The sequence below is a fragment of the Streptomyces roseolus genome (assembly GCF_014649855.1).
GTDB lineage: Bacteria > Actinomycetota > Actinomycetes > Streptomycetales > Streptomycetaceae > Streptomyces > Streptomyces roseolus.
The window spans coordinates 56,557-112,091 of record NZ_BMTV01000026.1 but is presented as its reverse complement, the minus strand read 5'-3'; the positions used below and the strand labels follow the sequence as shown (position 1 = coordinate 112,091).

The 55,535-nt window shown below is 74.5% G+C and carries 51 protein-coding genes and 1 pseudogene (2 of these 52 only partly in view); 30 read left to right on the top strand and 22 right to left on the bottom strand.

Annotated elements, in window-relative coordinates; all coding sequences use genetic code 11:
• Window positions 1-276, top strand: the 3' portion of a protein-coding gene (locus IE245_RS27855; RefSeq protein ID WP_189952420.1) for a hypothetical protein. Its footprint begins 774 nt before the window's first position; the window shows 276 of its 1,050 coding nt (coding positions 775-1,050); its start codon lies off the left edge, out of view; the stop codon is at window positions 274-276.
• Between the two features lie 97 nt (window positions 277-373).
• Window positions 374-1,003, top strand: a complete 630-nt coding sequence (gene thpR / locus IE245_RS27850; RefSeq protein WP_189952418.1) for an RNA 2',3'-cyclic phosphodiesterase — start codon at window positions 374-376, stop codon at window positions 1,001-1,003.
• Between the two features lie 6 nt (window positions 1,004-1,009).
• Here the strand turns inward: thpR and IE245_RS27845 are convergent, their stop codons facing one another.
• Complete coding sequence (locus IE245_RS27845; protein WP_189952415.1) at window positions 1,010-1,870, bottom strand: maleylpyruvate isomerase family mycothiol-dependent enzyme; 861 nt, start codon at window positions 1,868-1,870, stop codon at window positions 1,010-1,012.
• 309 nt (window positions 1,871-2,179) lie between these two features.
• Here IE245_RS27845 and IE245_RS27840 point away from each other — a divergent pair, with 309 nt between their 5' ends.
• The 4 genes from IE245_RS27840 (at window position 2,180) to IE245_RS27825 (ending at window position 8,483) form a co-directional block, all read left to right on the top strand.
• Window positions 2,180-2,857, top strand: coding sequence for an aspartate/glutamate racemase family protein (locus IE245_RS27840; protein ID WP_189952414.1), 678 nt, complete (start codon window positions 2,180-2,182; stop codon window positions 2,855-2,857).
• Window positions 2,858-2,927: 70 nt separating this feature from the next.
• Window positions 2,928-5,186 carry a telomere-associated protein Tap gene (tap, locus tag IE245_RS27835; RefSeq protein ID WP_189952412.1) on the top strand — a complete coding sequence of 753 codons (2,259 nt, stop codon included), beginning with the start codon at window positions 2,928-2,930 and terminating at the stop codon, window positions 5,184-5,186.
• Window positions 5,187-5,196: 10 nt separating this feature from the next.
• Window positions 5,197-5,748 carry a telomere-protecting terminal protein Tpg gene (gene tpg, locus IE245_RS27830; RefSeq protein WP_189952481.1) on the top strand — a complete coding sequence of 184 codons (552 nt, stop codon included), beginning with the start codon at window positions 5,197-5,199 and terminating at the stop codon, window positions 5,746-5,748.
• Window positions 5,745-8,483 (top strand): DEAD/DEAH box helicase, encoded by a 2,739-nt coding sequence (locus IE245_RS27825; protein ID WP_268256596.1) that lies wholly within the window; start codon window positions 5,745-5,747, stop codon window positions 8,481-8,483. Before tpg ends, IE245_RS27825 begins: the two co-directional genes overlap by 4 nt.
• An 18-nt stretch (window positions 8,484-8,501) precedes the next feature.
• On the opposite strand, the gene IE245_RS27820 is transcribed toward IE245_RS27825, so the two are convergent.
• Window positions 8,502-9,179 carry a LamG domain-containing protein gene (locus IE245_RS27820; RefSeq protein WP_189952410.1) on the bottom strand — a complete coding sequence of 226 codons (678 nt, stop codon included), beginning with the start codon at window positions 9,177-9,179 and terminating at the stop codon, window positions 8,502-8,504.
• 142 nt (window positions 9,180-9,321) lie between these two features.
• The gene (locus tag IE245_RS27815) at window positions 9,322-9,699 is read right to left on the bottom strand and encodes a VOC family protein (protein ID WP_189952408.1); all 378 of its coding nucleotides are present in this window, start codon (window positions 9,697-9,699) and stop codon (window positions 9,322-9,324) included.
• 79 nt (window positions 9,700-9,778) lie between these two features.
• Between IE245_RS27815 and IE245_RS27810 the strand changes: the two genes are divergently transcribed.
• Window positions 9,779-10,417 carry a hypothetical protein gene (locus IE245_RS27810; RefSeq protein ID WP_189952407.1) on the top strand — a complete coding sequence of 213 codons (639 nt, stop codon included), beginning with the start codon at window positions 9,779-9,781 and terminating at the stop codon, window positions 10,415-10,417.
• 21 nt (window positions 10,418-10,438) lie between these two features.
• On the opposite strand, the gene IE245_RS27805 is transcribed toward IE245_RS27810, so the two are convergent.
• From IE245_RS27805 to lanL, 4 genes are all read right to left on the bottom strand, one after another.
• A complete protein-coding gene (locus IE245_RS27805; RefSeq protein ID WP_189952405.1) occupies window positions 10,439-11,290 on the bottom strand; it encodes an ABC transporter permease in 852 nt (283 codons plus the stop codon).
• Window positions 11,287-12,327 carry an ABC transporter ATP-binding protein gene (locus IE245_RS27800; RefSeq protein WP_189952403.1) on the bottom strand — a complete coding sequence of 347 codons (1,041 nt, stop codon included), beginning with the start codon at window positions 12,325-12,327 and terminating at the stop codon, window positions 11,287-11,289. Before IE245_RS27800 ends, IE245_RS27805 begins: the two co-directional genes overlap by 4 nt.
• A gap of 99 nt (window positions 12,328-12,426) precedes the next feature.
• Window positions 12,427-12,582 carry a VenA family class IV lanthipeptide gene (locus IE245_RS27795; protein WP_189952401.1) on the bottom strand — a complete coding sequence of 52 codons (156 nt, stop codon included), beginning with the start codon at window positions 12,580-12,582 and terminating at the stop codon, window positions 12,427-12,429.
• 81 nt (window positions 12,583-12,663) lie between these two features.
• Window positions 12,664-15,363 (bottom strand): class IV lanthionine synthetase LanL, encoded by a 2,700-nt coding sequence (gene lanL, locus IE245_RS27790; protein WP_189952399.1) that lies wholly within the window; start codon window positions 15,361-15,363, stop codon window positions 12,664-12,666.
• A 362-nt stretch (window positions 15,364-15,725) separates the two neighbouring features.
• Between lanL and IE245_RS27785 the strand changes: the two genes are divergently transcribed.
• The 4 genes from IE245_RS27785 to IE245_RS27770 all read left to right on the top strand — a co-directional run bounded on the left by IE245_RS27785 (window position 15,726) and on the right by IE245_RS27770 (window position 18,776).
• Window positions 15,726-16,316: a dihydrofolate reductase family protein gene (locus tag IE245_RS27785; RefSeq protein ID WP_189952397.1), complete on the top strand. Its 591-nt coding sequence runs from the start codon at window positions 15,726-15,728 to the stop codon at window positions 16,314-16,316.
• A 70-nt stretch (window positions 16,317-16,386) separates the two neighbouring features.
• Window positions 16,387-17,058 (top strand): HEAT repeat domain-containing protein, encoded by a 672-nt coding sequence (locus IE245_RS27780; RefSeq protein ID WP_189952395.1) that lies wholly within the window; start codon window positions 16,387-16,389, stop codon window positions 17,056-17,058.
• 3 nt (window positions 17,059-17,061) lie between these two features.
• A complete protein-coding gene (locus IE245_RS27775) occupies window positions 17,062-18,066 on the top strand; it encodes a HEAT repeat domain-containing protein (protein ID WP_189952393.1) in 1,005 nt (334 codons plus the stop codon).
• A gap of 191 nt (window positions 18,067-18,257) precedes the next feature.
• Window positions 18,258-18,776 (top strand): GlcG/HbpS family heme-binding protein, encoded by a 519-nt coding sequence (locus IE245_RS27770; protein ID WP_189952475.1) that lies wholly within the window; start codon window positions 18,258-18,260, stop codon window positions 18,774-18,776.
• Window positions 18,777-18,825: 49 nt separating this feature from the next.
• Here IE245_RS27770 and IE245_RS27765 read toward each other — a convergent pair whose 3' ends face one another.
• The 3 genes from IE245_RS27765 to IE245_RS27755 form a co-directional block, all read right to left on the bottom strand.
• Window positions 18,826-20,880: a phosphocholine-specific phospholipase C gene (locus tag IE245_RS27765; RefSeq protein ID WP_189952391.1), complete on the bottom strand. Its 2,055-nt coding sequence runs from the start codon at window positions 20,878-20,880 to the stop codon at window positions 18,826-18,828.
• A 202-nt stretch (window positions 20,881-21,082) separates the two neighbouring features.
• A complete protein-coding gene (locus IE245_RS27760; protein ID WP_189952389.1) occupies window positions 21,083-21,442 on the bottom strand; it encodes an ArsR/SmtB family transcription factor in 360 nt (119 codons plus the stop codon).
• Between the two features lie 153 nt (window positions 21,443-21,595).
• Window positions 21,596-21,970 carry a hypothetical protein gene (locus IE245_RS27755; RefSeq protein WP_189952387.1) on the bottom strand — a complete coding sequence of 125 codons (375 nt, stop codon included), beginning with the start codon at window positions 21,968-21,970 and terminating at the stop codon, window positions 21,596-21,598.
• A 179-nt stretch (window positions 21,971-22,149) separates the two neighbouring features.
• Here IE245_RS27755 and IE245_RS27750 point away from each other — a divergent pair, with 179 nt between their 5' ends.
• The 3 genes from IE245_RS27750 (at window position 22,150) to IE245_RS27740 (ending at window position 25,535) form a co-directional block, all read left to right on the top strand.
• On the top strand, window positions 22,150-22,824 hold the full coding sequence (locus IE245_RS27750; protein WP_189952384.1) for a class I SAM-dependent methyltransferase: 675 nt from the start codon (window positions 22,150-22,152) through the stop codon (window positions 22,822-22,824).
• A 112-nt stretch (window positions 22,825-22,936) separates the two neighbouring features.
• The gene (locus IE245_RS27745) at window positions 22,937-23,797 is read left to right on the top strand and encodes a macro domain-containing protein (protein ID WP_229851574.1); all 861 of its coding nucleotides are present in this window, start codon (window positions 22,937-22,939) and stop codon (window positions 23,795-23,797) included.
• Entirely contained in the window at window positions 23,745-25,535 is a 1,791-nt protein-coding gene (locus IE245_RS27740) for an ADP-ribosyltransferase domain-containing protein (RefSeq protein ID WP_229851573.1), read from the top strand. The genes IE245_RS27745 and IE245_RS27740 overlap by 53 nt, the downstream gene beginning before the upstream one ends.
• 27 nt (window positions 25,536-25,562) lie before the next feature.
• Here IE245_RS27740 and IE245_RS27735 read toward each other — a convergent pair whose 3' ends face one another.
• A complete protein-coding gene (locus IE245_RS27735) occupies window positions 25,563-26,402 on the bottom strand; it encodes an SDR family oxidoreductase (protein ID WP_189952382.1) in 840 nt (279 codons plus the stop codon).
• A gap of 178 nt (window positions 26,403-26,580) precedes the next feature.
• Between IE245_RS27735 and IE245_RS27730 the strand changes: the two genes are divergently transcribed.
• Window positions 26,581-27,441 (top strand): helix-turn-helix domain-containing protein, encoded by an 861-nt coding sequence (locus IE245_RS27730; RefSeq protein ID WP_189952380.1) that lies wholly within the window; start codon window positions 26,581-26,583, stop codon window positions 27,439-27,441.
• On the opposite strand, the gene IE245_RS27725 is transcribed toward IE245_RS27730, so the two are convergent.
• On the bottom strand, window positions 27,433-28,269 hold the full coding sequence (locus tag IE245_RS27725) for a dienelactone hydrolase family protein (RefSeq protein WP_189952378.1): 837 nt from the start codon (window positions 28,267-28,269) through the stop codon (window positions 27,433-27,435). The genes IE245_RS27730 and IE245_RS27725 overlap by 9 nt on opposite strands.
• 118 nt (window positions 28,270-28,387) lie before the next feature.
• On the opposite strand from IE245_RS27725, the gene IE245_RS27720 reads away from it, so the two are divergent.
• The gene (locus tag IE245_RS27720; RefSeq protein WP_189952377.1) at window positions 28,388-29,380 is read left to right on the top strand and encodes a GlxA family transcriptional regulator; all 993 of its coding nucleotides are present in this window, start codon (window positions 28,388-28,390) and stop codon (window positions 29,378-29,380) included.
• A gap of 144 nt (window positions 29,381-29,524) precedes the next feature.
• Here IE245_RS27720 and IE245_RS27715 read toward each other — a convergent pair whose 3' ends face one another.
• Window positions 29,525-30,184 carry a GNAT family N-acetyltransferase gene (locus IE245_RS27715; protein WP_308436634.1) on the bottom strand — a complete coding sequence of 220 codons (660 nt, stop codon included), beginning with the start codon at window positions 30,182-30,184 and terminating at the stop codon, window positions 29,525-29,527.
• A 289-nt stretch (window positions 30,185-30,473) separates the two neighbouring features.
• Between IE245_RS27715 and amrS the strand changes: the two genes are divergently transcribed.
• The 4 genes from amrS to IE245_RS27695 all read left to right on the top strand — a co-directional run bounded on the left by amrS (window position 30,474) and on the right by IE245_RS27695 (window position 34,767).
• Window positions 30,474-31,910: an AmmeMemoRadiSam system radical SAM enzyme gene (gene amrS, locus IE245_RS27710; protein ID WP_189952375.1), complete on the top strand. Its 1,437-nt coding sequence runs from the start codon at window positions 30,474-30,476 to the stop codon at window positions 31,908-31,910.
• Window positions 31,911-31,924: 14 nt separating this feature from the next.
• On the top strand, window positions 31,925-33,508 hold the full coding sequence (locus IE245_RS27705; RefSeq protein WP_189952372.1) for a radical SAM/SPASM domain-containing protein: 1,584 nt from the start codon (window positions 31,925-31,927) through the stop codon (window positions 33,506-33,508).
• 218 nt (window positions 33,509-33,726) lie between these two features.
• Complete coding sequence (locus tag IE245_RS27700; protein WP_189952370.1) at window positions 33,727-34,038, top strand: WhiB family transcriptional regulator; 312 nt, start codon at window positions 33,727-33,729, stop codon at window positions 34,036-34,038.
• Window positions 34,039-34,260: 222 nt separating this feature from the next.
• A complete protein-coding gene (locus IE245_RS27695) occupies window positions 34,261-34,767 on the top strand; it encodes a GNAT family N-acetyltransferase (protein ID WP_189952367.1) in 507 nt (168 codons plus the stop codon).
• Here the strand turns inward: IE245_RS27695 and IE245_RS27690 are convergent.
• Window positions 34,748-35,254: a DoxX family protein gene (locus IE245_RS27690; RefSeq protein ID WP_189952365.1), complete on the bottom strand. Its 507-nt coding sequence runs from the start codon at window positions 35,252-35,254 to the stop codon at window positions 34,748-34,750. The two genes, IE245_RS27695 and IE245_RS27690, sit on opposite strands and share 20 nt — an antisense overlap.
• Before the next feature lie 141 nt (window positions 35,255-35,395).
• Between IE245_RS27690 and IE245_RS27685 the strand changes: the two genes are divergently transcribed.
• On the top strand, window positions 35,396-36,082 hold the full coding sequence (locus IE245_RS27685; protein ID WP_189952363.1) for a MerR family transcriptional regulator: 687 nt from the start codon (window positions 35,396-35,398) through the stop codon (window positions 36,080-36,082).
• Between the two features lie 127 nt (window positions 36,083-36,209).
• Here IE245_RS27685 and IE245_RS27680 read toward each other — a convergent pair whose 3' ends face one another.
• Window positions 36,210-36,944: an SOS response-associated peptidase gene (locus IE245_RS27680; protein WP_189952360.1), complete on the bottom strand. Its 735-nt coding sequence runs from the start codon at window positions 36,942-36,944 to the stop codon at window positions 36,210-36,212.
• 215 nt (window positions 36,945-37,159) lie between these two features.
• Between IE245_RS27680 and IE245_RS27675 the strand changes: the two genes are divergently transcribed.
• The 3 genes from IE245_RS27675 to IE245_RS27665 all read left to right on the top strand — a co-directional run bounded on the left by IE245_RS27675 (window position 37,160) and on the right by IE245_RS27665 (window position 39,975).
• Window positions 37,160-37,885: a dienelactone hydrolase family protein gene (locus IE245_RS27675; RefSeq protein WP_189952358.1), complete on the top strand. Its 726-nt coding sequence runs from the start codon at window positions 37,160-37,162 to the stop codon at window positions 37,883-37,885.
• A 90-nt stretch (window positions 37,886-37,975) separates the two neighbouring features.
• Complete coding sequence (locus tag IE245_RS27670) at window positions 37,976-38,494, top strand: hypothetical protein (RefSeq protein WP_189952356.1); 519 nt, start codon at window positions 37,976-37,978, stop codon at window positions 38,492-38,494.
• Window positions 38,495-38,667: 173 nt separating this feature from the next.
• Window positions 38,668-39,975 carry a serine hydrolase domain-containing protein gene (locus IE245_RS27665; RefSeq protein ID WP_189952354.1) on the top strand — a complete coding sequence of 436 codons (1,308 nt, stop codon included), beginning with the start codon at window positions 38,668-38,670 and terminating at the stop codon, window positions 39,973-39,975.
• Window positions 39,976-40,091: 116 nt separating this feature from the next.
• Here IE245_RS27665 and IE245_RS27660 read toward each other — a convergent pair whose 3' ends face one another.
• Complete coding sequence (locus IE245_RS27660; protein WP_189952352.1) at window positions 40,092-41,231, bottom strand: lytic polysaccharide monooxygenase; 1,140 nt, start codon at window positions 41,229-41,231, stop codon at window positions 40,092-40,094.
• A 41-nt stretch (window positions 41,232-41,272) separates the two neighbouring features.
• A complete protein-coding gene (locus IE245_RS27655; protein ID WP_373305410.1) occupies window positions 41,273-42,424 on the bottom strand; it encodes a GH12 family glycosyl hydrolase domain-containing protein in 1,152 nt (383 codons plus the stop codon).
• 372 nt (window positions 42,425-42,796) lie between these two features.
• On the opposite strand from IE245_RS27655, the gene IE245_RS27650 reads away from it, so the two are divergent.
• Both IE245_RS27650 and IE245_RS27645 read left to right on the top strand, forming a co-directional pair.
• Entirely contained in the window at window positions 42,797-44,011 is a 1,215-nt protein-coding gene (locus tag IE245_RS27650) for a glycosyltransferase (protein ID WP_189952467.1), read from the top strand.
• 117 nt (window positions 44,012-44,128) lie between these two features.
• Window positions 44,129-45,520 carry a DUF5685 family protein gene (locus IE245_RS27645; protein WP_189952350.1) on the top strand — a complete coding sequence of 464 codons (1,392 nt, stop codon included), beginning with the start codon at window positions 44,129-44,131 and terminating at the stop codon, window positions 45,518-45,520.
• Between the two features lie 77 nt (window positions 45,521-45,597).
• On the opposite strand, the gene IE245_RS27640 is transcribed toward IE245_RS27645, so the two are convergent.
• Entirely contained in the window at window positions 45,598-47,106 is a 1,509-nt protein-coding gene (locus IE245_RS27640) for a DUF4246 domain-containing protein (protein WP_189952348.1), read from the bottom strand.
• A 240-nt stretch (window positions 47,107-47,346) separates the two neighbouring features.
• Here IE245_RS27640 and fabG point away from each other — a divergent pair, with 240 nt between their 5' ends.
• Complete coding sequence (gene fabG / locus IE245_RS27635; protein WP_189952346.1) at window positions 47,347-48,150, top strand: 3-oxoacyl-ACP reductase FabG; 804 nt, start codon at window positions 47,347-47,349, stop codon at window positions 48,148-48,150.
• A gap of 88 nt (window positions 48,151-48,238) precedes the next feature.
• On the opposite strand, the gene IE245_RS27630 is transcribed toward fabG, so the two are convergent.
• The 3 genes from IE245_RS27630 to IE245_RS27620 form a co-directional block, all read right to left on the bottom strand.
• Window positions 48,239-49,078, bottom strand: coding sequence for an aldo/keto reductase (locus IE245_RS27630; protein WP_189952344.1), 840 nt, complete (start codon window positions 49,076-49,078; stop codon window positions 48,239-48,241).
• 85 nt (window positions 49,079-49,163) lie between these two features.
• Window positions 49,164-50,366, bottom strand: coding sequence for an MFS transporter (locus tag IE245_RS27625; RefSeq protein WP_189952342.1), 1,203 nt, complete (start codon window positions 50,364-50,366; stop codon window positions 49,164-49,166).
• Between the two features lie 407 nt (window positions 50,367-50,773).
• The gene (locus IE245_RS27620; protein ID WP_189952340.1) at window positions 50,774-51,439 is read right to left on the bottom strand and encodes an SDR family NAD(P)-dependent oxidoreductase; all 666 of its coding nucleotides are present in this window, start codon (window positions 51,437-51,439) and stop codon (window positions 50,774-50,776) included.
• A 666-nt stretch (window positions 51,440-52,105) separates the two neighbouring features.
• On the opposite strand from IE245_RS27620, the pseudogene IE245_RS27615 reads away from it, so the two are divergent.
• The 3 genes and pseudogenes from IE245_RS27615 to IE245_RS27605 form a co-directional block, all read left to right on the top strand.
• A pseudogene (locus IE245_RS27615) lies at window positions 52,106-52,315 on the top strand (DUF6480 family protein); the annotation flags it as partial.
• 227 nt (window positions 52,316-52,542) lie between these two features.
• Complete coding sequence (locus IE245_RS27610) at window positions 52,543-54,624, top strand: MMPL family transporter (RefSeq protein WP_189952335.1); 2,082 nt, start codon at window positions 52,543-52,545, stop codon at window positions 54,622-54,624.
• 262 nt (window positions 54,625-54,886) lie between these two features.
• Window positions 54,887-55,270 carry a DUF6479 family protein gene (locus IE245_RS27605; protein ID WP_189952333.1) on the top strand — a complete coding sequence of 128 codons (384 nt, stop codon included), beginning with the start codon at window positions 54,887-54,889 and terminating at the stop codon, window positions 55,268-55,270.
• A 106-nt stretch (window positions 55,271-55,376) separates the two neighbouring features.
• On the opposite strand, the gene IE245_RS27600 is transcribed toward IE245_RS27605, so the two are convergent.
• A protein-coding gene (locus IE245_RS27600; RefSeq protein ID WP_189952465.1) for a MarR family winged helix-turn-helix transcriptional regulator crosses the window boundary here: on the bottom strand, window positions 55,377-55,535 show its 3' portion. The gene runs 279 nt beyond the window's last position; 159 of the gene's 438 nt are visible here — the last part of the coding sequence; the start codon falls outside the window, past its right edge; the stop codon is at window positions 55,377-55,379.

The window sequence follows — 55,535 nt, the reverse complement described above, 5'->3', positions numbered from 1 at the left end:
ACGCCGCCCGAGTGGCGCCGCATCACCGGCGAGGAGCCTCCGCCGTCGCCGGCCGACCGCGCCGCCTACACCCGCGCGGGCCTCCCCTGGTTCGACTACGACGACCCCGACGGCACCGACCTCGCCCCCTCCGACGCCCTCGCCGACGTGAAGCCGGTGGGGGACTGGCTGGGTGACGACCTCGACCCGTGGGCCCCGCCGGCCCCGTGGCAGGTCAAGCCGGTCGGCCCGCCGCCGCCCCCGCCGGGCGCCCCGGTCGCCGACGGCGACTGGTGAACCCGCCGGGCGGGACCCGCCACGGGACGACCGCCTGGCCGCCCGGTAGCGGGACCCGCCCGCACGGCCCCGGCTCCGGCACGGTACGAATCGTTCCGTGAACGACTCGCCCCGCCCCGCCGCCACCCCCGCCACCATCCGCGTCTTCATCGCCCTGGCGCCGCCCGACGACGCCAAGGACGAGCTCGCCCGGGCGCTGGCGCCGGCCTACGCGGCGTACCCCGGGATGCGCTGGAACCGGATCGAGGACTGGCACATCACCCTCGCCTTCCTCGGTGAGCTCCCGGCGGCCGTGGTGCCCCGCCTCCACGCGCCGCTCGCCGAGCTCGCCGGGGAGCGCGGGCCGCTGGAGCTCTCGCTCCGCGGCGGCGGGCAGTTCGACTCCCGCGTCCTGTGGAGCGGGATCGCGGGCGACGTCCCCGGCCTGCACCGGCTCGCCGACGACGTACGGGAACGAGTCAAGGAGGCGGGGATCGCCTACGAGGGGCGTCCGCTGCGACCGCACCTGACGCTGGCCCGGGCCCGTCGGGGCGACCTCACCGGCGTGCCGGCGGCGGTCGGGGTGCTGGACGGCTTCGAGGGCCGCGCGTGGCCGGCCGCGCGGCTCCACCTCGTCGGCAGCGACGACGCCCGGGGCCCGGCCCCGGTCCGCTACCGGGACATCGACTCCTGGCCGTTCACCGGAACGGGGACCGGGACCGGACGCGGGACCGGAGCCGGCGTCTGAGGCGTCTCAGGGTGCGGTGATCAGTCGGCTCAGTCGCGTCGCGAGCCAGGGCCGGGGGCCGCCGGCCCGCATCCGGCCCCGCGCGATCGCCTTCCAGATCGGCAGCCTGCCGAAGGAGACGAGCAGGAACGCCGTCGGCGACGCCACGATCCGGCAGTCGTACGCGCGCGGCCCCGGGTCCCGGGTGACGGTCACCGCCTCGTCCGCCACGTCGACGGCGAGTCGCGGCCCGCCCTCCAGCACCAGGTCGAAGGCGATCCGCACGCCCTTCGCCTTCTCCGCGTCCAGGGCGAGCGGCATCATCGTCACCATCGCCTGGCCGATCACCAGCGCGGCCTCCGCCGGGGGGACGGTCCACGGCCGGCGGGCGCCCCGGGCGATGTCGAGCCCGTGGAGCAGGGTCTCGCTGAGCACGAGCCCCGTCGCCGCCGCGAGCGGGACGGTCCGCCCCGGCCCGTACCAGGGTGCGGGGACCGGAGTCCCGGGCGCGAGCCCCGCCGAGTCCCGCAGGAAGGCCGCGCCCCGCTCGGCGAGGATCGCGCCGAGGCGCTTGCGCTCCTCCCCGGCGATGAGGCCGATGGACAGCGCGTTCACGGCGGCGATCCGTTCCCCGAACGACCCTTCCCGGCCCGTGAGCAGTCCGTCCCAGTCGACGCCCCCGTCCCCGGTCACCGCGGAGCGGTACGCGAGGTACACGGCGGCGAGGTGCGCGCCGACGTCCCCCACGGACCACCCCGGAAGCCCGGACGGCACCTCCCACGCGTCGATCCCGTCGGCCAGTCGCACCAGGCGCCCGACCGCGCCCTCCAGCGCGGCCCGCGTCCGCTCGTGCTCGGCCACCGGATCGAACGCCGTGACGACACCCATGCGACTTCCCCCCAAGGCTGTGGACGGCCCCGCACGTTACCGTCGAGTAGCCCCGTGCGACAGCCCCCACGCGCCACGAACCGGCCCGCAGGACTCCGAAGTTGCGCGAGCGGTCCGGCAGCGCGGCCTCGGCGGCCTCCGAGCGGGCCCGCCGCCGTCCTCACCGCCACCGTCCGCTTGCCCTGCGCCACCGCCGGACGGGCCCTCCTCCGGCTCGGGTCGACCGGTCGACGGATACGCTCACGCGATCCCCGGGCTCGTCCCCGACACGCGGAAGCCCGGCCGCCGCCCCGAGAAGGAGACGCCCGCATGGCCCTCGTCGCCCTCGTCAACCCCAACACCGACCGGGCCACGACCGCGACGATGGCCGCGATCGCCCGCCGCACCCTGCGCCCGGAGGACGGCTACGAGGTCCGGGGCGTCACCGTCGCCGCCGGCCCGCCGATGCTCGTCGACGAGGAACTGCTGCGCGCCTCGGTCCGGCACGTCCTCGACGCCGCGGACGCCCTCCTCGCCGCCCCGGAAGGCCCCGAGGTCGCGGCCCTCGTCGTCGGCGCCTTCGGCGACCCGGGCGTCGAGGACCTCCGCGCCCGCACCACCGTCCCCGTCATCGGCATCGCCGAGGCCGCCCTGCGCGAGGCCGGCGCCGACGGCCGCCGCTTCGGCATCGCCACCACCACCCCCGGCCTGGCCGCCGCGATCGACGCCCGCACCGCCCGCCTCGGCTGGTCCGCCCAGTACACCGGCGTCCGGCTCACCCCCGGCGACCCGCACCGGCTGGCCGCGGACCCCGCCGAGATGACGGAGCGCCTCGCCGACGCCGTGGACCGCTGCGTGAGGGAGGACGGCGCCGAGGCCGTCGTCATCGGCGGCGGCCCCCTCGGCGAGGCCGCCGAAGCCCTCCGCCACCGCTTCCCGGTCCCGGTCGTCGGCCCGGTCCCCGCCGCGAGCCGCGAGGTCCGCCGCCTCCTGGAGGGCACCGGCTGAACCGGGCGCCGGGCGTGGCCGGGGATATGTCCAGGGATAAATTCGATAGGGTCGCGGTGGAGGTGGCACCGTGCCCGAGGAAGGCGTTCTGTTCCAGGCCGTGGAGGCGCTTCTGGCCGGCGGGCCGGAGTTCCCCCCGCCCGCCGAGCGGGCCCGGCTGCGTGTCGCCGCCGGCGTCACCCAGGCCGGCCTCGCCGCCGTCCTGGAGACCTCGACCCAGACGGTCAAGAACTGGGAAGCGGGCCGCAGCGAGCCCCGGCCCCCTCGCCGCGCCCCCTACCTGGCCCTCCTGAAGGGCTGGGCGGAGAAGTACCCCTTGCCGCCGGAGACGGCGGAACACGTACGGGTCGCCGACCCCGAACCCGTACCCGCCGAGGCCGCTCCCGCTCCCGTTTCCGAGACCGCCCCGGCCCCGGTCCCGGCGAAGCCGCCGGTCAAGAAGGCGGTGTCCGCCCAGCGGGCGGCGATCGCGCGGAAGGCCGCCCTCGCCAAGAAGGCGGGCTCGGGAAGGAAGGCGGCGGCGGGGCGGCGGGGCTCGGCCGGCGTCGACCCCCGCTTCGCCCACGGCCCCCTCGCCGTCATCGACCTCGGCGCCGACGGCGACGCGGCCCCCGTCGCGTACTGCGTCGGCGGCCTCGTGCTCGACGTCCCCGCCCGTTCGCTGCCCGAGCTGGTCGCATGGGCACTCGGCGAGGCGCGGCTGGGGGCGCCGCGCCTGGACGCGGCGGGGTGGGACGCCGATCCGGTGCTCGTCCTCACCCGGTCCGCGCTCGCGCACTACGGCCTGCCGGTCGAACTCACCGACGACGAGCGGATCGAGGGCCGCCTCCCCGCCGGCCATCCGGCGGTCAAGGAGATCGAGCGGGCCGACTGGCGGCTGACCCGGCGCGGCTTCGGCCCGTGGGCCCGGATCTACCGGCCCGCCCAGGGCGGCCGCCGCCTCTGCGCACAGCTGTGCATCCCGTCGTGGCGCGCGCTCGACACCCGCTCCTGGGGCGACTCCGCCGAGCTGCCGCCCGCCGAACTCGCCCGCGTACTCGGCCTGTACGCCTCCCGCGTGATCACCCCGCGCGGTTCGACGGCGGTCACGGGCCTGGAACTGATGACCGCGCTGCGCCCGCCGACCCGCGCCTCCGACCCGGACGAGGAGGGGCGCCGGCACAGCGTCCACAACGCCGGTTCGCTCGGCAAGGAGCCGATGGACCCGCCGCCGTGCGAGGCGGTCGACGGGCACCCGGTCCTCGCCGGCCTGCCCCGCTTCCACGTGCGGGGCCCCGAGGAGCGGATCTTCGAGGAGGCGTACGACTGGGCGCGGGAGCTGACGGACGAGGAGTGCCTGAAGCCGCACCTGGTCGGCATCGACGTCAACATGGCCTTCGGCGCCGCCGCGAACGGCGCGCTCATCGGCCTCGCCCAGCCCCCCGTCCACGTCGTCCACCCGGACTTCGACCCTTCGGTGCCGGGTTCCTGGCTGGTCGACCTGTCCCACGTCGACCTCTCCCGCGTACGCCTCGGCACCCGCACCCGCACCGGCGCGGACGCGGGCGGCGACCGCGACGGGTGGACGCGGCTGCGCGGGGAGCTGCTGCCCAGCCCCTTCACACCGACCGGCGAGACCCCCGCGGGCCCGGCCTGGTACGCCACCCCGACCGTGGCGTACGCGGTCGAACTCGGCTACGAGGTCGCCCCGTCGGAGGCCTGGGTGCGCCCGGAGGCGGGCCGCTATCTGGACGAGTGGTACCGGCGGCTGCGGAACGCGTACGTGGAGACGATGGCGGACCTCGGCGTCGGCGGCGACCTCGACCCCGCCGCGTACCTGGCGGCGATGGACGGGTACAAGCGCCGCGACCCGGAGGCCGCGATCGTCCTCGACGCGATCAAGAACACCGTGAAGGGCGGCATCGGCAAGCTCCAGGAGAAGGCGCGCGGCGACGGCTGGCGGCCGGGCAAGCCGTGGCCGGCGCTCGCCCGTCCCACCTGGCGCCCCGACATCCGCGCGGTCGTCATCTCCCGGGCGAGGATCAACATGCACCGCAAGATGGTCGCGCTCGCCGCCGCCACCGGCAGCTACCCCGTCGCGGTCCTCTCCGACTGCGCGGTGTACGCCGCCGACGGCCCGTCCCCGCTGGACGTGCTGCCGCACACCCCCGAGGGCAGGACGATCCCCGGCTCCTTCCGCATCGGCGTCTCCCCGGGCATGGTCAAGCACGAGGGCACCCGCACCCCGCTCTGGGCGGAGCGCCTGCGCGACGAGACCGGCGACCCGCTCCTGAACCTGGCCCGCTACATCAAGACCGGCGACCGCACCGGCCCGGACACGGGGGAGTAGGACGATGGTGGTGAGATCGGTCGGCGAGGGCCTGGACCGGGTCCTCGACAAGGCGGTCACCCGCAAGCCGCCGCAGTCGGCGGGCGCGCAGGTCCGCTTCCTGGTGAAGCAGCTCAAGGGCACCCGGGCGGTGGCCGCCCTCCTCGGCGTCTCCCAGCGCACCGTCGAGCGGTACGTGAAGGGCGAGATCAAGAGCCCCCGCCCCGAACTCGCCGCCCGCCTGCGGGAGGAGACCCGCAGGCGTTGGCAGCCGAGGGTCAAGGCGAAGGCGCGGCGGGCCGCCGGCACCACCGACGGCCTGATGATCGACGTCCGCGCGAGCCTGGGCTACGCCGCCCCGGCCGGCACCACCGACGAGGCCCGCGAACGCCACCTCACCCTCGCCCTCCCCCCGCACCACGCCGAACGCATCTTCGCCGCCCGGGAGCAGGGCGAGCACGACATGCGCCGGGCCGTGGCCGAGGCACTGCGGGACGTCTACTTCCAGCAGCGCGGCACCCGCGCCGCGAGCCTGGAGGAGGTCCGCATGCTGAACGTCGAGCACATCGAGTTCGACCTGTGACCGCGGCACCGGCGACCGTCCGGCTGCGCGAGCACCAGGCCGCCGGGCTCGCCGCCATCCGCGCCTGGACCGTCCGGGCCCGGCGCCGGACGCCGCGCCCGGACGGCGAGCGGGCCACGTACGTGTCGGCCACCGGCTCCGGCAAGACGTACACGGCCGCCTCCGCCGCCCTCCGCTGCTTCCCCGGCGGGCGGATCCTGGTCATGGTCCCGACGCTCGACCTGCTCGTGCAGACCGCCGAGGCCTGGCGCAGGATCGGCCACAAGGCCCCGATGGTCGCCGTCTGCTCGCTCGACCGCGACGAAGTCCTCGACCGGCTCGGGGTGCGGACCACGACGAACCCGCTCCGGCTCGCCCTGTGGGCCGGCCGCGGTCCGGTCGTCGTCCTCGCCACGTACGCCTCGCTCGTCGACCGCGACGCCCCCGGGGGATTCGACGGCCTCGACGGTTTCGAGGGCCTCGCGTCCGACGGCCCGGCGGGCGTCCGGCAGGTCCGCGGCCCCCTGGAGTCGGCCCTCGCCGGCGGACCGCGGCTGTACGGGCAGCGGATGGACGGCTTCGACCTCGCCGTCGTCGACGAGGCGCACGGCACGGCCGGCGACCGGTCACGCCCCTGGGCGGCGATCCACGACAACCACCGCGTCCCCGCCGCCTTCCGCCTCTACATGACCGCCACACCCCGCATCCTGGCCGCCCCGCGCGCCGGCGCGGAGGAGGCCGCGATCGCGTCGATGGAGAGCGACCCGGACGGCACCTACGGCGAATGGATCCACGAGCTCGGCCTGGCGGAGGCGATCGCCCGCGAGATCCTCGCCGGCTTCGAGATCGACGTCCTGGAGATCCGCGACCCGGACCCCCATCCGGTCCCGGTCCCGGTCCCGGTCCCGGACCCGAATTCGGACCCGGATTCGGATTCGGACTCGGGCGCGGAGCCGGATTCGGGCGCGGGCCCCGGTCCTGCCGAACAGGCCCTGCGCGGCCGGCGCCTCGCCCTCCTCCAGACCGCGCTCCTGGAGCACGCGGCCCGTCACAACCTGAAGACGGTGATGACCTTCCACCACCGGGTGGAGGAGGCCGAGGCCTTCGCCTCCCGACTTCCCTCGACCGCGGCCGAGCTGTACGCGACCGAGCCCACGCTCACCGCCCTCGCCGACGCGGAGCGGATGCCCCCGTCGTCCATCGACGCCCGCCTCTACGACCTCGACCCCGGCCGCCACGTGCCGCCGGACCGGGTCTGGTCGGCCTGGCTGTGCGGAGACCACCTGGTCGCCGAACGCCGGGAGGCCATCCGGCAGTTCGCGAACGGCGTCGACGCCGCGGGCCGCCGCGTCCACCGCGCCTTCCTCGCCTCCGTGCGCGTCCTCGGCGAAGGCGTCGACATCACGGGGGAACGCGGGGTGGAAGCCGTCTGCTTCGCCGACACCCGCGGCTCGCAGGTCGAGCTCGTCCAGAACATCGGCCGCGCCCTGCGCCCCGACCCGGACGGCACCGCCAAGACCGCCCGCATCCTCGTCCCCGTCTTCCTCCGGCCGGACGAGGACCCGCGGGACATGGTGGCCTCGGCGTCGTACGCCCCTCTGGTCGCCGTCCTCAACGGCCTGCGCTCGCACTCCGAACACCTCGTCGCCGACCTCGCCTCCCGCGGCCGCACCCGCGGCGCCCGCACGGTTCACGTCCACCGCGAGGCGGCCGGCCGGCCCGGTGCCGCGGACCCCCGGGACACCGGAGCCGAGCCGTCGCCGCTCCTCCGCTTCGCGACCCCGCGCGACCCGGCCACCGTCGCCGCCTTCCTCCGCACCCGTGTTCACCGCCCCGAGTCCCTGGTCTGGCTGGAGGGCTACCAGGCCCTGCGCCGCTGGCGCGCCGACCACGGCATCGAGGGCCTGTACGCCGTCCCGTACGACACGGAGACCGCACTCGGCGCGACCGGAACGTTCCCGCTCGGCCGCTGGGTCCACCAGCAGCGCAAGAACCTCCGGGCCGGCACCCTGGAGCCGTACCGCAAGCAGCGGTTGGACGACGAGGGCATGGTGTGGGAGCCCGGCGACGAGGCCTGGGAGACCAACCTGGCCGCCCTCCGCTCCTACCACCGCGCCCACGGCCACCTGGCACCCCGTCAGGACGCCCGCTGGGGCGGGACCGACCGCGACTCGATCGCGATCGGCCGCCTCGTGGCCAACCTCCGCCGCCCGGGCGCCCTCGGCAAGGACCCCGAGCGCGCCGCCGCGCGCGCGGCCCGGCTGGCGGAGATCGACCCCGACTGGAACTGCCCCTGGCCCCTCGACTGGCAGCGCCTGTACCGGGTCTGCGCCGGCCTGGCCGCCGACGAACCCGACGGCCGCCTCCCCGCCATCGCCCCGGGCGTCGTCTTCGACGGCGACGACCTGGGCGCCTGGCTCGCCCGCCAGCACCGCGCCTGGCCCGGACTGGCCGAGGAGCAGCGCCGCCGCCTCGCCCTCCTGGGCGTGGCGCCGCCCGAGCGCCGTGCCGCCGCGCACCCGGCTCCGGCCCCGACCGCGGCCTTCGCGCGCGGCATCCGGGCACTCGCCCAGTTCACGGCCCGGGAGGGCGCCGGCGCGGCGCCCGCCCGCGGTCACGTCGAGACGCTCGTGGTGAACGGCGAGGAGCACCTCCACAAGCTGGGCGTCTGGTACGCCAACGTCCGCCAGCGGCGCGCCCGCCTCACCGCCGCCCAGCGCGCGCGCCTGACGGCCCTGGGAGTCCCCTGGGCGTGACCGGGACCGCTTGCTCCGTCAGCGGCTCCGGAACACCCGGAGATCCGCCACCTCGAAGGACATCTCGGTCGTGCCGGGATCGGGCGCGGGATGGTAACGGCCCGCGCAGACCGAGAGGTTGACGATCAGGTAGGCGTGCCAGGACCGGCCGACCCCCCGCCCGTCGGCGAAGACCTCGGTGCCGTTCACCCACCACACCACGGACCTGGCGCCGAACCGGGTCCGCAGCTCCACCCACTCCCCGGGCCGGACGTCCGGCGACCGGTGGTAGTGATGAGTGCCCCGCACCCGGTTGGAGAGCTCCAGCAGATCGGGGTTGTCCGGGTGGTACTCGAAGACGTCGACCTCCTGCCCGCCGTCGCGCCAGGTCCAGATCGCGGGCCAGGCCCCCGTTTCCGACGGCAGCCGCACCCGGGCCTCCAGCACGTCCCCCGCCCGGACCTCGAACCCCTCGTCGCTCCCCTCCGTCGTCAGCAGCCCGCTGTCCCACAGTCCGTCGGGCCGCCGCGTCGCCCGGAAGACCCCGGAGCGACAGTAGTCGGGGTCGTCCACGAGGTGGTCGAGCTTGTTGTCCAGCGGGTTGACCGGCCCGCCGTCCGGATAGGCCCAGGAACGCCCGGCGACCCACTGCGAGGGGGACCCGAAGTCGGCGGTGAACACGGGCTCGTCGGGCGACGGGGAATGCGGCACGGACATGGCGGCTCCTCGCGGGCTGAATCGGCCGACAACGGACACGTCATGGCTCCCCGCTCACGCGCCCCTCATGCGGAACCGTGTCTTCCTGTCCAGAACTCGTCACGGCACCCCCGCCCCGCGCGCGCCGTGACGCCCGGCGCGCTCAGTCCCGTACGAGGCAGAACGGATGCCCCGCCGGATCCGCGTACACCCGCCAACTCCGCCGCCCGTCACCGCCGTCGAGAAGCGTCGCCCCCAGGGCGAGGACCTCCGCCCCGGCCCGGTCCAGGTCCGCCACCCCCAGATCGAGGTGGAACTGCTGGGGGCGGGCCGGATCCGGCCAGCGGGGCGGCCGGTACTCCGCCACCCGCTGGAACGCCAGGACGATCCCGCCGTCGCCGTGCAGCGTCGCCCAGTCGTCGCCGAGCGACCACCGGGGATCGGGCCGGTTGACCTCACCGCCGAGCAACGACGCGTAGAAGCGGGCGAGTTCCATGACGTCGGGGCAGTCCAGCACCACGCATTGCAGCTTTCCGATCATGCGGAGCACACTAGAGGACCGCCGCTGCCGAAGCGGCGGGACCGGGGGTGGGGGAGTGCTGCGAGGACCGAGGGCCGGCGTGATCCTGGGGGGCGCCGTGCTGGCCGTGACCTCCTGTGCGGGAGCGGAGGCCCCGGCGCGGACGGCGTCGCCGAGCCCCGCGCCGACCGCCGTCACCGCCCCCGCCACGGCCGGCGGGAGCGTGGAGGAAGCCGTCGACGCCGCGGGCGTGGCGGTGCGGGCCGCCGCCACCGGAAGCAAGGCGCCCGGGACCCGGGGCCTGTTGGTCGCCGCCGCGTCGACCCGCGGGGCGCTCTTCGTCTGGGAGACAAAGGACGGGCGGTTCTGCCACGGCGCGGCCGTCGGGATGACCATGGTGGCCTGCGCCTCGGCCCCCCACACGCCGCCGGTGGGAGAGGAGCCCCGGCTCGTCCGTCTGGTCGCCATGATGGCCACGGGCTGGAACGTCGTCTTCGGCGCGGAGCACGAGACCGTCGAGTCCGTGACCTGCGACGGCGTACCCGTCCCGGTGAGGGCCGTCGGCCTCATGGCCGACGGCCGGCGGACCGTCCACGCCGTCGAGTTCCCCGGCCTGACCGTCGGCACGGTCGACGTCCGGGTGAGGAGGGGCTCCCGCGTCGTCACCGAGTCCCTCACCCTGATGACACCGCCGGGGAAGGGCGGCGCGGGGAAGACCGCGTCCTGCGGACGGCCGTAGGGCCCCCGGTGCCGAGGGCGGCTACTCCGGGCGGCCGAAGCGGCGGGCCGCCCAGAGGAGGGCCGCCGTGCCCAGGGCCAGGAGGAGGCCCGCTTCGAGGAGGAGAGGGGGCTGGTGGCCCGCCCACGCGAGGCCGTCGGCCGCCGCCTGTTCCGGCGCCCGGAGGGCGATCGAGCGGCGCAGGACGTCCACGCCGTACGCCAGGGGGTTCGCGGCCGCCAGGGCCTGTGCCCAGCCGGGCAGGGACGTCAGGGGGAAGAAGCCGCCGGAGAGGAAGAGGAGCGGCATCATCACCAGGCCGAGCAGCGTGTGGAAGGTCTCCGGACTGCGCAGGCCCACGGCCAGGGCCAGGGACAGAGAGGTGATCGCGAACGACGCGAGGACCATGCCGGCGAGGAGCAGGACGAGCAGGACCGGGTCGTACGGGAGGCCCACCGTGCCCGCCAGGAGGAGGAGCACCGCGCCCTGGACCGTCGCGACCAGCGTGCCGCCCGCGCAGCTGCCGAGGAGGAGGGTGGCGCGGCCCACGGGGGCCATGAGGAGTTCGCGGAGGTAGCCGCTCTGCCGGTCGGTGATGAGCCGGATCCCGACCATGATCGCCGGAGTCTGCACGGTCATCATCAGCATCCCCGGGAAGAGGTACGTCCGGTAGCCGACGCCGAGCGAGGCGGCGGGGATCAGCGCCGCCAGACCGCCGCCCAGGATGAAGAGGTACAGGACCGGGTGGAGGAGCATCAGGGCGGTGGGCACCCGCTGGCAGGCGAGGCGGAGCAGGTCGCGGTGGACCAGGGCGTGCACCGCGCGCAGTTCGTGCCGGAGGCCGGTGCCGGCGGGGGTTCCCGCGCCCGCGTCCGTGCCGGTGAGGGTCGTCATCGGGCGCCGCCCTCCCCCGGAGCCATGCTGCGGCCGGTGTGGTGGAAGAAGACGTCGTCGAGCGTGGGCGGGGTGGCGGAGGCGGCGTGGACGGCGATGCCGTGGGAGCCGAGCGCCGCGCACAGGCGCGGGATCCAGGTGCTGCCGTCCGGGACGCGCAGCCAGAGGCCGTCCGCGTCGACCGTGACGGGCCGGCCGGGCGGAGCGAGCGCGGACACGACCCGCCGCGCGCCCGCGTCGTCGCTCGTGCGCAGCGCCACCCGGTCGTCGCCGATCGCGGCCTTCACCTCGGACGGGGTCCCCTGCGCCACCAGCCGGCCCCGGTCGACGATGGCGAGACGGTCGCAGTGCTCCGCCTCGTCCAGGTAGTGGGTGGTGACGAAGAGCGTGCTGCCGTGCCGGTCGCGCAGGGTCCGCAGGTGGTCCCGGACGAGGACGCGGGCGTGCGGGTCGAGGCCCGTGGTCGGCTCGTCGAGGAACAGCACCCCGGGGGAGTGCAGCAGCTGGCGGGCGAGTTCCAGCCGCCGCCGCATGCCGCCCGACAGGGTGCGGACGGGCGCGCGGCGCCGGTCGGACAGGCCTGCGACGTCGAGCGCCTCGGCCGTGCGGCGGCGGGCCTCGCCGCGGCGGAGCCCGTACAGACGCGCGTGGACGCGGAGGTTCTGCTCGGCCGTCAGGTCGGTGTCGAGGGCGCTGTGCTGGAACAGCAGCCCGACCCTGCTCCGTACCAGGTCGGGCTCGGTGAGCACGTCGGCGCCCGCCACCGTCGCGCGCCCGGAGGTGGGGCGGGTGAGGGCGCAGAGCATCGCGATGGTCGTGGACTTCCCGGCGCCGTTGGGGCCGAGGAACGCGAACGTCTCCCCCTGGCGCACGTCCAGGTCGAGCCCGCGGACCGCGTCGGTGGAGGTGCCGTCCGGTCCCCGGTAGCTCTTGACCAGGCCACGCGTGCGGATGGCGGAGGGGACGGAACCGGCCGACGGCGTGGGGCGCGCGGCGGCGGTGCGGGGGGAGTCGTGGTCACCGGGATGCAGCGGCATGGTCTCGTCCTCGTCGGTGGGGCCGGGCGGGCGGGCCGGAGCCTCGCCCCGGCCGGTGGCTGTCCCGGGACAGCCACCGGCCGGGGGAGGCGACGCGGGTTACGCGCAGCTGATGCCGATGCAGACGGTGTTGAGGAGCGTCAGCAGGCCGACGCACTCGCAGGTGGCGGCGAAGGGCGCGCCGTCGACGCCGACCGGCTCGGTCTCCGGAAGGGCGTGCAGGCGGGCGAGGAGGTCGAGGTCCTTGTTCTCCATGGTCTTCTCCTTCTTCGTGGTGTGTCGTGTTTCTTTGCTGCGCTGTTCCTCTGGGTGCGACGGCGGAGTGTCCGCCGCCGCTCAGACCGGCGGCTGGACCATCCAGTGCCGGGGCTCGGTGTGGCGTACCCGCAGGAGGAACGCCAGGATTCCGGCGGAGCCGTCGCTCCACCCCGTCGAGACCTCCCCGTACTCGTTGGGGAAGACGACGTGGTCGCCGCGGCGGGACCGCTCGGCGACGAGGAGGCGGGCCAGGTCGCCGGCCCGCGTGCGGTGGACCGGGTCGCCGGTGGCGTCGGCCAGGTCGAGGAGGAAGTCGCCGTTGCCCGCCAGGCCGTGGCACTGGGTGAGCGCGGCGCGGGAGGCCCGCTCGACGACGGCCCGGCCGGCGGCGCGGGCGAGGTCGCCGTACCGGTCGTCACCGGTCGCCCGCCACAGCCGGACCAGGAACGAGCCGATGCCGGCCGAGCCGTGGCACCAGTACGGAGCCGTCGGCACGTCCCCCGTCTGCGCCGGCCACTGGGCCGCGCCGCCCACGTCCACGGCATGGGCCACCAGGTGCTCGCCCGCCGCCACGGCCAGTTCCCGGTGGACCGGGCTGCCGGTGACGGACGCGGCGGCGAGGAGGAAGCAGCCGATGCCCGACGAACCGTGCGCGAAGCCGAGATAGCGTTTGCCCGCCTCCTGGGCGACGGCCTCCGCAGGAACCGGCCAGGTCGCCCCGGTCGCCTCGCGCCGGGCCGCCTCGGCCAGCCGGTCGGCGGCCTCCCCGACCAGCGCGGCGAGACGCGGATCGCCGGTGCGCCGCCACAGATGGGCGCGCGCCATGCCGCTGCCCGCCGTGCCGTGGGTGATGTCGTGGCTGGGCGTCCGCTCCTGCGGGGCCACCGCCAGGGCCAGCGCGTGGTCGACCAGCGCCCGGTCCTCGACGGCCCGCCCCGCCTCGTACAGAGCCCAGGCGGTGCCGCCGGTGCCGAAGTGCAGGCCCGGGCGGGCGGAACGAGGGTCGGTGCGGTCGGCGATCCAGCGCCCGGCGGCGGCGAGCGGTCCGGGCAGCCGGGGGTCGCCGGTCAGCTCGAAGTACCGGGTGAGCACCGCGAGGACACCGGCCGCGCCCTGCTGCACGGTGCACGGGTCGGTCTCCCCGGCCAGGGTCGAGACGGGCCACAGCCTGCGGTCGTCGTCGGGCGTCATCGTGTCGACGAGGCGCCGCACGATCCCCTCGACGGCGGCCCCGATCGCGTCGCCGCCGGCCGCGGCGGGGGCCGCGGGCGGGGTGGAGACGGTCGAGGCGGGCCGTGGGGAGCGCGCCGCCGGCCCGGCGGCCGTCCGCGCGAGGGCCTCGCGGGCCCTGGCCGGATCCCAGCGCGCGTCCGGGTCGTCCCGCATCAGGCCGAGGATCAGCTCCCGCATCCCGTCGGGGAGCCGTACGGAGACGAGGCAGGCGTCCAGCCACTCGGCGAGGCGTTCTTCCACCGGCCGGTCCCGCGGCTCCTCGGCCAGCAGGTTCGGGACCTTGCCCGTGAGCACGAAGCACACGGTCGCGCCGAGGCTGTAGTAGTCGGCCGTCGGGGAGACCGGCGCGTCGACCAGGCGCTCGGGGGCGCTGAAGCCGGGCGTGCCGACCCGGGTCGGGAGGGCGGCGTCGTCCGCCAGGACGGCCAGCTCCAGGTCGATCAGGCGCAGTTCGCCGTCGGGGCGGACCATCACGTTGCCGGGCGTGAAGTCGCGCAGCACGCAGCCGTGCGCGTGGGCCTCCGCCACCAGGTCCACGAGCCGGGCGACCTGGGCCGTCGCCTCGGCCCCGTACCGCTCGCCGCCCGCGTCGCGGAAACGCTCGGCGACCCAGGTCCGCAGCGGGACGCCCGGCACCTCCTCCTGCGCGAGGAACAGGTGTCCGGCGTGCTCGAACAGCGCCAGCGGTTCCGGCGCGAGCCCCGACCCCCGCAGTTTCTCCAGGGCCCTCGCCTCGGCGCGCAGCCAGTCGCGGACGTCGCTGCCGGAGGCGTCGGCCTCCACGTGCGGGCGGGTCTCCTTGATGACGACGGGCGCGCCGGTGCGGACGTCGCTGCCCCGGTACACACCGCCCTTGTTGGTGTGCCGGATCGCCTCCCGCACCGCGAACCGGCCGCCGACCACCACGGGGCGGGGCTCGGCGGGAGCCGGTGCGGGGGAGGGCACGTGGGCCGGTGCGGGGAAGGGGCTGACGGCCCACTCCGGGGGCGTGTACTGCCCGGTCCGCCGGTCCTCCACCGGATTGCCGTCGGGGTCCTCGAAGTACCAGACCAGCAGGCCTTCGTCGGACAGCCGCCGCCGGCCGACGAAGGCCCCGTACCGGTAGTGGACCAGGCTGTCGGCGGCGTACTGCTGGTCGGAGAGGATCCGGGGGCCGGCGAGTCCCGCCGTCGCGCGGTGCAACTCCGCGGCGAGGCGGGCCGCGTCCGCGTCGGAACGCGGGTACACCGTCAGGAACTTGCCGGAGCTGCCGCGTGGCGTGGCCCGGGAGTTGAGCGCGCCGACCCGCTCCAGCGAGCGGGCGAACTTGAATCCCGAGGAGTCCGGCAGCAGTACCTCCAGGGACTTCAGGAGGACGGCCGGCGCGGAGGCGGCCGTCGCCGACACGTGCAGCTTCCAACCCTGCGGACGCTGCTCCCCGTTCAGGGGCGTCACCCGGCACCACATGTCGTCGGACCCGGTCGTCCAGCGTTCGCCCGTGTCCGTGGCGATCAGGGCTCGGTGGAGGAGGTCTTCGAGCAAGGTTTCGGTGGCGTGGCTGGTCATGCCCATCCCTCTCGATGGCGAGAACCGCTGCGGGGAACGTGCCCGGCGCACGTGTCGCCCTCACGTACCCGGTACTGGATTCACCGGTTCCGCCGAGCGCGCGCCGGCGTTGTCACCCCGTGAGGCGCGACCGGCGCGGAAAGGCGCACGGCGGCTCACCAGGGGGTTCATACCCCTCCTGACCAGGCCTGAGAGCCGGGCGAGTGGGGTGCGAAACGTGCCGAGGGGGCGCCTTCGGGCATGCCTCCGGAAATTTCTCCGGGAAAGTCCCGCGCCGGATGTCGAGACCGTCGTCGCGGCTTCGACCCAGGGGTACCGGTGTCACAGGGGCACCGGCACACACAGGAGGACCGGCCGACACCATGGGCAAGCTCATCCACTTCGTGCACCAGTCCCTCGACGGTTACATCGAGGGCCCGAACGGCGAGTTCGACTGGCCGGAGATGGGTCCCGGCCTCTCCGCCCACGCGCGGGAACTGACCCCGGAGGGCACGGTCTTCCTCTACGGCCGCAAGGTGTGGGACCTCATGTCCGGCTTCTGGCCCCAGGCCGAGCGGTACTCGCGGGACCCGCACGACCTGGCCTTCGCGCCGGTCTGGCGCAAGGCGCCCAAGGTCGTCGTCTCCCGCACCCTGCGCCAGGACGACCTGGACGAGGGCGCCCCGGGAGAGGCCGCGCACACCACCCGCGTCGTCTCGGACGACGCGGCCGAGGAGCTGACCGCCCTGAAGGAGGCCGGCCACGACCTCGTCCTCTTCGGAGGCTCGGAGCTCGCCGCCCACCTCGCCGAGCACGGCGTGATCGACGAGTACCACGTCGTCGTCCACCCGGTCCTCCTCGGCGGCGGCCGCCCCGCCTTCCACCCGGCCCCGGCCCGCACCCCCCTCGCCCTCGCCGGGACGCGCACCCTCGACGGGCGCGCCGTCCTCCTCGTCCACACCCGCGCGGTCTGACGGAGGAGGCGGCGCGCTTGACCTTGACACGGTGACAAGCCTTTGACTGCCGGGCGAGGAGGTGGTTCCGATGACCACGACGTATCAGGACCCCGAGGTGCGGCGCGCGCTCCGGGCGCTCGCGGACGACCGCCCGTCGGTACGGCTCAAGGCCGCCCTGGCGGTCGGCACGACCCCCGACGAGCGGTTCGTCGACGCGCTCGTCGAGCGCTGCGCCGTCGAGCCCGAGTTCTTCGTCCGCGACATGCTGACCTGGGCCCTGACCCGGCACCCCGACTCCCTGACGCTGCCCCGCGTGCTCGCCGAGCTCGACTCGGAGCGGACGCGCGCACGGAGCCAGGCCCTGCACACGCTGTCCAAGATCGGCGACCGGCGGGCCTGGCCGGCGCTCACCCGCGCGCACCTCACCGATCCCGACGACGAGGTGGCCAGGGCCGCCTGGCGGACGGCCGTCCTGCTCGTACCGCACGGCGGGGAGCCGGCCCTCGCCGCCGTGCTCGCCACCCAGCTGGGCCGCGGCGGGCGGGAGACCCAGCTCAGCCTGAGCCGGGCGCTGACCGGGCTCGGGGACGTGATCCTGCCGGTCCTGGACACCGCGGCGGCCGCCCCCGACCCGCTGGTGCGCGCGCACGCCCTCGCCACCCGGCGGATCCTGGACGACCCCGACACCGGATTCGCGTACGCGATCGAGGAGGCGAAGCGCGTCGTGGCGCTCGACGGCTCTCCGGGGGAGGGACACTAGGGCGTGTTGATCGGTGAGGTGGCGCGTCGCTCCGGCGTCAGCGCCCGCATGCTCAGGCATTACGAGAAGCTCGGCCTGGTGCGGCCCTCGGACCGCACCGGATCCGGCTACCGGGAGTACCGCGACGAGGACATCCGGCGGATCTTCCACATCGAGAGCCTCCGCTCGCTGGGGCTGTCGCTGCGGGAGATCGGCCGCGCCCTCGACGACCCCGGCTTCACGCCCGGGCGGCTCGTCGGCGACCTCATCGAGCAGACCCGCGCCCGCATCGCCGCCGAGACCGAACTGCTCACCCGGCTGCGCCGCATCGACGCCGCCGAACCCGCGGGCTGGGACGACGCCCTGCGGGTCGTGGCGCTGCTCCAGGCCCTCGGCTCGGCGAGCGAGGGAACCCGCCAGCGCGCCGCGCTCGCCGCCGCCGACGAGGTCCCCGTACCGGTGGAGGCACTGGTGGAGGCCGCCCTCGGCGAGACGGATCCCCATGTCGCGGGCGCCCTCCGCTGGGCGCTCGCCCGCTCCGGCGACGGAGGCCCCGCCCTCCTGGCCGAGGGACTGGGCTCCCCGGAGGCGGCGGTGCGCGAACGGGCCGCCCGGGCCCTCGCCGGGCTCCCCGGCGACGGGACGACTGCCCTGCTCCGCACCGCCCTCGCCCACCCCGACCCGGTGGTCGCGGGCCGGGCGGCCCTCGCGCTCGGCAACCGCGGCGACGCCGACGCGCTCCCCACGCTCGTCGAGATGGTCGTCGACGGCCGGAACGACACCGACGCCGCCGACGCGCTCGCCGCCCTGGCCACCGACGACACCACCGGCGACGGCATCGCGGCCGGACTCCTCGCCCGGCTCGCCGACCCCGCCACCGGACCCGCCGCCCGGGGCCGGCTCACCCAGGCCCTCGCCGACGTCCCCGGCCCGGCCGCCGCCCGCGCCCTCGCCGGCCTCGCGCACGACGAGGACCCCGCCGTCGCCCTGACCGCGACGTACCTGCTCCGCCTCCGCGACGGCCGCTGACCCCGCGCCCGCCCGGCGGGGACTTCGGCCGTCCGGCCCAGCCGGCCGTGTCGGTGCCCGGCGGGCGGCGCCGGCGGCGCTGCAATGCCGCTGTGAAGGCGGCCCGCGCCCCGCCGGCCGCCGCGACCGAGCCGGGAGAATCCGTGAAGAGATCCACGCCGGGTGTACGCGCCGCAGCCTGCGGCACCTTGATGGCGATCGGCCTGGGCCTCGGCCTGGCCGTCCCCGCGCGGGCGGCCGACGCCCCCTGCCGGTCGGCGGCGTGTGCCGCGCCGGCGACGAACGACGGCGTCGCACCCCAGAACGTGGTCGAGACCGCGCACCTGACGGAGCGGGCCGCCGAGAAGGCCGCGCGCGCCGCGCTCGCGGCGGCGGTCGCCGCCGGGCAGCGCGTCAGCGTCGCCGTCCTCGACCGCGGCGGCAACCCGATCGTCGTCCTGCGCGGCGACGGCGCGGGACCCCACACCTACGAGTCCGCGCAGCGCAAGGCGTACACGGCGGCGTCGTTCAACGCCCCCACGTCGGTGCTCGTCGGCCGCCTCGAACAGAACCCGACGCTCGCCGACATCCCCGGCACCCTCTTCCTCGCCGGCGGCCTCCCCATCACGTACCAGGGCTCCCCGATCGCCGGCATCGGCGTCGCCGGCGCGCCCAGCGGCCTGCTGGACGAGGAGTTCGCCCGGGCGGGCATCGAAGCCCTCGGCCACTGACCACCACCGGGGGGGCGGCACACGGTGCGGGTGTGCCGCCCCCGGAGGGTCAGTACGTGAGGATGCCCGGGTCCGTCACGCCCTCCGCGCCCGTCTCCACGTGCCCGGCCAGGCGGCGCACGTAGTCGGCGTGGGCGGGCGAGGTGACCGTGACGTCGTACCACCGGCCGGAGTCGGCGAGCGGCACGGTGTGGGTGACGGTCGCGCCGCGTGCCACCGTCAGCGTCCGCGGGCCTCCCGCGTAGGCGTTCACGAGGGTCACGGTCGTGGTGGCGCCCGCGTTGGTGAAGGTGAGGCGCAGGGAGCCGGTGGCGGCGTCGTGGCGGGCGGCGACCTCCGGGACGGCGGTCTTCCCGGGCGAGCGGAAGCGGCGCAGGAAGCCGTTGGGGCCGTGCACGGTGAGGTCGGTGACGCCCTTGGAGTACCTGGTGTTCCAGGTGTCCGCGATCGACGCCCCGGGCCCGGTCGTGTACGTCCAGGGGGCGTCGGTGCGGTTCGCGGACGTCACGTGGAACTGGGCGCCGGCGGACGGACCGCCGCTGAAGGCGAGACGGAAGGTGCCGGCCGCGGTGTCGGCGGAGCCGTCCACGTACGGGGCGTACTTCAGCGGACGCGTCGGCTTCGCCCCCGGCTCCTGGCGCGGCATCGTGCCGACGGCCGGGGCGGTGGCGGGGAAGTCGGGGTGGCGCTCGCGGTCCGGCGGGTAGTAGCCGGCGGTGGACGGCAGCGCGACCGGCCGCGGCTGGGCACGGCCGAAGTCGAAGGCCGACGTCAGGTCGCCGCAGACGGCCCGCCGCCACGGCGAGATCTGCGGCTCCTGGACGCCGAAGCGGCGCTCCATGAAGCGGATGACCGAGGTGTGGTCGAAGGTCTCGGAGCAGGTGTAGCCGCCGGTGGACCACGGGGAGACGACGATCATCGGGACGCGGGGGCCGAGGCCGTAGGGCCCGGCGACGTACCCCGTCCTCCCGGGGAAGTGGTCCAGGGCGGTCGGCGTGGTCGACAGGCCCTGCGCCGCGGAGGCCGGGACGTACGGCGGGACGACGTGGTCGAAGAAGCCGTCGTTCTCGTCGTACGTGACGAACAGCGCCGTGCGCGCCCACACGTCCGGGTTCGAGGTCAGCGCGTCCAGGACCTGGGCGATGTACCAGGCGCCGTAGTTCGAGGGCCAGTTGGAGTGTTCGGAGAAGGCCTCGGGGGCGGCGATCCAGGAGACCTGCGGCAGCCGCCCGGCCTGCACGTCGGCGCGCAGCCGGTCGAAGTACCCTTCGCCCGCCTTGGCGTTCGTGCCCGTGCGGGCCTTGTCGTACAGCGGGTCCCCGGGCCGGGCGTCGCGGTAGCTGTTGAAGTACAGGAGGGAGTTGTCGCCGTAGTTGCCGCGGTACGCGTCGTCGATCCAGCCCCAGGAGCCGGCCGCGTCCAGGCCGTCGCCGACGTCCTGGTAGACGCGCCAGGAGATCCCGGCCGCCTCCAGCCGCTCGGGGTACGTCTTCCAGCCGTACCCGGCCTCGGCGTTGTTGAGGACCGGCCCGCCGCCGGTGCCGTCGTTGCCGGTGTGACCCGACCACAGGTAGTAGCGGTTGGGGTCGGTCGAGCCGATGAAGGAGCAGTGGTACGCGTCGCAGACGGTGAACGCGTCGGCGAGCGCGTAGTGGAAGGGGATGTCCTCCCGGGTCAGGTACGCCATCGTCGCCTTGGTCTTGGCCGGGATCCACTGGTCGTAGCGTCCGTTGTTGAACGCCTTCTGGCCACCCGCCCAGTCGTGGTTGAGCCCCTGGAGGAACTCCATCCCGAGCTTCGCGCTCTCCGGCCGGAACGGCAGCGTCACCTTCGAGCCGTCGGCCTGGTTCCACACCGACTTCCCGCTCGGCAGCGTCACGGGCCGCGGGTCGCCGAAGCCGCGGACGCCCTTCATGGCCCCGAAGTAATGATCGAAGGAACGATTCTCCTGCATGAGGACGACGATGTGCTCGACGTCCTGGATCGTGCCGGTGGACCCCTGCGCGGGGATCGCCGCGGCCCGGGCGATGGACTCGGAGAGCGCGTTGAACGCGACGGCACCACCTGCGAGCTGAAGGAACCTGCGACGATCGAGATCGGCCATGGGGGAAGCCTCCGGAGGACGAGCGGACACGGAACCGGGCGCCGGCCGCGGACCGGCACGGAGCGCCCCAAGAAGAGCGCCCTGGAACCACCGCCCCACGACCGTCCCGTGACTTCCCGCTGTACGCCCGGGGAAATCCCCCGCGCCCCGGAAGCACCGGAACCCGCCCCTGAGGCGCGGAGGACGGGACCGGCGCGAGCGGTCAGTCGCGCGGCCCGGGCGGGGCCGTGGCGCCGTCGGCGTGGCGGAGCTCCGCGAGGAGCTCGCTCTGGCCGACCAGGAGCTCCGTGAGGATGCGGCGCGCCGCCCTGAGGAGGTCCGCCACGTCGCCCCCGGCGAGCGCGTAGCTGACGGTGGCGCCGTCGCGGACGGAGACCACGATCCCCGAGCGGCGCAGGACGGCCAGCTGCTGGCTGAGGTTCGACGGCTCGACGTCGATGTCCTTGAGGAGTTCGCGGACGGGGAGGGGGCCGTGCTGGAGCAGTTCCAGGACGCGGATCCGGACCGGATGCCCGAGCATGCGGAAGAACTCCGCCTTGGCCTGGTACAGCGGGACCTGCATGCGACGACTCTCCCCGACGTTCTGACCTGTGCTGACGGGCCCATCCTCCCGTGTCCCGGCTTCCACCCGCCCTCGACTGCGTCACTTTCGGATGTGCCGACTTGAAGATTTCTTCAAGTGAAGGGCGTGCGGAGCCGGGCGCCGGGAGGACGGTTACAGCTCCAGGTCCGCCTCGATCCGCTTCAGCTGGTGCCGGGCCATGGCCAGATTCGCGCGGTTCTTGTCCAGGACGATGTACAGGAACAGGCCGTTGCCGCCCCGCCCCTTGATCAGCCGGATGAGGTGGTACTGGGTGTCGAGGGTGATCAGGACGTCCTCGATGCCCTCGTCTATGCCCAGCATCTCCATCGTCCGCAGCTTCGCCCGGACGACGTCGGTGTTGCCGGCCGCCGCGACGGTCAGGTCGAGGTCCTTGCCCCCGCCCAGCGTGCCGAGCGCCATGCCGCTCGTGTAGTCGACCAGCGCGGCTCCCACGCTCCCCTCGATGGAGGCCATCGCCTCCTTCAGGGACGTTTCCACACTCACCATCAGTACGTGCTCCCTCGGTTCTCGGCATGCCCGGCCAAGAGGCGTGCGCCACGGCCGGGTGGTGCTCACGGACGAGATCCACTAGACACCAAACCCGCGGGGAACGAAGGGCTTTCGCCGGAAGACGATGCCCCGGGCACAGGACACCGAGTCCTTTCCCCGCGGTCTATCGTGGCCCGATGCAGACACACACCGTCGACCGCCCCGACGACCTCGACACCGTGCGCGACTCCTACGACCGCGTGGCGGACAACTACGTCGACATGGTGCTGAACACGGGGATCGGCGACATCCGCAAGGACCCCTGGCTCAAGGCCCCGATCGACGCCTTCGCCGACGCCGTCCGCGGACTCGGCCCCGTCCTCGACGTCGGCTGCGGGCCCGGTACGGTGACCGCGTACCTCGCCGAGCGGGGCATCGACGTGTCCGGCGTGGACCTCTCGCCCCGCATGATCGAGAACGCGCGGCGACTCCACCCCCAGTGCCGCTTCGCCGTCGCCTCCGCCACCGAACTCGACCTCGCCGAGGCCTCCCTCGGCGGCGTGCTCGGCTGGTGGTCGCTCTTCAACCTCCCCCGCGAGGTCCTCCCGCAGGTCCTCGCCCTCTTCGCCCGGGCGCTGAAGCCCGGCGGACACCTCGTCACCGCCTTCCACGTCGGCGACGGGGACCTGCTGCGCACCGAGGCCTACGGCGGCGTCCCGGTCCGGTGGACCACGCACCGGTGGCGGCCGGAGCAGATCGTCGCGCTGGTGGAGGAGGCCGGACTGCGGACGGTCGCCGAACTGCGGCTCCCGGCCGACGAGATGCGGGGGTCCGGGCCGGGCGTGGTCGTCACGGCCCGCCGGGACGCCTGAGGAAGACGGGGCGCGGGCCGGAGGGCGCGCGGACCTGCGTTGTCAGTGGTGCCCACTAGCTTCGGAGGTGTTGCGAGAGAGTCGCACGACACCGTTCCGACAGGGGGCTTCGATGAACGACGGCTGTGTGGACACCGCGCTGCGGGTGGTGCTGACGGATGTCGACGCGGGGGTGGTACAGGCCTGGCGCGCCGCCTTCGCCGACGTTCCCGGCATCGAGATCCGGCGGGGTTCCATCCTCGACGAGGACGTGGACGCCTGGGTCACGCCGACGAACGCGGCGGGCCGGATGGACGGTGGCGTCGACGCCGCGATCAAGCGCCACCTGGGCGCCGGGATCCAGCTGCGCGTCCGCAAGGCGATCGCCGACCGCTTCGACGGCAGCATGCCGGTCGGCAGCGCGGTGTGCGTCCCCTCGGGAGCGACCGTGCCGCGCTTCGTCATCTCGACGCCGACCATGGTCGCCTCCTCGCAGAACGTGAGCGAGACGCTGAACGTGGCCATGGCCTGCGCGGCCGCCTTCCAGGCCGTCCACCGGCAGAACCGCACGGCGCCCGGCAGCATCCGCTCGGTGGCGCTGGTCGGGATGGGCGCCCGCACCGGCCGCGTCCCCGCCCGGGTGTGCGCCAACCTGATGTGGACCGGTTACACCCTCTTCCACGACCACTGGTTCCAGGACGACGACGAGCTGCGCGCCACCATCACCGCCCAGCTCGCCGGCGTCGACCAGGCCTCGCCCGCGACCCGGGTGCGGATCGTGCCGCCGGGCGGGACGCCGGAGGAGTACGCGGCACCGGCGGGAGGGGGGACGGCCGCCGGAGGAGCCGCCGGAAAAGGAGCAGCCGCCAAAGGGGGCGTCGCCAAAGGAGCAGCAGGCAAAGGGGGCGTCGTCAAAGGAGCAGGCGCCGAAGGAGCAGCCCATGGCGGGCCCGGCGCAGGGGTCCTCGCCGCAGGACACCCCCTGCACCGCTGACGGCGCCCCGCCGGCCGCCGCCGCGGCGCACACCACCGCCACCGCCCACCCCGCAGGTACGACCACCGGGAGCTCCGCCGCCATGAGCGACACCACCGCCACGCCCTCGCCGCAGCCCGACCCGAACGACCCGCTGGCCCTCGCCGAGCTGTTCACCGGCGGCGGCGAGCCCTGGCTGCCCGTCCTCAAACCGGTCATCGAGGCCCGCGCGGAGGCCGACCGGTTCATCGGCCCCGGCCGCAGCCCGCAGGTGGTCCCCGTCCGCGAGCTCACCTTCCAGGCCCTCAAGCCGCACCCGCCGCACAAGTGGAAGGTCGTCGTCTTCGGCCAGAACCCCTACCCGCGGCCGGAGAGCGCCACCGGCATCGCCATGTTCGACAACACCTTCAACGACTGGAAGGACAGCCAGTTCGGACGGGCGGTCAGCATCCGCTGCCTCATCAAGGCGGCGGCCATGTGGAAGCACGGCATCGTCAAGAAGACCCCCATCAAGGACATCCGCTCCCTGCTGAAGGAGCACGAGACCGTCCAGCCGCCCGAGTGGTTCCAGGCGATGCTCACCCAGGGCGTCCTCCTCCTCAACGCCTCGCTGACCGCCAGCGCCGACGGCGCCATGGCCACCGACCGGCACACCGCCTTCTGGCGGCCCGTCGCCGAGCGGATCGTCGAGGAGATCCTGCGCGCCAAGCAGGAGGCGGAGGGCCCGGAGGACCGGGGCGTCGTCTTCGCCTGGTGGGGTGCCCACGCCCGCAGCCTCAAGAAGACCGTGCAGCGCCTGGAGAAGAACTACCCGGGCGTGGAGGTCCGCCACATCGACCACGCCAACCCGGCCGCCCAGGGCGACCTCTTCTGCGACGGCGACCACCTCGCCACCGTCAACGACGCCCTGATGTCCCTCGGCGCCGACCCCGTCGACTGGCTGCCGAGCAAGGGCTGGGACCGGCCCCCGGCCGGCGCCGCCACGGGCTCCGCGCCCTCCGCCGCAGGCGGCGGCCCGGACGCCGATGTCGCCGCCCGCATGGGCGCCTTCATCGCCTCGACGATGGAGCTCCACCAGCTGTATCTGGAGCGCCTCACCAGCGTCCGCGACGAGGGGCACGTCCTGCCCCCGCTCACCGGCGTCTTCGACACCGCGCTGATGCCGTTCGAGGACGCCGTCGCCCCGGTCACCCGGGTGCTGCGCGGCCTCGCCGGACACATCGACCGCTCCCGCGAGTTCGGCAAGCGGCGGGCCGACGAGCAGGCCGGCGCGGGACTCTCCGCCGACGCGATCGCCGCGCTCCACCTCTACACCTGCGAGTCCGGCTTCTACCGGAACATCAACGCCGTCCTCCGCTCCCCGGACCGCCACCGCGTCGTGCCGTACCTGCCCTACCTGCGGCTGCTGTTCTCCGCGGTGGAGGCGCTCCCCGCCCGCACCGAGCCCCTGTGGCGCGGCGTCGCCCTGGACCTGCGGGCCCAGTACCCCCTGGGGGAGACCGTCACCTGGTGGGGCGTCTCCTCCTGCACCTCGGAGCTGGGCGTCGCCCGCGCGTTCCTCGGCAGCCGCGGCAAGCGGACCCTGTTCGAGGTGACGCCGGCCCGCGCCGTCGGCATCCGCGGCTTCTCCGCCTTCACCGGCGAGGAGGAGTACATCCTGGCCCCGGGCACCCAGCTGGAGGTCACCGACGTGAAGGCGGAGCGCGGCGGACTGTGCACCGTGAAGCTCAGGGAGGTGGAGACCCGCCTCGTGTCCTGACCGGCGGGGGGCCGTCCGGGGCGGCGGTCAGCTCGCCTGGCCGGTGGGCATGACGGTGACCTGCTGGAGGTTCACCCGGGGCGGCAGCGAGACGAGGAAGCCGATGGTGTCGGCGACGTCCTGCGGGGTGAGCCACTCCATCGACTCCCTCGCGTCCGCCAGCCACGCCCGCGCGCCTTCGTCGGTGACGTGGCTCTGCAGCTCGGTCCCGACGATGCCCGGCTCGATCGCCGCGACCCGCACGTTCTTCGGGCCCAGCTCGGTGCGCAGATGCCGGGAGAAGTGCGTGACGTACGCCTTGGTGCCGGAGTAGACGGCGAAGGTGGGGAAGATGTTCTGCGCCGCGATCGACGAGGTGTTGACCAGGTCGGCCACCCCGCGCTCCGCGGCGGCCGCGACCAGCTGGGGCGTGAACGCGCCGGTCACGTTCATCAGCCCGGTGACGTTCAGGTCGATCTGCCGCTGCCACTGGTCGGTGGCCAGCTCCTCGATCGGGGCGGGCAGCATGACGCCGGCGTTGTTCAGCAGCAGGTCCGCGCCGCCCAGCTCGGCCGCGACCCGGTCCGCCGCCGCGCGGACCGCCGCCGGGTCGGTGACGTCGGCGGCGATCGCCAGCGCCCGGCCGCCGTTCTTCTCGACGCGGGCGACGAGCTCCGCGAGCCGCTCGGCCCGCCGGGCCAGCGCGACGACGTGCGCGCCCAGCCCGGCCAGCGTCTCGGCGGCCGCCTCGCCGATCCCGCTGGAGGCGCCGGTGACGACGGCGACACGGCCGCGCAGGGGGAGGGCGGCGTCCCGCGCCGCCGCGGAGGCGTGCGCCGCGGCCAGGTGGGTGTTCGGCGGGGACGCGAGGGTGTTCTGCGGGGACATGAGGTCCTGCCTTCCGGAGGAACGAGGAGGTGGGTGTGGTGCGGGTCACTCCCGGCACACCTCAAGAACACCAGCTCGCGACCCCCTCCGGGACGTCCGAGCAGGCCCTGTCGAAACAGGTACCGACAGGGCCACCCCGCGGCCCCCCGCGGCCCGCGCGACGCCCCACACTGGAACCATGGACCGCAGTGAAGAGACCGCCGACTTCCTCCGGGGCCGCCGCGCCGCGCTCGGTCCGGAGCGGGCCGGGCTGCCGACCGACGGCCGGACGCGCCGCGTACCGGGCCTGCGCCGCGACGAGGTCGCCCGGCTGGCCGGGGTCAGCACCGAGTACTACACGCGCCTGGAGCAGGGGCGCGCGGGCCGCCCCTCCGCCGAGGTGGTCGCGGCCCTGGCCGGCGCCCTCCAGCTGGACGCCTCCGAGCGCGAGCACCTCACCGACCTGCTGCTGCCCGGCCCGGACACGGCCCGCCGGGCCCCGAACCGGCCCCAGCGGGTCCGCCCCGGCCTGTACCTCATGCTGGAGACGCTGAGCCACGTGCCGGCCTTCATCCTCGGCCGCCGCACCGACGTCCTCGCCTCCAACCACCTCGCCAGGGCCGTCCTCACCGACTTCGACGCCCTCCCCGCCACCCGGCGCAACATCGCCCGCTACTACCTCCTGGACCCGCGGGCCCGCGAGCGGGTCGGCGACTGGGAGCGGATCGCCGCGGAGACCGTGGCCATGCTGCGCCTGGAGGCCGGCCGTCACCCGGGCGACCGCAGGCTCGCCGACCTGGTCGGCGAACTCACCCTCGGCTGCCCGGAGTTCTCCGCCTGGTGGAACGACCACAAGGTGCTGCGCCGCACCCACGGAGCCAAGCGCTACCTCCACCCCGAGGTGGGCGAACTGCACTTCTCCTACGAGTCGTTCCAGGTGCCCGGAGACACCGAGCAGACCCTCTGCGTCTACAACGTCGAACCCGCCTCCGAGACCGCCCGCTCCCTCCGGCTCCTCGCGGACTGGACGGCGCCCCACCCGGCGGCCCCCTCAGCGTGACGCCTCCGCCGGGGGCGAGAGCCGTTCCGCCAGGAACGCGATGATCTCGTCCCGGGCCCGCACGGTGGGGTGCCCGGCGGTGTCCACGAGATGGGCGGTGACGACGCTGTGGGCGCACCCGACGACCTCGCGGAAGAACGGCGGCGGGTCGGGGTTCGCCGCCCCGGCGGGAAGGACACGCCCGTCGAAGGCCTCGCCGAGCAGCGCACGGTACGCGGCGAACCGCCGGCCCGTGCACCAGCGGTCGCCCTCGAAGCGGTAGGCGAGCACCTTCAGCCCGTCGCGCCGGACCCGCTCGGCCACGGCGACCGCGTCCTCCTCACCCAGTTCGAGCCCCTCGGGGTCGTCGAGCGGCAGCGACGGATGGTTGACGACGGGCGCGACGACGGCCGGTTCCAGCGTCATGGACAGGGCGAAGTTGCCGGTGAAGCACAGCCCGACCGCCCCGACCCCCACCCCGCCGCGCTCGGCGTGCGCCACCCGCGCGAGCCCCCGCAGCCACGCGACCACGGGACTGGTCCCACCGCCCGCGAACGCCCGGAACTCGGCGCTGACACAGGCCCGCCGCACGATGCTCCCGGCCGCCTCCGCCAGCGGATAGGCCCCGTCGACGCCGAACAGCGACGGCACGTACACCGAGAAGCCCGCGTCCCGGATCCACCGGGCGAACCGGGCCACGTCAGGACTGATGCCGGGCATCTCCGGCATGAGGACGACGGCGGGCCCCGCCCCGGTCACGTACACCCGCCTGCCGACGCCCTCGACCTCCACGACCCGGCACGAGAAGTCGTCCAGCGGGTCGTCGAGCCGCTTCTTCCGCTCTGTCATGGCGGACAGCATGACGAGGCCTCCGCCTTCCCGGGAACGGGCGATGTCGCCGATACTCCGGGGTGTCCCGCCACGCGCCCGCCGCCGCGGCCCACCACCCACCGGGAGGACCCGCCCCATGAGCCCGCTGCGCGTGAGCGTCCTCGCCTATCCCGGCTGCTTCGCGTCGGAGGTGTACGGCGTCCCCGACCTGTTGACGATGGCCGCGCGCGTCGGCGCCGCGCGGGGCCGGACGGAGCCGTCGTACGAGACCTCCGTCGTCTCGCCGCGCCGGCGGGTCCTCGCGGCCGGCGGGGCCCGTATCGACGTCGCCGCGGTCCGCCCGGCCGACGTCCTGATCGTCCCTGGCTTCGACCTGCCGCCCTCGCTCGAACCGGACGCGGTGCTCGCGGGCCTCGCCCCGGAGCTCGCCACGATCCGCGAGCGGGCCGCCTCGGGAGCGGCCGTGGTGTCGATCTGCGTCGGCGCCTACCTCCTGGCGGAGGCCGGATCGCTCCACGGCCGGGAGGCGACGACCTCCTGGCTGCACGCGGACCGCTTCGCGCGCCGCTATCCGCAGGTGCGGGTACGCCCGGAGAGCCTGGTGGTCACCGACGGCGGGGTGACGACCACGGCCGCGTTCAGCGCGATGTACGACTTCGCGCTGCGCCTCGTCCGCGACCACGACGGGCCCGGCACCGCCCGGGCCACGGCGCGCGTCGCCCTCCTCGACGACACCCGCTCCACCCAGTCCCCGTACGTCGACGCCGCCCTCCTCCCGGCGACGGGACACGCCTTCTCGGCCGCCGTCATGCGCCACCTCGACCAGAACCTCGCCGCCCGCTACGACCTGACGGGCCTCGCCCGGGAGTTCGGCGTCAGCACCCGCACCCTGCTGCGCCGCTTCGGCGCGGAGACGGGCCGCACGCCCCTCACGTACCTCCACACCGCCCGCGTCCGCAGGGCCCGCCACCTCCTGGAGACCACGGACCGCACCGTCGCGGCCATCGCCGCCGACGTCGGCTACCGCGACCCGGGCACCTTCTCGGCCGTCTTCACCCGCCACACGGGCCGACGGCCCGGCGTGTACCGCGCGACGGTGGCCGCGGCGCCCGTCCGGAGCGACCAGTAGGGTCGCGAACACCGACGGGGAGGGGCGCGGCCATGGTCACGGCACGGCGCGGATCCGGTGATCCAGGGCGACGGGGGCGCGGGGCCGGGGCGACGACGTGGCCGCGATCCGCGACCGGACGGCCTCCCGTCGGACGCCGGTCCCTCACAAGGGCGTGAGCACCATCAGCACCTCGTCGCGGTCGTCGCCGGGCGCCAGGCGGAGCGCGCCCGGCCACCGCCCCGTCTCCCGCCAGCCGAACCGCGCGTAGAAGTCCTCCAGCCCCTCGCCGCCCCGGGCGGCCAGCCGCAGCTGTTCGAGCCCCAGCTCGTCCCGGGCGATCCTCCGTGCCTCCGCGACGAGCGCCGCCCCGATTCCCCGACCGCGCCGGTCGGGTCGCGTCCGCAGGTGGTGGATGCTGCCCCAGTGCCCGACGAGCCGGTCCGGATCGCGACGCAGCAGCACCCATCCGACGAGCGCCCCGTCGCCCCGGGCCACGACCAGCCGGCTCCGCTCGGGACTCAGCCCGCCCACGATCGCGTCGACGACCGGCCCGACCTCACCGTCACCGACCGGCGGGAACGGAAACCCGGCCGCCCCGCCCGCGTTGGTCACGGCGATCCAGCAGTCGATCAGCTCCCGTCGAAGCCGAGGACCGACACCGTCCGGACGGGGCACCCGAAGCAGCTCCAGGCCGGATTCCCGCTCGAGGGCACACGTACGCGTCATGCGGAGGAGCTTGCCGGAGGGGTCCGACACGCACTCCTCGCCGACGACTGCCGCGGCGTCCTCGCGGCACGCCCGGGCGTCTCCCGGTAGCACCACCTTCACCTCCTGCACCGGAGCCCAACTGCCCGAGGGCGTAGGGGTGTTCGTCTTCGAGCAGCCGTGCCCGTCGACGCCTTGACGGCGGCGAGAGCGCTCGGTCATGCTCATCGCCAGGCGGTGAGGAACGTTCAACAATCCTCAAGCTCCGTATCGGTGGTTCCTCAGGCGGACCGTGCCAGGACGCCCGCATTCCGGCGCGCGTGATTCCGCGCGCCCGCCGGTGTCCGTGACCCGTCCCCGTACCGCCCGGTCGCCTCCTCACCCCTCCCTCGCGGAAGGACAGCACGTGACGAAGACGAACTGGAACAGCGAGGCCCGGCCCGCACGCCTGGAGGAGCGTCTGGACGACGACGTCGTCCGCTGCCACCTCAGCCCCCGCAACTGCCGCATCCGGCCCGGCCAGCACGGTTTCTGCCGGGTGCGGGCGAATCGTGACGGCCGGCTGGTGACCCTGAACTACGGGCGGTCGGTGCACGCCACCGAGGAGACCATCGAGACCGAGGCCGTGTTCCACTACGCGCCCGGCGCCCGGATCCTGTCCATGGGCAACGTCGGCTGCATGCTCAACTGCGACTACTGCCACAACTGGAAGACCTCGCAGGCGCGCCACGTCGAGGACAAGGACGTCCACCGGTACACGCCCGAGCAGGTCGTCGACATCGCGGTCCGGCACGGGATCAGGGTGATCTCCTGGACGTACAACGACCCGGTCGTCTGGCACGAGTTCGTCGTCGAGACCGCCGCGCTCGCGAAGGCCGCCGGCCTCGTGAACCTCTACAAGTCCGCCTTCTTCGTCACCGGCGAGGCGATCGACGAACTCCTCCCGGTCATCGACATCTTCTCCGTGTCCATCAAGTCCCTGGACCCGACGTACTACCGCAGGATCACCAAGGGCTGGCTGGAGCCCGTCCTGGAGGGGACGGAGCGGGTCTTCCGGGCCGGAAAGCACGTCGAGGTCTCGACGCTGATGGTCACCGACCTCAGCGACGACGAGAAGACCGCCCGCGACATGGCGACCTTCGTCGGCGAGCGCCTGAGCCCCGACGTGCCGACGCACTTCGTCCGCTTCCACCCCGACTACAAGATGACCGACACCGTCCGGACCCCCGTCGACCGCCTGGAGAGGGCGCGAAAAACCGCTCTGCGCATGGGACTTCGCCACGTCTACCTCGGCAACGTCTACGACACCGGGTCGACGCACACCCGGTGCGGCCGGTGCGGACGGCTCCAGGTCACCCGCTACGGCCTGAACGCCGACCTCGTCGGCCTGGACGCCGACGCTCGCTGCACCGGCTGCGGCGACGAGGCCGGCTTCACCCTCCTCCCGGACTCCCGGCCGCGCGCACGGCTCCGCGACCTCCCGCCCGGGCAGCCGCTCTCCGTCGCCGGCTTCGACTGGCACGGGGACGTACGTGCCCTCCACTTCCAGCTCCGCAACACCTCCTCCGCGCCGCTGCGGGCCTACGCCCGCCGCCGCGGCGACGCCACCGCCGACCAGGCGTGGGAGGTCATCGACCTGGCGCCGCACGAGAGCTTCCGCTCCATCGCCGCCAAGAGCACCCCCGGAGAGACCGGGGTGCAGGTCGCCGTACCGGCGGGCTGTGAGTCCACCCTCCACCAGGTCTTCGACCGGGCGCACTTCCCCACGGTGGAGGCGACGGCCGGCACGCTCAACGCCGACGTGTCGCCGCTGCCCCTCTTCCGCCCGGGCGCGCGCCCGTGACCGGGCGCGCGCCCGTGACCGGGCGCGGGAACGACGCCCCGGCGGGGACCGCCGCCCTGCGCCACGGCACGGACTACCGGGTCCTCCCGCTGGGCGGTGGCGGCGACGGCGGCGACGGTGACCACTCCGGCACCGCCGCCGTCCTCATCACCGGCAACCACCGCCTCCTGCTCGCCCCCGCCGCCACCGCCCGGCGCCTCGAAGCCGGGGAGGACCACCTCCTGCCGGACGAGCGGACGGCCTGGGAACGCCTCCGGGCCGAGGCCGGCGTCGGCGACGACACCCACCGGACCCTGCTGGCCGAGAGCGCGCTCTCCGACGGCGCCGACTTCGCGGTCAACGTCAACCTCACCAACGTCTGCAACCTCGCCTGTTCCTACTGCTTCGCGGAAGGCGGCGACTACGGCCGGATCACCGAGGCGATGGGGGAGCACTCGGTCGCCTGGATCTTCGACTTCATCGCGACCCACGCGGCACCGGGACAGCGCGTCCGCTTCGAGTTCTTCGGCGGCGAACCGCTGGCCAACCTCCCCGTCATCCGGACGGTCTGCGAGCGCGCGCGGGGTGTCGCGGAGCGGGACGGCACGCGGTTCCTGTACCGCGTCTCCACCAATCTGACGCTCCTGCCCCCGGGCACCACGGAGCTCTTCCGCGAGTACGGCTTCATCGTCTCCGTGTCGATCGACGGCGGCCGTCAAGTCCAGGACGCCAACCGGCCGTCGAAGAGCGGCAGGGGATCGTACGACCGGATCCTGCGCAACCTCCGGCGGGTCCGCGCGGAGTGCGGCGACGCGGTGACGCTCGTCGCGCGGATGACCATCACGACCGCCGAGCCCCGCCTCAGGGACAGCGTGCGGGACCTCTGGCGCCTCGACCTCTTCGACCACTTCCAGATCTACCCGGGCGTCTACCCGGTCCGCACGGGCACGACGGTCCCCGTCGCCCTCACCCTGGGCGACCGGACGCTCTCCGAACCCCAGGGCGGGATCCGGTACATCAACCACTTCCTCCAGCCGGGCATCGTCGAGCAGTTCAAGGAGTTCCTCGCCGACTACCCGAACCTCTTCGACCCCGGCAACCGCTTCCAGGGCGTCCTGGAGTACGAGCGGACCGTCCAGATGATCAGTGAGGGGGCGGCGGCCCTCGCCTTCTGCTCCGGCGGCCGCGCCTACTACACCCACTCCCCGGACGGCAGCGTCAGCCCCTGCCACCGCCTGGTCGGCGACGAGGACTTCGACGTCGGCACCGGCGACCGGGGCATCACCCGGGAACACCCCGAATGGCGCCGCTCGGTCGACGAGCACCCCGTCTGCGGCGGCTGCTGGGCCCGCTACCTGTGCGGGGGCGGCTGCCGCCAGGAGAACCACGTGGCCACCGGCGACCTGAACACCCTCAACCCCGAGTCGTGCCAGTACCAGTTGATGCTCGCGGAGGAGGTGGTCAAGATGCTGGCCCGCGCCACGACGGCCTACCGGAACCGCTCCCGCACCCGCTACGACGACCTCTTCGTCTCCTGCGGCCGCCCCGTCGTCCCGAGCACGAGGGCCGCCGCGCCCGCCCCCGCCGGCGACTACACCCCCTTCCGGCTCATCTGCTGAGCTTTGGCCACGGATCCGGCCACGAAGGCCGGGGAGACCACGGAGAGTGGCCGGAACCGTGTGCGGTCGTCACCCGTTGGAGCGAAGGACGGGGCGAGGTGTAGACCCGCAGCACATGCCTACGTAGCGTGCGTGATCAACGAGGGCCGACCGAAGGGGACCGGTCCGGGGAGATCGACAGCCCGCGGGTCAAGGGGGAGTGCGTGGAAGGTAGTTGGATGGCGTCGGGACGGTGCCGGGAGGCGGACGCCGAGGACCTGTTCGTCGAGGGGGCGGCCCAGAACCAGGCCAAGGAGCTGTGCGTGGGCTGTCCCGTACGCTCCGAATGCCTGGCGTACGCGCTGGACCGGCGGATCGAACACGGCGTCTGGGGCGGCATGACGGAGCGGGAGCGCCGCGCCCTCCTGAAGCGCCGCCCCACGGTACGGGACTGGGCCGGCCTCCTCCAGGCCGCCCGCCGCGAATATGCCGCGGGAGCGGGCGAGGGTGCCGGCATGGCGGCGGCATCGGCGGCGCGCCGCTCCGCGTGAAGCCGGACGGGCGGCGGGGCACGCGTCACGCGCGGGGCGGGCCGAGGATCCGGTTCCGGCCGACGAGGTCCGTGCGAGGCGTTCCCTCCCGCGGAGGTGGTCCGGCTCGGTCGGCTCGGGTGCGGTCACGGCCCGGAACCTCGCACCGGGACCGCCCGCGGCGACACCGGACAGGGAGACGGCGCCGGGCCGGCGGGTGGGGGAGTGGGGCAGAGTGGGGGCATGGGTTCTTACGAGACGATGGCGTCCCACCTGGAGACCGAGCGGCTGATCCTGCGTCCGTGGGCCGAGTCGGACGCCGACTGGTTCCGTGCCCTCCTCGACGAACGCGACCGGGGGACGTTCACCGTCGAGCGCGCCCGGGCCGGGATCGTGAAGCTGCTCGCCGAGACGGAGACCACGGGGTTCGCCCTGCTGCCGATCCGGCGGCGCGCGGAGGGGGACGCCATCGGCTACTGCGGACTGATCGTCGGCCGGGCCTCCGTGGACGAGCCGGAGATCGCGTACGAGCTCTTCCGGCACGCGCACGGCAGGGGTTACGCCACGGAGGCGGCCCGCGCCGTGCTCGACGCGGCGGCCGCCACCGGACGGAAGCGGCTCTGGTCGACCGTCGGCTCGTGGAACGGGCCGTCCCTCCGCGTCCTGGAGAAGCTCGGCTTCGAGCGGGACCACGTCTCCCGGGAAGAGGACGCGGGCGAGGTCGTGTGGCTCACTCGCTCCCTGCCGTGACGCCCACCCGGCGCGCGCCGTGGGGGACGTGCGCCGCCCAGAGCGCCAGGGCGATGAACAGGACCTGCTCCGGGATCCTGAACCAGAGCGGCGTCGCCGGTTCGCCGTTGAGGCCGATGCCGGACACGGCCGCGTGGACGTTGGCCGGGAGCATCAGGACGAAGAGCACGGCCAGGCCGAGCCCGGCGGCCGGGCGGGTCGCCTCCCGGACCAGCCCCGCGGCGCCGGCGAGCTCCAGGACGCCGGTCGCGTAGACCGTGAAGCGGGGGAACGGCACGAACGACGGGACCATCGCCACCAGGTCCTGATGGCCGGGCATCGGGCCGAGGCCCGAGGGGACGAAGTGCGCGCTCGCCGTGAAGACCAGCATCACCGCGAGGCCGTGCAGCGCGGAGACCCGCCAGGTGGCGAACCGTCCGACGCCCAGCGCACCGAGCAGCCGGAACAGCAGGGCGGGGACGGCGAGGAGCATGAGGGTGCCGAACATGGGAGGGGTGTCCTTCCGGTGGAGGGCGTTCGGGCGGAGCTCGGGAGTACGGGCGTGCGGGGCCGCGACGGGCCGTGACATGGTGACCGCTTCAGAATGGATAATAGCGTTATCCATTATCCGTTATCGAGGGGAAGAACGATGAAGGTCTCCGAGCTGAGCCGACGCACCGGCGTCCAAGTGCCGCTGATCAAGTACTACTTGCGCGAGGGCATGCTCCCCCCGGGCCGGGCCACCGCCGCCAACCAGGCCGACTACGGCGAGGACCACGTCCGCCGCCTCCGGCTGATCCGCACCCTCGTCGGGACGCGCGGGCTCTCGGCCGGCGCGACGAAGGAGATCCTCGACGCGATCACCGCCGGACAGGAGGACCTGCACCAGGTCCTCGGCATCGTGCTGGGCGTCCGCCCGGCGAAGGGCACGGACCATGAGCCGTCGCCGGACCCGGACCCGGCCCCGGAGGCCTCCGGCTCCGCTCCGGAAGGACTCGCCGAGGCGCACAGCCTGATCGGCGAGATGGGCTGGGACGTGTCCCCGGGCAACCCCGCGACGCGCACCGTCGCCGAGGTCCTCGCCGCCCTCGACCACCTCGGCGCGGGCATCGACTGGCGCAGCCTCCTGCCGTACGCCCGCCTCGCGGACGACATGGCCGAGCTGGACCTGCGGCAGCTGGACGGAAAGGGCGACCCCCTGGCCCAGGCGGAGAGGGCCGTACTCGTCACCGTCCTCCTGGAACCGGCCCTGCTCGCGCTGCGGCGACTGGCCCAGGAGGACAAGTCCTCCCGGCTCTTCGGCGGCGCCCGCACCACCGGCACGGACGAGGCGTAGGCCCGTTCGGCCGAGTGCCCTGCCGCCGGCCCGGAAGTTCACCCAGGAACCGGGAGACGACCGGACCGCGGTCGAAGTGCGCTACGGCGGCGAGGAGTTCGTGATCCGGCGTCCGGCCGGCCCGGGGTCAGTCCGGGGCGTCCAGCAGGTGGGGGCCGTTGTTGCGGACGTTGTTCACGGCGAGCGAGACCGCGCGGACGGCGAGGTGTCCGTCGGCGGGCCGGGTGAGCAGCGCACGCAGGTCGCCGGTGTCCTGGTGGTGGGGGTCGAGCCAGGCGTCGTAGCGGTCGGGGGAGAGGGCGAGCGGCATGCGGGGGTGGACGCGGCCGGCGGCGTCCGTGGCCTCGGTGGTGATGATCGTGCACGTGATCAGCCAGGCGGCCGGGTCGTCGTCGGCGCCGACGTCGGGGTCGCGCCAGTACTCGTACAGGCCCGCCATCGCCATCGGACCGCCGTCGGCGGGGTGGATGAAGTAGGGCTGCTTGCGGGTTCTGCCCGTCGCCTCGTCCTTCACCGGCTCCCATTCGTAGAAGCCGTCGGCGGGCAGCAGGCAGCGCCGCTTGGCGAAGGCGCGGCGGTAGGCGGGCTTCTCGTGCACGGTCTCGACCCGGGCGTTGATCATGCGGGCCCCCGACCCGGGGTCCTTCGACCACGACGGCACCAGCCCCCAGCGCGGGGTCCGCAGCTCGCGGCGCACCTCCCCGCCGCCGTCCTGGCCGGCCCGCTCCAGGACGGCGTACACCCGGTCGGTGGGCGCCACGTTCCAGCTGGGCTCCAGCACCTCCTCCGGCTGCCGGTCGGTCACCTGGAAGAGCCGCGTCAGCTCCTGGGGGCTGCGGGTGGAAGCGTATCGGCCGCACATACGACCACTCTCCCACTCCTGACCCGCCGCGGGCCGCTCCCGCGCCGCCCGACGGGCGGCAGGCCGGCCCGTACGACGGCGGACGCGCGGAGCCGGCGGGGCGATTCCGGGTCGAGCGGCGGGCGGTGGCGCGGACCGGACGGGGCGCCGCGCCGCCGTCTGCCCTCGGTGAACACCGCCCCGGGCGGGCGCCACGGTCATTACCGTTCGGTCACATGACGACGGTCACCACCCGTACGGTCGCGTACCCGGCCGACGGCCTGACGATGATCGGACACCTCGCGCTCCCCGCCGGTACCGGGCGCCGGCCCGCGGTCCTGATCGGACCCGAGGGGGTGGGGCTCAGCGACGTCGAGCGCCGGCGGGCCGAGGCCCTGGCCGAGCTGGGGTACGTGGCGCTGGCCTTCGACCTCCACGGCGGACGCTATCTGGAGGACCCGGAGGAAATGCTGGCCCGTTGCCTGCCGCTGCTCGCGGATCCCGACCGCGTGCGGGGAATCGGTCACGCCGCGCTCGACGTGCTGCGTGCCGAACCGCGGGCCGACCCCGACCGGACCGCCGCCATCGGCTACGGCACCGGGGGCGCCGTCGCACTGGAACTCGGTCGCGACGGTGTCGACCTGCGCGCGATCGCGACGGTCAACGGACTGATCACGGGCCGGCCGGGTGAGGCGGCACGCATACGCTGCCCGGTATGGGCCGGGGTCGGGTCGGAGGACCCGATCATGCCGCCCGCGCAACGGGAGGCGTTCACGGCCGAGATGCAGGCCGCGGGCGTCGACTGGCGCCTCGTGGTCTACGGAGGAGCCCTGCACGCCTTCCACCACCCGCCGGTCGACCACGCCGCGCCTCCCGGCGTCGGCCACCACCCGCGGCACGCTGAGCGGGCCTGGCGTGACATCGTCGCCCTGCTCGACGAGTGCCTGCCCGTCGCGGACTGATCCGCGTGCTTCATCCGGAGCGGCCGAGGGGACGGTAGCGGCGTCTCCCTCCACTTCCCTTGCGTACCAAGGCTGTTGGAGGATCCCCTCATGAATCCGTATGCGTCCGAGCCGACCGCCGAAGCGGCGGCCACGTACCTCACCGCCCTCCGGGAGCGGCTGGCCGGAGACGGCTGCACGGTGACCACGCCGGAGTGGAACGGCCGCCGGGTGGTGGCCGGCTCCCGGGCCGACCGGAAGGCGCGGTGGTTCGGGACCAAGGCCGAGGTGTTCGTCTTCGCCGCCGCCGTGCCCGAGGTCGACGCGGCCGACCTGGCGGAGTTCACCGGCTGGGCCATGGGCTACGCGAAGGGCCTGCGGAGCGGCGTGCCCGGCGCGCGCAACGCGGCCATGGTGCTGCCCGCCCTGGTGAGCACGCGCGTCCGGCCGGAGGCGGCGCGGTGGGCGGCGGAGGACGCCCGGATCCTCGGCACGACGCTGATCGGCCGGCCCCTGACGGTCGAGACCACGCCCGGTGGGGCCCGGACGACGATGTACCGGGGGCAGGTGCAGTGGGGAGGTCTCTTCACGCGGCACGTGCTGGAGAAGGCCGCCCTGTACTTCCCCTGAGGCGGCCGGCTCGTCCCCCGATCGGCCCAGGCCCACGACGTGCCGGAGCCTCCTGCCGGGGGGTTCCGCACGGCCGGGTGGCGCAGCCCCGGCCGACGGTCCCGGAGCCGTGTGCCGAAGCTGGACGGGCCGGTACGCCGCGCCCGGCCGCCGGCCCGTCCAGGAGGTCACGCATGCCCCGTTCCGCCCCCGCCCGCCGCCCGCACCGCCCCCACCGCCCGAGACGGTCGGCCGTCGCCGTGCTGCTCCTCGCCGCCGCGCTGACCGGGCCCGCCCTCCCGTACGCGACGGCCGGCGAGCGACCCCCCTCCGGGACGAACGGCGACGGAGGCGGACACGGCGGCCCCGAGGAGCGGGAGCTGCGCCGCGCCCTCGCCGAGCTCGTCGCCGCCCCCGGCGGGCCGCCCGGCGCGATCGCCGTCCTCACCCGCGACGGCGAACGCCGCGTCTACCGCGCCGGAACCGCCGAGCTCGGCGGCGGCACGAAAACCGGGACCGGCACGAAGTCCGGGACGGGCGGCTCCCGGCCGCCCCGCGCGGACGACCACATGCGGATCGCGAGTGCCGCCAAGGCGTTCAGCGGGGCCGTCTCCCTCGCCCTGGTGGACCGTGGCGCCCTCGCCCTCGACGACACCCTGGGAAAGCGGCTGCCGCACCTTCCGAAGGACTGGCACGCCGTCACCCTGCGCCAGCTCCTCCAGCACACCAGCGGCCTGCCCGACTTCAGCCGCAGCCCACGGTTCCAGGAGATCGTCCGCGCCGATCCGCGCCACCGCTTCGACTCCCGGCGCCTGCTGGAGTTCGTCGCGGGCGAGGACCTCGCCTTCCCGCCCGGCAGCCGGTACGCCTACTCCAACTCGGACAACATCGCCGTCGCCCTGATGGCCGAACAGACCACCGGACGGCGCTACGAGGACCTGCTGCGGGAGCTGGTGTACCGCCCGCTCGACCTCCGCGACACCAGCCTCCCCGCCGGGTTCCGGCTGCCCCGCCCCTTCCTCCACGGCTATGACACGACCCCCGGCGAACCGCCCGAGGACGTCAGCGAGGCGATCAGCGCCTCCGGCGCCTGGGCCTCGGGCGGCATCGTCTCCACCCCCGCCGACCTGAACACCTTCATCGGCGGCTACGCCGGGCCCGCCCTGCTGTCGCCGCCCACCCGGCACGCCCAGCACCGGTTCGTGCCCGGGGAGTCCCAGCCCGCCGGTCCCGGCGAGAACGCCGCCGGACTCGCCCTCTTCCGGTACGAGACCCGCTGCGGCACCGTCTTCGGCCACACGGGGAACACCCCCGGCTACACCCAGTTCGCCGCCGCCACCCGTGACGGCCGCCGCGCCGTCACCGTCTCCGTCACCAGCCAGGTCACGCTCGACCCGGCGCTGCTCGCCCGGCTGCGCGCGACGGAGGAGCGGTTCGTCTGCGCCCTTCTGGAGGGAGACGGGGACCGGCCGCACGGCGGATACGGCGATCCCTCCGCCTGACGACCGGAAGTCCGGAAGTCCGGAAGTCCGGCACAGGAGAGAGGGGCTGCCCCGCGGCGAGACGCGCGGCGGGGCAGCCCCTCTCCACCTTCCTCAGAAGGGACGGGCGGCGACCGTCACGGCGTCACGCAGACGAGGGATCCGACCGGGTGGTTGTTGCCCGTCGAGGTCGCGGTGAAGCCGAAGGTGACGCTGCCGTCCGGCGGGACGGTCCGGTTGTGTGCGACGTTCCCCACGGTGACCGTGCCGTCCGTCCCGGTCGTCAGGGCGCCGTTCCACAGACTGCTGATCCGGGTGCCGGCGCCCGGCGTCCAGCGCACCGCCCAGCCGTCGCGCGCCGTCGTGGCGTGGTTCATCACCTCGACGGAACCCTGGAAGCCGCCGGACCAGGCGTTCACCACGGTGTACACGGCCATGCAGCCGGTGTGCGGATCGGTCGGAGTCGGCGTCGGGGTCGGCTCCGTGGGCGTGGGCGTGGGCGTGGGCGTGGGCGTGGGGGTAGGGGTGGGCGTGGGAGTAGGGGTCGGGGTGCCGCCCGAGCCGCGGATGCCGGTCACCTCGCCGTTGCCGCCGTCGAAGACGACGTCGGAGCAGGAGAAGAAGTTCTCCTGGCTGTCCGAGCGGACCCACTGGATGAAGAGCACCGCGTCACCCGAGCGTCCGGAGGGCAGCGCCAGGTCCCAGTAGTAGTGTCCGCCGTCCGTTCCGGGGGAGCCCGTCTGCGGCGGGTCGGTGACGGTCTGGATCAACTCCAGGTCGTCCCAGCCGAGTTCGGTCGTGGGGGAGTAGCCCGGCTTGGAGAGGTACACCCGGAAGGAGCCCGGGTGGGCGGCCCAGTTGCTGTGCTTGACCTGGATCGTCCGCCCCGAGGTCAGGTGCGTGCGGGGCCAGTCGGCGCGCGCCGCGTTGTAGCCGCTGAAGTCGTACGGCGAGCGGTCGCCGGCGCTGCACAGCGTGCCGTCCGGGACGTAACCGGCGCCGCGTCCGCCCGCCTGGGAGTCGAGGACGGCGAACCAGTTGTACAGCGAGTTCGGTCCGCTCTCGGCGAGCGCCGCCTTGCACGCGGGGTTGGTGGGGTCGAGGCTGCCGGTGCTGGTCTTGGCGTCCAGCCAGCAGAGGTACGTACGCGATCCGGGCGTCATCGTGACGCCGTGGGCCTGCGCGCTGCCCTGGCCGAGCAGGGTCAGGCCGATTCCGGCGAGCAGGGTCGCGAGCACCGCCGTGAGGGAGGCGAGTCGCTTCTTGCGTCCAGCCATCATGTCTCCTGTGCGTGGGTGGGGGAGGCTCGCGCCTCGGGTCACGAGCAGGGCACCCCGCCGAGGGCGAAGCCGGACGGCGGGGCGAACGTGCCGCTGTACGTCCCCTGGAAGCCGAAGGACTGGCTGCCCCCGGCGGGGATCCGTGCGTTGTGGGCGAGGGCGGTCGCCGTCACCGTGCCGGAGGACGGGGTGACGGCGGCGTTCCAGGCCTGGGTGATCCGGTGACCGGCCGGAAGGGTGAAGGCCAGCTTCCACGGCTCGACGGCCGCGGGGCCGGCGTTGGCGACGGTGACGTCCGCGGTGTAGCCGCCGGTCCAGACGTTCGGGGTGAACGTCACCCGGCAGGCCGTCGTCGGGCCCGGTTCACCGGGGCCGGGCTCTCCCGGACCCGGCTCCTCGGGTCCGGGAGACGGGGTGCCGAGGGTCACCGTCGAGGAGAAGGAGTTGACGGTGAGTCCGGCGCCGTTCTGCCAGGGTTCGAAGCCGGCCTGGACGCTCGTCAGGTACCAGTCGTTCCGGGCCATGCCCCGGGAGACGGTCTCCCGGACGAAGTCCATGACGTCGAAGTTCCACTCCGCGAGGGCGGACGGGGCGACGAAGGAGATGACGTCGTTGGAGCCGTTGCCGCCCGTCCACACCTGCCACGACCGGCCGCCGACGGTCGCGGTCCCGACCGGCGAGCCGATCGGCTGGACCGGGCCGGCCTTGTGGAACCAGATCATGATCTCGGTCCGGTTCACCCCGTCGGTCCGGGGCGTCGGGTCCAGCCAGATGTCGTACGAGGCGTTGTAGACGGCGTCGCCGACGAAACCGTACGAGATGCCGCTCGGGGCCGCGGCGATGCCGTCGATCCGCGCGGGAAGGGCGGTGCCGGGCGAACAGCGCGTGTAGTGGCAGCCGTTGAAGAGCGACGGGTACGCCTTCGGCGGGCCGTCGGTCGGCACGGAGCCGTCGGCGCGGGTCAGCCGGAAGCCCGTGTCGGTGGCGGTGACGCACTGGGTCGCGCCGGTGCCCCAGCGGTTGTTCTGGACGACGTACCGGCCTTGGACGGTGGCCGTGCCGTACTGCTCGCAGATCAGGGTGTCGGCCGTGGCCGCGGGCGCGGTGCCCACGAGCATCGCCACCAGGGTGGCGAAGGCGAGGAGCAGCGCGCCGAGCGCGGCACGGAGGCGGCGGGGGGACGCTCGCACGGGGGGACCTCCTGGGGAGGGGAGACCTGTCAGGGGGACGGAGCGCAGGGGAGCGTTCCCGGAAGATGCGGGTTTCCTATGATTGGGAGCGCTCCCACGTGAGGGTGCTGGACGCACTGTAGGAGCCAGACGCGTACCTGACAACCCGTCGGGCGGGATACGGGGACGACCGATTCCGTGGGCCGCGAGCGGACGGGCTCCCGGCTTCGACCGCGCCGGTGAGGCCGGCCTCGCGCGGCCGGTCCGGTGGGGCCGATCCCGTGCTGCCGAGCCGGGGCGGCCGGTCCGGTGCGTCGATCCGGTCCGTGCACCGCGCGGTTCGGTGTCGTGCCGGGGCCGGTGGGGCACACTGGCGGCGTGCGCATCGTGATGATGACGGCGGGGTCGCGGGGCGACGTCGCGCCGTACACGGGTCTGGGCGCCGGTCTCGTACGGGCCGGGCACGAGGTGACGCTGGCCGCGCACGCGGTGTTCGAGCCGCTGGTGGCGGGGTCGGGGGTGCGGTTCCGTCCGCTGCCCGTGGACCCCCGCGCCGAGCTGCACTCCACCCGGGGCCGTCGGCTGCACGACGCGCGGACCGGCGCGGGAAAGCTCGTACGCCTCGCGTCCATGGCCCGCGGAGCGGTCGACGAGATGACCGCGGCCCTGGTGGACGTGGCCCGGGAGGGCGAGGTCCTGCTGGTCGGCGGGGCGCTGGGGCCGCTCGGGTACGCCATCGCCGAGGGCCTGTCCGTGCCGGCCCTGGGCCTGCACCTCCAGCCGCTGCACCCCACCGCGGAGTTCCCCGCCCCCGTCCTGGGCACGCGGCCCCTGGGCGCGGCGGGGAACCGGCTGAGCGGACGGGTCGTCATGACGTCGGTGGAGCTCATGTTCCACGACGCCGTACGCTCGCTGCCACGGCGGCACGGGCTCGCGGGGCCGGGCGGACGGTCCCGGGCGCGGCGGCCCCGGCAGGTGCTGCACGGCTACAGCGAAGTCGTCGTCCCCCGGCCCCGGGACTGGCCCGCCGGCCTGGAGGTCGCCGGATACTGGTGGCCGCACGAGACCGGGCGGCTGCCCCGCGCGCTGGAGGACTTCCTCGCCGCCGGGCCCCCGCCGGTCTTCGTCGGGCTCGGCAGCGCCACCGTGCCCGATCCCGAGCGGGTGAGCGGCGAGATCGTCGCGGCGCTGCGCGCGGCGAAGGTGCGCGGCGTCGTGCAGAAGGGCTGGGCCGGGCTGGCCGCCCGGGACGACGACATCCTGACCGTCGACGAGGTGCCGCACTCCCTGCTGTTCCCGCGTACGGCGGCCGTCGTCCACCACGCGGGAGCGGGCACGACCGGCGCCGTCCTGCGGGCCGGGGTGCCGACCGTGCCGGTGCCGGTCCAGTTCGACGCGGCGTTCTGGGCGTCCCGCCTGACCGCCCTGGGCGCCGCCCCCGGGGCCGTACCCCTGAGGCGTCTCACCGCCGGGACCCTGGCGGCGGCGCTGCGCGCGGCGACGCGGGACACCTCCCACCGCGTCCGCGCCCGCGCCCTCGCCGACCGCCTGGCGGCGGAGGACGGCGTGGCGCCCGTCCTCGCGGCGCTCGCCCGGCTGACCCGCTGACGGCCTGCGGATTCGTCGCGGGCGTTCCCCGAGGGGTGACCCTCTAGGATCCTGTACCCGTGAGCCGCCCGACGCGAGGTGTCCGGGCGGCGGTCGTCTCTACGGGGGAGAACTTCGGTGTTCGGAATCATCAGGCCGTGCCGTCATCGGCTGGGCGAGGGACTGCGCACGGAGTGGATGGCGCACCTGTGCGGGCTGTGCCTGGCGCTGCGCGGCGAGTACGGGCAGTTCGCGCGGGTGGCGACCAACTACGACGGCCTCATCGTCTCGGTGCTGACCGAGGCGCAGTCGGAGCGCACCGGCGACTGGCGGCGGGCCGCCGGCCCGTGCCCGCTGCGCGGGATGCGGTCGGCGGACGTGGCCCAGGGCGAGGGCGCGCGGCTCGCGGCGACGGTGTCGCTGGTGCTCGCCGCGGCGAAGATACGCGACCACGTCGCCGACGGCGACGGGCTGGTGGCGCGCCGCCCGGTGGCGGTGGCGGCCCGCCGGATCGCCCGGGGCTGGGACCGCGCGGGCGCGGCGGGCGGCGAGCGGCTCGGTTTCGACACGGCGGTGCTGGTCGAGGCGGTCGAGCGGCAGCCGGGGATCGAGCGGGCCACCGGCCCCGGCGGCTCGCTGCTGACGGTGACCGAGCCGACGGAGACGGCGACCGCGGCCGCCTTCGCGTACACCGCGGTCCTCACCGACCGGCCGGGCAACGCCGCACCGCTCGCGGAGGCCGGCCGCCTCTTCGGCCGGCTGGCGCACCTGCTGGACGCCGTGGAGGACCTGGACGCGGACGCGGCCTCCGGCGCGTGGAACCCGATCGCCGTGACCGGCACGGACCGAGCCGAGGTGCGCAGGCTCTGCGACGACGCCGTCCACGGCATCCGACTGGCGCTGGCCGAGGCGGACTTCGTCGACGGGCGGCTGGTGAGGACGCTGCTCGGCGGCGAGTTGGAGCGCGCCGTCGACCGTGCCTTCGACCCCCGGCACCGCGACCACGGCCACCAGCACCCCGGCCGGCCGCGGCTGTTCGGCCTGCTGCCCCTGCCGGGCCGTCGTACGGAAACCCTCCCGGGACCGGGAGCCGACCACTCCTGCGGCGTCGGCGCGCTCACGGGCACCGCCCCGGAGGGCGGCGTGACGGCGGCGAACCGGCCGCCGGACGGGGAGTGCCGGCGGTGCGGCCGGTGGCGCCGCCTCTGCCCCGACTGCAGGCTGTGCCACGACTGCTGCCGCTGCGACGACGAGGTCGAGGGGGAGGACCTGGAGTCCGTCCAGTTCGACGGCGGTGGCGGAAACGGTGGCGGTTCCGGTTCCGGCCGGGACGGCTCGGGCGGCGACGGCTGGTTCGGGGGGCGCGGCGGCGGCAACTCGGGTGGTTCGTCCGGTGGTTCGTCCGGTGGTTCGGGAGGCCCGGGCGGTTCCGGGGGTGGCTCCGGCGGTTCGGGCGGAGGTTCCGGTGGCGGGTGCGGCGACGGCGGCTGCTGCAACCCGTGCAAGTGCTGCGACTGCTGCTGCGACTGAACGGGACGGGCGCGCCGCTCCGGTACCCCGCACGGGGGTACCGGAGCGGCGCGCCGCGTCCGGCCGGGGCCGTGAGCTCAGTGCTCGCAGAGGGAGAACTCCCGCTCGTAAAGCTGCTCGTTGTGCTCGTCGACGAAGAACTTGCGTTCCTTCATGAGCTCTTCGCGGAAGGTCCTGGCCTGCTCCAGCGTCATGGTCGAGGTGTCGGCCCACGGCTGCTGCGGCGGCACGTCGGCCGTCGAGACGATCCGCCGGGAGGGGTCGACCAGGAAGAACGCGAGGATCTTGCGGTGTCCCGGCCGGGTGGGGTCCGCGAGGCGGAAGGCGTCGACGCGGTGCTGGAGGACGTTCGGAAAGGCCAGACAGCGGCCCTGCGGCGTCGACGCCGATCCCAGCGGCTGGTTCAGCGCTTCGTCGTTCTCCAGGCCGTAGACCTCGCGGACACCGGTGTCGTCGCTCTGCTCGTACTCCGGCTCGTCGACGGCCGTGCGGAAGCCCAGCCGGCTCTCGGTGATGTTCTCGCTGTCCCAGTAGTAGAGCCCCGTCGAGACGATGCGCTCGTTCACCATCCCCTCGACGTGCCAGGAACCGCCGGCGTACTCGGGCTTCTCGGGGGTCAGGTGGATGGTGGCGAGCTTGACGATCACCTGGAGGCGGCGACCGCGCAGGTCGACCCGGTCGGCCTCGGCGGGCGCCTCGGGAGCGGTGAACCCGGGGGCGTCCGGGACAACCGGCGTGCGGTTCTCGTACCAGTCGTCGTGGGCCTCGACCCACGCGTGGTAGGCCTCCTGGTAGGCGGCGTCGTCGGGGTGGTCGGCCTTGGCCGGATACGCCGGCTCCGCCTCGTACCACCCGTAGGGGTCGGCCTCGATGCGCAGCGGCCGCGGATGGCGCAGGTCGGTGAGCACCCGCTCGAACAGCGGACGCATCCTGCCGAACAACTCCGGCAGCACGGAGTCGAGTTCACGATGGGTCTCGGGGTGGACGTTGTTGACGTACGAGAGGAAGGAGACCCCGCCCTCGTCGTCGACCTCGACGTCCGTGGGCAGCCACTGGAAGCGCTCCGAGAACTCGTAGGCCGAGTAGTGGTCCGTCGGGTTCCGCCACGCCTCCTCGGGGGCGCCGCTCACCTCCCGCACCAGGCAGAACAGCGAGGGGTGGACGAGGTCGAGCACCTGGCCGTCGGAACCGGGATGCCAGTCCTTCTCCGCCTCGGGAACCTCCTCGAGGACCCGCACCGCGTCCCGCAGCCGGGACCTGAGCCCCTCGTCGACGAGGGCGTCCGACTGCCACACCCCGTCCACCGCGGACACCTCGACGCCGGTCGCCCCGTCCCGCAGCGCGGCGTAGTGCGCGAGTTCCGCGAGCACGTACGCCACCTGCGCCTCGGTGAGCCCCTGCGCGACCGCCTCACGCGTCCACCGGGCCACGATGTCGGCGTCGTTCCTCTTCTCGAACCACCCCGATTTCGCGCGGATATGCGCGCTGCACTCCATCATCTCCAGTTCCCGCAAGGTCCGCGGCGGGGTGTACGGCATCGTGCGGGAGGCCTGGAAAGGCAGGGGGAAAGCGGTGAAGCCGGTCAATGCTCTGGGTCCTTCGAGTCGGCGTGCGATGGCGGGAAGGATATGTCAGAGGACCGACACCGCGTTCGCCCGGACGGCGGATGCCCGACGGCCCGTCACCGGAGCGCCCGGGTGCCTCGTACGGGTGAGATCCCCGCCGCCCGCGAGGGCGGCCCGGGGCCCGGCCCCACCGGCGCGCGAGCGGGTCGCCTACGGTGGGCGGAGGCATCGGAGCGTGACGAGGAGAGGACGGGACGGTCCATGACCGACACCCCTTGGCGAGAGCGGTCCGTCGTGGTGACGGGCGGGACGCGCGGCATCGGGCGGGGCATCGCCGAACTCTTCGCCCGCCGGGGCGCGGCCGTGCTCCTGACCGGACGGGACGCGGCCGTGGCGCGCGAGGTGGCCGGGGCCGTCGCACGCGCCACCGGCGGGCGGGTCGCCGGGACCGGCGTGGACCTGCGCGACCCGGCCGCGGTCGAGGCGATGGCGGCCGAGGCGGAGCGCCTCCACGGCCACGTCGACGTCCTCTGCGCGAACGCCGGCGTCTTCCCCGAGAAGCCGCTGCGCGAGATGACGGCGGCCGATGTCGACGACGTCCTCGCCGTCAACCTCCGGGGCACGATCCTCGCCGTGCGGGCGTGCCTGCCCGCGATGGAACGCGCCGGGCGCGGCCGCGTCGTCCTCACCTCGTCCATCACCGGACCGACCACCGGCTTCACCGGCTGGTCCCACTACGGCGCGAGCAAGGCCGGCCAGCTCGGCTTCCTGCGAGGGGCGGCCCTGGAGCTGGCCCCCCTCGGCATCACCGTCAACGCCGTGCTCCCCGGGAACGTCCGCACCGAGGGCCTGGACGCGCTGGGCGAGGGGTACCTGCGGCGGATGGCCGCGTCGATCCCGCTGGGCCGGCTGGGAGAGCCCGCCGACATCGCCCACGCCGTCGGCTTCCTCGCCTCCGACGAGGCCGCGTTCATCACCGGCCAGACCCTGACCGTCGACGGCGGCCAGACCGTCCCCGAATCCCTGGACGCCCTCGCCGCCGCCCCCGTCACCGACGCCCTCTGAGGGCCCGACCGCCGCGGCGAGGTGTCCGGGAGGGGGGAAGGCCCCGAAGGCGCCGCCCCCGTCACCGGAGGCGACGGGGGCGTGGGGGTCAGTTCAGCTCGTCGGGGTGCGGGCCGGTGCGCAGGCCGCGGTCGAGACCGGCGATCGCCGCCATCTCCTCGTCCGTCAGGACGAAGTCGAAGACGTCGGCGTTGGCCCGGATGCGGGCCGGGGTGACCGACTTCGGGATGACCACGTTGCCGAGCTGGAGGTGCCAGCGGATGACGACCTGGGCGGGCGACTTGCCGTGGGCGGCGGCGATCGCGGCGATCGCCGGGTCGTCGAGGACCGCGCCCTGCGCCAGCGGGCTCCACGCCTCGGTGGCGATCCCGTGCTCGCCGTGGAAGGCGCGCAGTGCGGACTGCTGGAGCGCGGGGTGCAGCTCGATCTGGTTGACGGCCGGGGTCAGCGTGGCGCCGTCGAGCAGCCGGCGCAGGTGCTCGGGCTGGAAGTTGGAGACGCCGGCGGCGCGGATCCGGCCCTCCTCGGCGAGCCGCTCCAGGGCGCGCCAGGAGTCGCGGTACAGGTCGCGGGCCGGGGTCGGCCAGTGGATCAGGTACAGGTCGACGTAGTCCAGGCCGAGCCTGGCCAGGCCGGCGTCGAAGGCCCGGAGGGTGGCGTCGTAGCCCTGGTCGGCGTTCCACAGCTTGGTGGTGACGAACAGCTCCTCGCGGGCGATTCCGGAGGCGGCGAGGGCCCGGCCGACACCGGCCTCGTTGCCGTAGACGGCGGCCGTGTCGATGCTGCGGTATCCGGCGTCGAGGGCGGCCGTGACGGCCGCGGTGGTCGCGTCGTCGGCGACCTGGAAGACGCCGAAGCCGAGCTGGGGGATCTCGACGCCGTTGTTCAGCTTGACGGTGGGGACGGCGGGCGTGGCGGACGGTGCCATGGTGGGTACGTGCTCCTTCACTGGGTGAGCGCGGTGCGCTCGGTGGTGCGGGGGGCGTTCACGGAGGGGGCTCCGGAAGGCCGGGTCAGTGGTGGACGGGGGTGCGGGCCGGGGCGGCCTGGGCCACGACCCTGCCGGCCTTGGCGGTGCGGCGTTCGAGCGCGGCGGACCAGAAGGCGAGGGCGAGGGCGGTGACGGCGAGGAGGGCGCCGACCCAGTTGGGGGCGGTGTAGCCGAGCCCCGCGGCGATGACGAGGCCGCCGAGCCAGGCGGCGAGGGCGTTGCCGAGGTTGAAGGCGCCGATGTTGACGGCGGACGCGAGGGTGGGGGCGCCGTGCGCCTGGTCGAGGACGCGCTTCTGGAGGGGCGGGACGGTGGCGAAGCCGAGCGCTCCGACGAGGAAGACGGCGACCGCGGAGAGGATCTTGTCGTGCGCGGCGAGGGTGAACAGGGCGAGGACGACCGCGAGCCCGCCGAGGGTCGTGTACAGCAGGGGCATCAGGGCGCGGTCGGCGAAGCGGCCGCCGAGGAGGTTGCCGAGGAACATGCCGACGCCGAACAGGACGAGCAGCCAGGTCACGGCGCCCTCCGAGTACCCGGCGGTCTCGGTCATCATCGGCGCGATGTAGGTGATGGCGGCGAAGACACCGCCGAAGCCGAGGACGGTCATCGCCATGGCGAGGAGGACCTGGGGGTTGCGGAAGGCGGTGAACTCGCGCCGCAGGTTCGCGCTTTCGGGGCGGGGCATGGCGGGGACGAGACGGGCGATGCCGGCGAGTCCGACGACGCCGAGGGCGGCGACGACCGCGAAGGTGGTGCGCCAGCCGACGGCCTGCCCGATGAAGGTGCCCAGCGGGACGCCGACGATGTTGGCGACGGTGAGGCCGGTGAACATGGTGGCGATGGCCCCGGCCTTCTTGTCGGGGGCGACGAGGCCCGCGGCGACGACGGAGCCGATGCCGAAGAAGGAGCCGTGGGCGAGGGAGGCGACCACGCGCCCGGCGAGCATGACCTCGAAGGTGGGGGCGAGGGCGGAGACGAGGTTCCCGGCCACGAACAGGCCCATCAGCAGCATCAGCATCCGCTTCCGGCTGACCCGGCCGCCGAGCACGGTGAGCAGCGGGGCTCCGACGACGACGCCGAGTGCGTAGCCGGTGACCAGAAGTCCGGCCGTGGGGATGGACACGCCGTAGTCGCCGGCGATCTGGGGCAGAAGCCCCATGATCACGAACTCGGTCGTGCCGATCCCGAAGGCCCCCACGGCGAGGGCGAGGAGGGCGAGGGGCATGGGGTCCGACCCTTTCCGATTGCTTGAGTGAGCTCCTTGCATGCTCAGACAATAATTGCATGCGCGTGTTAAATGCAAACGCGGGTAGGGTGTGCAATCTGGTTGGGGTCGATCGCAGGTGAAGTGTTCCGGAGGTGCGGCCCGCTCTTCCTCGCCCCTGCGATGGGGTGGCCGGCCGCGCGTCCTCCGTCGCGCCGACGGTCGCGCGCGCCGGCGGCGGCGGGGCTTCGGGGGAGTCCCGGGGCGCCGGTCGGGCACCCTCACCGCGGTTGCGTCGGGGTGTCGCGCACCCCGCCGGTGTCACCGTCCTCCTCCCCGGGGCGGCGTCCATGCTCGACCGGACCCGCGCCCCCGCCCCGGCCTCCGCCGTGGCGCTGGATCGGGTCCACGGCGCCCGGGTTCGAGGGTCAGCCCTCCAGGGCCCTGAGCAGCGGCAGGACCACGTGGTGGCGCACGGCCTCCTCCGGGTCAGCTCCGGAGCCCGGTGCGGGAGGGGAGCCGGCCACGGCTCGTGTCGTGAAGCCCGTGTTCAGGTGCGGCGGGCGGGCGTCCAGGAGGGTGATGCCGTCGCGGCGTGCCTCGCGGCCGGTCACGCGCAGCCACGTGGCGAGCGCGGTCTTGGTCGCCGCGTAGTCGGCCATACCGAGAGGAGGGCGGTCCACGATCTCGCCCGTCACCACGACCACGACGCCACCCCGGGGGAGGGCGGGAAGGGCGCCCCGCACGACGGCCATGGGGCACAGCGTGTTGACGGTGAACAGGTGCTCGGCCGCGGCGTCGGACACGTCGGCGGAGGCTCCGAAGGCGGCGACGCCCACCGCGACGACGACGGCGTCCAGCCCGCCGAGGGCCTCCCTGGCCCAGGGCGCCAGCCGGGCGCAGCCGTCCAGGTCGTAGGCGTCGAAGCCCCGCCGCGGACGTCCCCCGAGCGCCGCCCCCCTCGCCCGGAGGCGTTCCGGGTCACGGCCGGCGAGGGCGGTCGCCGCCCCGTACCCGGCGATCTGCCGGGCCGCGAGCCCGCCGATCTCGCCGGTCGCGCCGACCAGGAGGACCTTCTTCTCGGCGGCGTTCACGATGACGCTCCTTCGTGGCGGTGGCTTCCTCCCCGGGCATTCGCGCTTCCGGGCCCTCGCGGATGCGCCGCGCCGGTGGGGCCGCCCCGGATGTCGAGAGCCGCCGGGGTCGCCGGATCTGCGTTCCGTCGCCCAGGTGCATCCGGCGGTGGCGCTTCCGGAGAAGTCCGAGCCGAGACGCCGTTCACGACGACGGCGATTCGCGCCGGAGCGGGGTGAGCGGTGATCACCGTTCGACGGAGGCTCCGCGTCGCCGTCCCCTGGAGGAGCTGGTCGCCTGCCTGGAGGATTTCGGGGACACCGAGGAAGGGACCCCGGCGCGGTGCGCTGTGTCCGGATCGACGAAGGTTCCGTGCGGCCGGGCTCCACGCGGCGCGGCACCTCGCGCTTCCGGGGGGGCGTACCGGCGGACTCGCCCACCGGCCGGAGGCGCGAGAACCCGCCCGCCTGGCCTTCGCGGGAACGAACAAGGCGATGACCGCCGACGACGGCCTGCTCCTCGAAGCCGTGTCGCCGCGCGAGACCGTGCTGCCGCACCGGGCGTCACCGCGGTTCAAGGGTTTGGCGAAGCTCGCCACCCCGTTCTGAAGGGGGAGTTCGAGCGGCTGCCGGCCGCGGCCGTCGAACGTCGCCCCCGACGCCTCGCTCCGGCGGCCCGCGCCCCGTGAACACCCCGCTCTCTTCCCAGGAGGGATCATGACCGAGCCTCTCGTACCTCCCCAGGAAACCCCTCCCGTCGAGGGTTCCACCTCGTCGGCCCATGAGGAACGGCCCGATGGAGGCGTGTGGGAGCACCCGGCGGTGTGGGTCTCCCTGATCGTGTCCGGGGCCGTTCTGGTGGCTCTGTTCTTCGCGTTCCGGGTCCTGGGCCTCTGACCGGCGCGGACGGCGCCGGCACCCCGGGCCCGAGGTCCCGGGGTGCCGACTCCCGGGGCGGGCGAGCCGCGGTGCCGGTCCGGTGCATCCGCCGAGGGGCCTGACGCGGAACCTCCTCCGGTTCCGAGGATCCGCTACCGCACGACGGCGGTCGCACGAGGCGACCCGCTTCCTTATATCTCAATCATTGAGGCTGTTTGAGATCGAGAGACCCATCCGGAGTGTTCATGTCCATACCCGCGCGGTGGGCCGGTCGGCTGCTCCCGCTCCTCGTGCTCGTCGTCTGGCTGGCGATCGGCGGAGGGCTCGGCCCGTACGCGGGCAGACTCGGCGAGGTGGCCACCAACGATCAGGCGGCCTTCCTCCCGCGGAGCGCCGAGTCCACCCAGGTCCTACGGGCCCAGGAGTCCTTCCGGCAGGAGGAGACCCTGCCCGTCCTGCTCGTCTGGACGGCACCGGGCGGCGGCCGACTGGACCCCGCGGTCCGAGGGGACGCGACACGGGCGCTCGCGTCGCTGAAGGGCGAGCCCGGCGTGGTGGGCGCGCCGTCCCCGGCGCTGCCGTCCGAGGACGGCGAGGCACTCCGGGGGATCGTGCAGATCCGGCCCGATCCGGGGGACGAACTCCCGGCGACGATCGACAGGATCGACGCCGCGGCGTCCTCGGTCCCGGGCGCGGAGGCATGGCTCGGCGGCCCCGCCGCCACGCAGGCCGACCTCGCCGACGCCTTCGCCGGGATCGACGGCCTGCTGCTGGTGGTCGCCCTCGTGACGGTCCTGGTGATCCTGCTCCTCGTGTACCGGAGCGTCCTGCTCCCGCTGGTCATCATCATCGGAGCCGTGTTCGCCCTGGGACTCGCCTGCGCCGTCGTCTACGTCCTGGCGGACCGCGACCTCGTGCGGGTGGACGGACAGGTCCAGGGCATCCTGTCCATCCTCGTCATCGGCGCCGCCACCGACTACGCCCTGCTCCTGGCCGCCCGCTACCGCGAGGAACTCGGGGCCCGGGACGCCGACCGGGCACCCGCGATGCGGGCGGCGCTGCGGCAGTCCATCGGCCCGATCACGGCCAGCGCGGCCACCGTGGCACTCGGCCTCCTCGCGCTTCTGTTCAGCGACCTGACCAACAACCGCGCCCTGGGTCCGGTCGGGGCCATCGGCATCGTGTGTGCCGTGCTGAGTGCCGTGACGTTCCTCCCCGCCGTCCTGGTGCTTCTCGGGCGTGCCGCCTACTGGCCCGCGCGCCCCAGGGCGACGCCCGCCGCCGACGCGCACCCGATCTGGCGCGGGATCGCGGCGCTCGTCGACCGTTCTCCCCGCAAGGTGTGGGGAGGGTCCCTGGCGGCCCTGCTGCTCTGCGCCGCCTTCTCCTTCGCCCTGGACTCCAGGGGCGTGCCGCTCGACGAGATCTTCGTCAAGGACGCCCCGTCCGTCGCCGCCCAGGCCCGGCTCGGAGAACACTTCCCGGGCGGTGCCGGAAACCCGGCCGTGGTCATCGCCGACGCGGGTGCCGTCGAGCGGGTCCGAGCGACCGCGGAGGGCGTCGAAGGGGTCGACTCCGCCACCGTCCTCACCGAGCCCGGTGGTTCCCGGGACCCCCGCCCGCTGGTCGCGGACGGCCGGGTGCGCGTCGATGTCACCCTCGCCGACGCCGCCGACACCGACGCCGCCAAGGACACCGTCGCCGCCCTCCGGTCGGCCGTCCACGCCGTGCCGGACGCCGACGCGCTGGTCGGCGGCTACACCGCTCAGCAGTACGACACCCGGGTCACCGCCGAACGGGACCGGAAGCTCATCGTCCCCGTGGTGCTCGCGATCATCCTCGTGATCCTCGTCGGGCTGCTGCGCTCGATCCTGCTCCCCCTGCTCCTGGTCGCCACGGTCGCGCTGAACTTCGCCGCCACCCTGGGGGTCTCGGCCCTCGTCTTCGGGAACGTCTTCGGCTTCACGGGAACGGACTCCGCCGTGCCCCTGTACGGCTTCGTCTTCCTGGTGGCACTCGGCGTCGACTACAACATCTTCCTGATGTCCCGCGTCCGGGAGGAGACCGCCCGGCACGGCACACGGGAGGGGATGCGACGGGGCCTGACCGCCACGGGAGGGGTCATCACCTCCGCCGGTGTCGTGCTCGCCGCCACGTTCGCCGCGCTGGGAGTCATTCCGCTCGCCTTCCTGGTCCAGATCGCGTTCATCGTCGCCTTCGGCGTCCTTCTCGACACCCTTGTCGTCCGGTCGCTGCTGGTCCCGGCTCTCGTCCGTGACATCGGTCCCGCGGTGTGGTGGCCGGGCGCCCTCCGGCACCGCCCCTGACCGGCGGCTCACCGGCGACCGCGGCGTCTGCCGGATCTGGAGGACGAGGCCGCCGAGGCCGTGGCACGGCGAGCACGGCGCCTCGTCCGCACCGGTACCCGGCGGCCGCCACGGCCTCCGGCAGTGACACCTGGCCTCGTGCCAGGGCCGCCTGCGCATCCGGCGCGGGCCTCGCGTCCGAAGAAGGGGAGACGGCACGGTCCGGGAGCGGCAGAGGTCCCGTCGTCCCGTGCCGGAGGGGGCTGACGAACGGAGCGCAACCATGCACACAGCTCTTCCCGGGACGCCGGCGCTCGCTGCCGGTGCGTGGCAGTCAGGTCTCGCCCAGGTGTTGGGCGGGCTCGTCGTGGTCGCCCTGCTCATCGGGGCCTTCGTGCTGGGCTTCCGGGTCATGAACAAGGAGCTTCCCCCGCCGGACCCCGGGTCCCAGCCGCATCGGCCCGACACGGACCGGCCGCCCGGTGAGGTCGCCGAGTACCGCAGGCCTTCCGAGGTGCCGAGGACGGACGGTGAGCACCGGCTCATGCCGTACAACCTGAGCAGCTCCGGCGAGGCGGTCCTGGAAGCGCCGAGCGAGGAGCGGCGGAAGTGGCGTGGCGTCTCCAGCGGCGGCTTCGGCAGCGGCGGCACCGGCCACGGGGACTGACCGTCACCACGCGGGCGTACCCGCCCCGCGTGCCTGGAGACCGTCCGCACCGACCCCTGCCCGGGCGCCGCGCCCGGGCAGGGGTCGGTGCGGACGGGCCCCGTCCTCAGGCGCGCCGCGCCGGTACGTCGATCGCCTCGACCGCCGCGACCAGCGAGGTCAGCTCCGGGTTCCCGGCGGCCTCGTCCAGAGCCCGCCGCAGGGCGGCGTCATTGGTCGGCCGGGCCGCGTCCAGGAGCTCCCGGCCGGCCGGGGTCACGTCGGT

What these genes read in the sequence shown, in the direction of transcription:
- IE245_RS27795 (WP_189952401.1), bottom strand. Translation starts at nt 12,582, where the DNA reads ATGGAGAACAAGGACCTCGACCTCCTCGCCCGCCTGCACGCCCTTCCG.
- IE245_RS27720 (WP_189952377.1), top strand. Translation starts at nt 28,388, where the DNA reads ATGAGCCCGCTGCGCGTGAGCGTCCTCGCCTATCCCGGCTGCTTCGCG.
- IE245_RS27770 (WP_189952475.1), top strand. Translation starts at nt 18,258, where the DNA reads ATGGCGATCGGCCTGGGCCTCGGCCTGGCCGTCCCCGCGCGGGCGGCC.
- IE245_RS27625 (WP_189952342.1), bottom strand. Translation starts at nt 50,366, where the DNA reads ATGCCCCTCGCCCTCCTCGCCCTCGCCGTGGGGGCCTTCGGGATCGGC.
- lanL (WP_189952399.1), bottom strand. Translation starts at nt 15,363, where the DNA reads ATGACCAGCCACGCCACCGAAACCTTGCTCGAAGACCTCCTCCACCGA.
- IE245_RS27815 (WP_189952408.1), bottom strand. Translation starts at nt 9,699, where the DNA reads ATGATCGGAAAGCTGCAATGCGTGGTGCTGGACTGCCCCGACGTCATG.
- IE245_RS27660 (WP_189952352.1), bottom strand. Translation starts at nt 41,231, where the DNA reads ATGGCTGGACGCAAGAAGCGACTCGCCTCCCTCACGGCGGTGCTCGCG.
- IE245_RS27800 (WP_189952403.1), bottom strand. Translation starts at nt 12,327, where the DNA reads ATGCCGCTGCATCCCGGTGACCACGACTCCCCCCGCACCGCCGCCGCG.
- IE245_RS27630 (WP_189952344.1), bottom strand. Translation starts at nt 49,078, where the DNA reads ATGGCACCGTCCGCCACGCCCGCCGTCCCCACCGTCAAGCTGAACAAC.
- IE245_RS27740 (WP_229851573.1), top strand. Translation starts at nt 23,745, where the DNA reads ATGGCGGGCCCGGCGCAGGGGTCCTCGCCGCAGGACACCCCCTGCACC.
- IE245_RS27750 (WP_189952384.1), top strand. Translation starts at nt 22,150, where the DNA reads ATGCAGACACACACCGTCGACCGCCCCGACGACCTCGACACCGTGCGC.
- IE245_RS27700 (WP_189952370.1), top strand. Translation starts at nt 33,727, where the DNA reads ATGGCGTCGGGACGGTGCCGGGAGGCGGACGCCGAGGACCTGTTCGTC.
- IE245_RS27840 (WP_189952414.1), top strand. Translation starts at nt 2,180, where the DNA reads ATGGCCCTCGTCGCCCTCGTCAACCCCAACACCGACCGGGCCACGACC.
- IE245_RS27765 (WP_189952391.1), bottom strand. Translation starts at nt 20,880, where the DNA reads ATGGCCGATCTCGATCGTCGCAGGTTCCTTCAGCTCGCAGGTGGTGCC.
- IE245_RS27675 (WP_189952358.1), top strand. Translation starts at nt 37,160, where the DNA reads ATGACGACGGTCACCACCCGTACGGTCGCGTACCCGGCCGACGGCCTG.
- fabG (WP_189952346.1), top strand. Translation starts at nt 47,347, where the DNA reads ATGACCGACACCCCTTGGCGAGAGCGGTCCGTCGTGGTGACGGGCGGG.
- IE245_RS27665 (WP_189952354.1), top strand. Translation starts at nt 38,668, where the DNA reads ATGCCCCGTTCCGCCCCCGCCCGCCGCCCGCACCGCCCCCACCGCCCG.
- IE245_RS27650 (WP_189952467.1), top strand. Translation starts at nt 42,797, where the DNA reads ATGACGGCGGGGTCGCGGGGCGACGTCGCGCCGTACACGGGTCTGGGC.
- IE245_RS27685 (WP_189952363.1), top strand. Translation starts at nt 35,396, where the DNA reads ATGAAGGTCTCCGAGCTGAGCCGACGCACCGGCGTCCAAGTGCCGCTG.
- IE245_RS27820 (WP_189952410.1), bottom strand. Translation starts at nt 9,179, where the DNA reads ATGTCCGTGCCGCATTCCCCGTCGCCCGACGAGCCCGTGTTCACCGCC.
- IE245_RS27670 (WP_189952356.1), top strand. Translation starts at nt 37,976, where the DNA reads ATGAATCCGTATGCGTCCGAGCCGACCGCCGAAGCGGCGGCCACGTAC.
- IE245_RS27680 (WP_189952360.1), bottom strand. Translation starts at nt 36,944, where the DNA reads ATGTGCGGCCGATACGCTTCCACCCGCAGCCCCCAGGAGCTGACGCGG.
- IE245_RS27745 (WP_229851574.1), top strand. Translation starts at nt 22,937, where the DNA reads ATGAACGACGGCTGTGTGGACACCGCGCTGCGGGTGGTGCTGACGGAT.
- IE245_RS27610 (WP_189952335.1), top strand. Translation starts at nt 52,543, where the DNA reads ATGTCCATACCCGCGCGGTGGGCCGGTCGGCTGCTCCCGCTCCTCGTG.
- IE245_RS27690 (WP_189952365.1), bottom strand. Translation starts at nt 35,254, where the DNA reads ATGTTCGGCACCCTCATGCTCCTCGCCGTCCCCGCCCTGCTGTTCCGG.
- IE245_RS27695 (WP_189952367.1), top strand. Translation starts at nt 34,261, where the DNA reads ATGGGTTCTTACGAGACGATGGCGTCCCACCTGGAGACCGAGCGGCTG.
- IE245_RS27760 (WP_189952389.1), bottom strand. Translation starts at nt 21,442, where the DNA reads ATGCAGGTCCCGCTGTACCAGGCCAAGGCGGAGTTCTTCCGCATGCTC.
- IE245_RS27605 (WP_189952333.1), top strand. Translation starts at nt 54,887, where the DNA reads ATGCACACAGCTCTTCCCGGGACGCCGGCGCTCGCTGCCGGTGCGTGG.
- IE245_RS27735 (WP_189952382.1), bottom strand. Translation starts at nt 26,402, where the DNA reads ATGTCCCCGCAGAACACCCTCGCGTCCCCGCCGAACACCCACCTGGCC.
- IE245_RS27785 (WP_189952397.1), top strand. Translation starts at nt 15,726, where the DNA reads ATGGGCAAGCTCATCCACTTCGTGCACCAGTCCCTCGACGGTTACATC.
- IE245_RS27730 (WP_189952380.1), top strand. Translation starts at nt 26,581, where the DNA reads ATGGACCGCAGTGAAGAGACCGCCGACTTCCTCCGGGGCCGCCGCGCC.
- IE245_RS27805 (WP_189952405.1), bottom strand. Translation starts at nt 11,290, where the DNA reads ATGACGACCCTCACCGGCACGGACGCGGGCGCGGGAACCCCCGCCGGC.
- IE245_RS27845 (WP_189952415.1), bottom strand. Translation starts at nt 1,870, where the DNA reads ATGGGTGTCGTCACGGCGTTCGATCCGGTGGCCGAGCACGAGCGGACG.
- IE245_RS27755 (WP_189952387.1), bottom strand. Translation starts at nt 21,970, where the DNA reads ATGGTGAGTGTGGAAACGTCCCTGAAGGAGGCGATGGCCTCCATCGAG.
- IE245_RS27725 (WP_189952378.1), bottom strand. Translation starts at nt 28,269, where the DNA reads ATGACAGAGCGGAAGAAGCGGCTCGACGACCCGCTGGACGACTTCTCG.
- IE245_RS27780 (WP_189952395.1), top strand. Translation starts at nt 16,387, where the DNA reads ATGACCACGACGTATCAGGACCCCGAGGTGCGGCGCGCGCTCCGGGCG.